Origin of the sequence: Geobacillus sp. BMUD (genome assembly GCF_013096845.1) — a bacterium.
Classification (GTDB): domain Bacteria; phylum Bacillota; class Bacilli; order Bacillales; family Anoxybacillaceae; genus Geobacillus; species Geobacillus vulcani.
The window spans coordinates 1-57,671 of the sequence record NZ_SDLA01000005.1 but is presented as its reverse complement, the minus strand read 5'-3'; the positions used below and the strand labels follow the sequence as shown (position 1 = coordinate 57,671).

The window sequence follows — 57,671 nt, the reverse complement described above, 5'->3', positions numbered from 1 at the left end:
ATAGAATGGGAATGGATGATATAAGCCCAACAAATAGTAACAAAAATAAACTATTTACTTTCTTTTTACCGGCAATAGAAGCCTTGCTATATGAAAAACCGTGTTCAACATTTACACTTGCCATGACTAAAAACAAAATGAATGATAAGAAAATGTATATACTTAAAGGAATACTGAAAATGATAGCCCCTACTCCAAATCCTATAAGTTTCGCTAAATTCCCAACTATACTAATTTTCACCATACCGCCAAATAAGCGTTTCTCCTCTTCGAATATTTTTCTTTCCAAACTTCTTCCGACATACGAAGAAGAGAAAACTGAAATGGCGTATACAGCTAATAAGATCATTCCTTGATCTTTTAGAATAAATGACAAAAAAAATAGTATCAATAAAAGAAAGCTTGTCACTGCACTAATAAGCCGAGAATGTAAAGTTGAAATTTTCTTTATATAAGAAAAGTCAATAAAAATGAACATGCTAATAATTGAGTTTGTAATTATAACCCAAAAAGGGGAGATATGGGAAATAGATACAATTCTAGTTATCGTGTAGGAATAAAGAATACCAGATAACAAAATTAAAAATAAGTATAGTAAAGCAATAAATTGAATTTCCTTAACATATCTCATAATACACTCTCTCCACTTCTTGTGTTTTTTTGAATTCTTCGTACTCTAGTATGTGACTGAAAAAAAAGACAGATGCGTCCTCCCCATCTTCCGAAACATATAGCTCATAACCATCCTTGAATTTTACTAATATTCCATAATTAAAATCTCTAAAGTAACTAACCATTGTTTCTAAAATAGACCTTACTATGTCATACATATGAATCTGATAAGTATACTTAACGACTTCTAAGAAAAAAAGAAAGAAAACGAACAATCCCTTTCAAAGTAGATTCGAAGTATGTCAGCTTGAACATTTCGAGGGAGTTCGACATTCTTAGGTAAATACTCTTTAAATATAATCATAAATCGATCGAGAGATTGAATGACAAATTTTTCGAAAATTTCATCCCTAGAATAAATATACATTGAGTACACATGCAAGTAAAAGCCCCCCATGGCTAGCACCTTTATGTAGGCGTAGCCATGGAGGTTTAACTTACCAGTCATAACAAGTTGCTTTAGCTGGTTTTTTCCTAGACTTCTTGATCACTTTTACTCGCATGTTTTCCCCCTTTCTACTAAAAATCGTATACATTACCAATTATATATATATATATATATATATTATAAAATTTTTTTAAAAATAATACTATACATACAACACATCCTGCACACCGTAGGCGTTGCGGCACTTCCGGCAAAGATCCTGTGGGCTCAATCTGCAAGCCGAGCTATGGGAGAAAAATTAGCTGCGGAAGGCTTCACGTGAAAAGAATCAACCCTATGCACAGCCCCTGAACACGCTCATGAAATGGCTTTTTTCATGGCTAGAGCCAAATCGCCCACAACATAGTACATGCGAATGTTTCTCTATTGTAAATTAGCACATTATTTCAGAATCCCTTTTTCAAATTATTTCAGGCGGATTCGGAAATAATGTGCAAAATTTTTGCGGATTGTTCCGGATTTTGCACATTCTTTCGGAACGTTTGCACGCTCTTTCAGATGAAGATTTCCAGCGCGCCTGGTGGACCGATGGAAAAGAGAAAGCACAAAAGAGGCCGATTCGGCCCCTTTCGTGCTAATACCCCATTTCCTCTGTGGCCATGCGTACCACTTCTTCGTCAATGACGTCCTTTTTCAGCTGATGCCCGTACAGCAGGCATGTCGTAGCCAACGTGTTGATCACCCGAGGCCATCCCCGCGACTGCAGGGCAATCGCCTCTAACGCCGATGGAGTGAAGATCGGATGCTTCGCCCCGGCCTGTTTCATCCGATGCTCGATGTAGCCCGCCACCTCCTCCTTCTCGAGCGGCCCCATCCGGCATCGCATGATGATCCGCTGATCGAGAGGGCGGTACTGATTGAGCCGCAGCTTCCCCTGTAAATGGGGCAGCCCAGCTAACATCAAGACAAAGGGGTTGGTGGAATCCATCTCAAAGTTGAACAAGATGGCGATGTCCTGTAAAAAGGCATCCTTCGCGAAATGCATCTCGTCCAATATCAACACCGGTGTGATCCGCCGTTCATGATACAACCGCTCAATGGCCTGCTGGATTTGGCGGAAGAGATCCACCTTGCGGTATTTCGGTTCTTCCCCCAACCCAAGGGCCAGCCCGCGGTAAAAATCCATCACGCCTCCGGTCGATAACGGGAAGTAGACTACGTGATACAAAGAAGGGGACAACGATTCTTTCCACGCCCGAAGGGCGAATGTCTTGCCCGCCCCCGGTTCTCCGGTCAACAGCCCGATTCCCCGGGTTCGTTTCACGTACTCCAGCGCCCGCAGCGCTTCTTGAAACGCTGCCCCTTGATACGCCTCGGACGGGGCGGTTTCTTTCGCAAACGGCTCCCGCGAAAGAGAGTAGAACGATTTATACACCGTGTTCTCCCTCCTTCGCTGGAACTGCCGCAAACGGCGACCGGTGACGCTTCACATGGGCGTGATCCTCCAAACGCACCCGAATGGCTTCCGCTACTCGTTTGCCGTCTTCGTACACATAGACGCCTCGTTCGTCATAGCGGAGCTCAATCGATTGCCCAATGAACCGAGGCGGCACTTCGTATAGCTGTTGATTCAGGGTGATCGTGCCATCGGCTTTCACCTTGCGGTGCTCCCGTTTCAGAAAAATCGCATCCAGCCAGTCGATGTCTTCGACCCACACCACTCGTTCCACTTGGGACTGAAACACCTCATGCGGCGTTTTTCCGTCCAGTGAGGCGTGTGGTTTTCGGTGATCCTCTTCTTCAAGCCACTTCCCAAACCGCTCGTTCAACTCGTCAAGCGACTTCGGCGGATTCAGCTCCAACAGCGGATAAAACCGCGTCTGTACGGTGCGGAAGAACCGTTCGATTTTCCCTTTGCTTTGCGGGTCATACGGCTGGGTGTGGATGAGCGTAATCCCCATCTCGGCGCACGCATACTGCAGCACCTCGGATCGATCAATGTTCCCGTTGTCCGAGTAAATGCGTTTCGGCTTCCCGCAACGAATCACCGCTTCCTTTGTGACGACCCGCAGCCCGTCAAACTTCTCCGAAGGGAAAAACTGCGCGTACGGCACCAACCGCGAGCAGTCATCGATATAAGCGATCAGAAACGTTTTCTGGGCTTTCCCATGGACGCGAATCGTGGGTCCATGGGATAAGTCTCCTTGCCATAGCTCATTGATCTGGTCATACGCAAAACGCTTTCGCTCCGGCATCGGCAAGATTTCTTTTCCCACCAGGTTGTGTTTTTTCAACAGTCGATATATAGTAAAATATGAGAGGGTGGTAGGAATGTCCCCCTGCTTGGTGAGTTGTTCATAGGAAACGGTAACGGGCATGGTGGGATGTTCCTTCCTCAACGCTAGAATATGATCCTCATCATCGGGCGACAGACGTCTGGAGCGGCCGCGGTCCGAACGGCGCTTCGGCTTCAAGGCGTCGAAGCCCCCTTTTTTGTATCGAGCACACCAATCCAGAATCGTCTTCGTCGCAATGAGTTTGTCCCCTTGATGAGGAATCGAGTGCACTCGCCCGCCCACCTCATTCAAATACGCTTTGGGTTCCACCTGCCCATTCACCAATGGAGCGATCAGCCCGTACCGAAACAGGGCGATATCGTGTCTCATCGATTCATCCATCCGGATCTCCTCCTTGCCTCTCTGTGATTTTGGACCGTCCCGGTCCCTCTGCCCCCTATCTTACGAAACGGCTCGAGATTCGTCGAGAGGAAGGGGTTGTGGAAACATCAACAGTCCCCTTTTTTGGTTTTTAATGTAAAATTGGGAAACGGTTTAATCTGCAAACAGATGCCATCTCTCGTTGGCCCACAGGTCGTGGATGATCGAGCCCACCCCCCGTCCCTCCAAGATCTGCATCCACCAGACCGCCCGTTCGGTTCTTGCGTTCCCCACAGGGCCGATGATCCTCCATCTCCTCGCCGCCACGTGATGCAAGCGGGGGAGATTCCGGAAAAATCGTCGGACATAAAACAAAATGACCCCCTTGGTGGGAAAACCAACCTGTTTGGTCTTCGCTCCTCGTCTTGGCGTTTCGAGCCATGCTTTGACCGCTTGCCAGATGACGGATAGGGTATATTGAACATACGGGAGGAGGAACGAAGGCAGCACACTCACGGTTTTGCGGCATTCTCGCGAGCGTACCGCGCGATCCAAAGGCGATACTCCCCCTCTGCCGTCAACGCATAGCGTTGGTAATACCCGTGACGGTGCAAGGGGCGGCGGGATAGACAGTGGGGACATTGGTTTACATCAGGAAAATCGTTCCCTTTCCCACGATCCGTATACGTTTGAATGTCAATGCCAAAGTCGTGAAACTGGATCACACTTCCTCCCCCCTTGAAACGAATGGAAATCTTCGTCCGAAACAATTCACAAAAAAATTAGCACATTCCTTCAGAAAAGGGGAGAGGGCTTTCTGAAGAAATGTGCAAAAAAATGCCTCTTTTATTCCAAAATAAAGTGGTAATTTACACCCAATGTTGAAACGATTCCGTCGCGATACTGTGAGACGGAAGTCCCGGATAAGAAACGGTGAACGTCAGAAAACAGGCTGGGTAACGCCGTCTTTCGATGGGAAGTTCAATCCAAAATAAACCGACCGTATTGGTATAGCCATGAATCCATTGTTTCCGTTTCGATGACATTTTGATGGTTCGCCCGAAGCAAGTCGGGCAGATCGGACAATGAGGAGGGAGGGAACGTTCAAAAATCCATCGTCCTTCCTCTTTTCGTTCTCCTTGAATAAGAAAGCCTGGTAAAGTGATCAAATCTTTGATAAACTGAGATTGCATGCGAAATTTCCTCCATGGTTGATGGTTTGGTTACCTTTACCATACAGGAAATTTCGCATTTTTTGTACCCTTGATCAGAAAACAACTTGATTGTCAAGTACATTTTGTGGTGAAGAGCCATATTCTCTATGTTAAAACGAGATTATGTTAAATCAAAGAATAGGTTGCAAAACATATAATCGATGAGGAAAGAGATACAAAACACTTACCCTTATAAGATTGTAAAAACCCATAGTGCTAGTTTGAACGTTAGTGCTCTAACTAGCACTATGGATAACGAACATAATTGTGTTTTATTAATCTACTTTTATTGGTCGGCCTCCTACACAATATTTCTTTTAGCTCGCCGATAAAACACCTGCAGCCTTGACACGAATCCGCGTTGCGTTGCCTGGCAAATAAGCTAATGGAACGTCTTCTATATCGACGATTTCAATGGTTTCTGGGCTTGCTCCTGCTTTAACCGCCTCGTTGATCGCCATTTTTTTCGCTAACTCCAATGTTTTTTCCCTTCCTAATTCATCAAGTGCAAAAACTCTTTCCACTTGACCACTTACCTGAGCGATCGCGGCCCCAATGGCATTAGCAACTCCAAAATGATCTGGACGAATCACTTCAGAAGCACCTTTCAACTCATTCGGTAACAGTACACTTCCTCCCCCAACAAGAATCACAGGTACAGGTCCTGCACTTGTTTTCATCTTATCAATTGCTTCTTCAATCATCTCCACCATTTTATGATAAATTCGATTGAGCAATTCTTTATCCAAATGAGCAACTTTCCCGGGATCCCCAATATTTGCCTTTCCTAATGCTACTGCAACGTCTGTAGCCGTTAAAGTGTCACCCCCAAACACCATCCCTTTTTCTGGGAGTTCGTATCCTACGCTATCTGGACCAATCGAGAAACTTCCATCTTTCTGAACGCGGATAATGGTTCCCCCGCCTAATCCGATAGAGACTAAATCAGGCATACGGAAATTCGTACGCACGCCGCCGATCTCCACAGCTAAGGACGATTCTCTTGGGAAGGAATGAATCAAGACGCCGATGTCTGTCGTCGTTCCCCCGACGTCCACAACAAGCGCATCCGATAATTTTGCAAGATAGGATGCCCCACGGATGCTGTTTGTTGGACCGCATGAAATCGTCAGAATCGGATACTTCATTGCGTATTCTACGTTCATCAATGTTCCGTCATTTTGGCCAAAAAATACTTTCGCGTTAATGCCTTCCGCTTTTAATGCATTAATAAACCCTTCAGCGGCTGTTTTGGCGACATTGACCACCGCCGCGTTTAAAATTGTGGCGTTCTCGCGTTCCAATAAACCAACGCTGCCGATTTCATGAGAAAGTGAAACCGCAATGCCGCTTCCCAGCACTTCCCTGATTATTTCGGCGGCTTTTTGCTCATGATTTTTTGATACCGGCGCGAAAACGGAAGTGATGGCGACGGAATCGACCTTCCCTTTTATTTCGTTGGCAATGCGGTACAAATGCTCAACATCCATCGGTGCGATTTCTCTTCCGTCAAATTCATGGCCGCCTCGCACGATATAAACATATTTTTCGAGCTGGACACGCAAATCCTCCGGAATTCCGACTAAAGGCTTTACCGCCAAAGTGGCGGGGGCACCAATGCGAATAACAGCGACCTTGTTTAGCCGCTTCCGTTCCACGATCGCATTTGTGCAATGAGTCGTTCCCAACATCGCATAACGGATTTTTTCGCGTGGAACACCTGCTTTTCTGATTACTTCCCGCATCGCTTGATAGATCCCTGTACTGACATCGGCTGTGGTAGGCGTTTTTGTTTCGGAAATGACCTGGTATTTCTCGTCTAAAAGCACCGCGTCTGTATGTGTACCACCAACATCGATGCCGATTCTGTAGCTCATTTCATCGTCACTCCTTTGTTGACAAGCTCTTCTACAGGTGTGTATTCGACATCATAACCAAAATAAGCAGGACCGCAAGTTTCGATTCCTTTTGGCGTGCGCCATTTCGGATGGCATGGAATTCCAATGACAACCGTGCGCGCTCCATATCGTAACCCCTCCGTAGTGATTGGGAGTCCTGTCTCACTGTCCAACACCGCGATTAAGTCAGGCGTAACACAAAGTAGCCTATCTTCCGTTTTCGCGAGTAAGTGTTCATTTTGGAAACGGAGCTCCAACGTCTCTCCTTTGTACTGCTCCAATCCCTCGATTTTTGCTGTACCTCTGGCAAATCCGGTCTCCGTCTTCCTGTTCACGTCTACCACTTTACCACGAAATAACTCAATCCCATTTGTCAATTGGAGAATTTCCTCGATAGGGTCTCGGTTGTTTTCTTTCGCTAAGCGTATTGAACGCCCTATTTCCTCTTCCAACCGCAAAATATCATGAATGCCGCTTTCTTTTAGTTTTTTTCCAGTCATCGGGTAGATTGCGAACATCACTGATCCACCTTTTTGAACAGTAGCACTTCTCGCAATTCTTTCGGCCCATAAATTATCAATCGTATTAAGCAGCGTCACATTTCCTTTTTCATCAGCAATCACCATCGGTGTAGCAGAAATTCCATCTAAATAAAACGTCACCATTTGCAATTCTGGAAAAGCCCTTCCCATGCCGTCAACATCTACCACTGGCAATCCAAGTTGCGCTGCCAACGCCAAAGGCAGCATGGAATTGACCCCGCCGGCCTCAATCGGAAAAGTAGCGAACACTTTTTTTCCCAAGTATTTCTCCAGCGTTTGAAACGCCACTTTCGCTTCATGGCCGCTCGGAATTTTCTCTACCAATACGGTTGGTGCTCCCATCATACCTGACGATACCACTAAGGCGTCTTCCGGAACTTCATCCACCGACAACAAAGGGATTGGGCCGAATTCTTCAATGGCTTGCAAAGCCATCAATTTGCCAACATAAGGGTCCCCTCCGCCTCCTGTTCCGAGTAGTGCTGCACCTACTGCAATGTCCTCTATTTCTTGTTTTCCTAAAAGTCTCACTGTTTCTCCTCCTCTTTATATGGTTTCGTTAATATTCTTGTTTGTTTCCAAGTTGCTTTGTTTCGACGCATCGAACATTTTCATCCCAATCCAATACACAATAGCACTGACCAGCAAAGAATTTAATGAAGGGATGCCGAATTGAATGAAATAACCAGATAAAAATCCTAAAGCCCATGCGATTAAAGTGATTGGATTAATACGCTCTGAATATTCTGGTAACAAACCTTGCATTCTGCTTTCATCCAGCAATTTTCTGCCTCTTTTGAGAATAAAATAGTCTACCACCATGATCCCAGCGATTGGAGGAATCCAAACTCCCAAGAAAACGAGGAAGTTTTGAAATTTTTCCAGAATCCCCAAAACGGAAAGCACTGTTCCGACAACCCCGATGATAAACGTTATCCATCCTCTGTTGATTTTTTTGCTAAAGACACAATCAATCAAGTTGGATAAGCCTAAAGATGCGGAATAAAGGTTCAAATCATTGATCTTTACTGTCGCAAAAATAACAATTGCTGCGCCAAGCCAACCTGAGGTTTGCAACACAATGGTGACAACATCGTCGGTTCCTACCGCATGCGCCATCAACACGGCAATCATGTTAACTCCTAGCTCTCCAACAAATGTGCCAATTAACGTCATCCAAAACACATCTTTTCCGTTTCGGCAATACCGGCTCATATCAGGTGTGATGACCGCTCCGATCATAAACCCTCCGGCTACCATCGTAGCGGCGACACCAAGGGAAAGATCCGGCCCCGGATGGGGAGAATGGATTAATTCTGTTACCGAATGATCGCGCAACACTTGATAGATCCCGTATCCGATGACTGCCAGAAAGCCAGGAACTGCAATTTTTGCCGTCCAGCTGAGCCATTTAAACCCGAAAATGACGATCGCTGTGACAAACAATCCGGTTAATGTGGCTGCTAAAGGAAATCCAAGCGCTCCGTTTAGTGCTTCATCGATCCCTTTGGCAAACACGGCGTTTTGGATGCCGAACCATCCAATTAGTCCAATCGAAATGACAGCGCCGATAATGCTGGATCCGTACCTGCCAAAGCCTGTCCAACGGGCCAATAAACTCGTGGACAACCCTTCTCTTGCTCCTGCGATTCCCATCAATAAACTGACGATCTCCAGCACCACGCTCCCGAGCATGGTCGCCCAAAAAGCTTCCCAAAACGTCATCCCATAGCCTAGTGCAGCTCCAAGCATAAATTGCGATAACGCCGTAAGCGCCCCAATTCTTACTAAAAGTACTTCCCACATTGGTAGGCGTGCTTCCGCTGGAACTCGTGAAAGAGAAAAATCATCAGTCGAAATTTTCCCCGTCATTGGCCTTCCCTCCTTAAATTACACATTTTTAATAGGATAATGTTTACTTACAAAAATTTCTCATAATGACAATCTACATCCCCCCTTTCGAAGAAAACGATAATGTGCCAATTACCTTGACTCTCACTCTTAGCGCCTTACTTGGAACATAAGCTAAGGGGATTGCTTTCGCCTCCTGGACAATAACTGTTTTAGGATTCGCCCCTGCGCTTATAGCCCTATGTTTCGCTTCGTTTATTGCAGAATATAATGCCTGGTTTTGGTTAAAAGGGTCCACCCAAACCATCCGGTCGATATATCCACTCACCGGAGCAATGCAAGCCCCAATGGCATTAACGTATTGATGGTAATCGGGAACAATGATATCCGCCCATGGATAATGAAAGCGTTCAGCTAGTTGCTGTCCGCCATCTCCAACAAAAATGACAGGAAGCGGCTCATAACGCGGTTGGAACCGCTGGATGACTTGATATAATCTTTCGAGAAATTCGTCCCTGTTCAGTTGCTCTGGTTCAAAAGGGAGTGAAACAATATCGGGCATTGGGACGTTGACACGCACACCATCAATAAGCTGACTCCGCCTTTTTTCTTTCGGAAATCCGTTTTCCAGCAATGCGACATGAACAGAAGAGCCATCAACGTCCACGACGATACTATTTTTTAATCCGGTCAAGAAGGAGGAACCAAGCAGACTGTTAGTAATCCCCGACCATAATGTTCGTATCGGATAGCGCAACGCATGTTCATAAGACATCAGTGATCCGTCATTTTGTGTAAAATAAATATCTCCATTAATTCCAAAATGTTGAAGAACGGATTGTAATCTGTGTAGCGCACGATCCATCGGTTTGGATAATAACGCGTTGATAATCGACGCGTTCTCCCGCTCGATAAACCCAATACTGCCTATTTCATGAGACAAAGTGATCGGAATGTCCGCTCCAACAATGCTACGGACATGGCTTGCAGCCATGGTTTCATGTTCTGGATTCATCGGTGAAAACGTTCCTGTGATCACAACCGCCTCGATGGGTTCTTTGCCAAGCCAATGGAAAAAAAACCGTTCGATTTGCGAATAATCCATTACCCCCAAAGGTCGTCCCGTTACTTCGTGCCCCCCGTCTATCTCCAAATAATCCGACATCACACAGCGGCGGAGAGAATTATTTCCCTCAAATAGTGGGGGAACTGCGTTTTTTCCATTCCCGATACGAATCACGCAGACACCAGATAGATTTTCCTTTTTTTTTAAGGCTTGCAAACAATAGGTCGTCCCGATCATGACAGCAGCAATATCCTTCGGATCAGTCTGGTTACGCTCAATGATCTCTTCCAAAACGGTGTAAAGGCCAGACCCAATATCGGGAGAAGTAGGTTTTTTCACTGTTTGCACAATTCGTGAATAGCTGTCAAGCAAAACAGCGTCAGTATTCGTTTCGCCCACATCGATCCCTAACCGGTACATTGCTTATCCCTCGTTGTTGTTTGTTTTTATTCTTTCTTCCAGAGGAATAAACGGCTCTACTATGCCAAATTGCATAGGCCCCACTACATCAAGCATCCTAGTGGTTTGCAACAAGAATGGGCTCGGGATTGCAATTACCCATACTTTCCCGTTGTTTTCCAATTCTTCGACGGACAACGGATAGCCTGTTTCTTCATCGAGCACGCAAATTAAATCCGGCACCGTCACTAAAGTGACGTTATGTTTTTGCACCAATAAATATTCGTTGTGAAAGAAGACTGATAAGTATTCACCAATATATGCTCCGCTTCCTTCCACAACAAGCGACCCTTTCAGCGTTCCTTCGATAATGTTTCTTTGCAAATCGACGATTTTGCCTTCGAACAGCTTGACTGGCTTTCCATATATGGATTTCTGAAAGACTTGCTGCATTTTTTTCATTACATCGTGAGCGTCCATCGCAGTGGATAAGGCTTCGCCAAGCCGTATCGTCAATGTATACGTTTGGAGAATGCCCGTTTCTCTTATTTGCCATCCTTGCATTGGATAGCAAGCGATCGCCGCCCACCCCCCTAAGCTGGTGACAAGAATCCTCGCTTGCTTTTCGATGTCCGTGTTTTCATCTGATAAAAGGAGATGCGTTTTGCCGAGACGGTTGGCAATCACGGCAGGGCTTGCTTTCACCCCAAAGCCGTGATAGGTTGTCATTTGCAACTCCGGAAACGCCCGTCCCATGCCATCTGCATCAAGCAATGGCAGGTTGGTTAACGCAGCGGCAATGATCGGAGTCAGGGCATTCATTCCGCCGATTTCAAGGCCTGTAACCGCTGATGCTGCGATATGTTTTTCGTTTTCAATCGTTTCCACCACTTGTTTCAGCTCGCTGCCCGACGGAAGATGTTCGCTAAAAATCATCGGCGAACCCATGATACCAACCGGTATCACCCATGCTTCATCTGGAAAATAGAACGGGGATAAGAGAAGGACAGGACTATTTTCACGTATGGCCCTTTTGGCCATCAATTCCGTTAGCTTAACATCTCCACCGCCACCTGAACCTAAATACGTTGCTCCGCGTGAAAGAGCAGTAACTGTTTGTTCATCAATATATCGTTTCATTGTTTCCCCTGCCTTTTAATATGCAAATATCATGCCAAAATTCAAAAAATAAAAACCGTAAATTTTCTGACTTTTTCACAAGATGATTTATATACATGCCCACTGAAAGTTAACATGTTCCTCCACTTACTATTTAATTCCTTTCTCAAGGCTCAGCTTACGATGGAGTTTACCGGATCTTTGTCGGAAATGCTGCAGCGTCTAGGAGGCCGGTGATTTAAGGGGAAATACTGCTGTCCAACATTGTTTATTAAATTGAAAAACCTTGCAACGCCATCATTTTATTCCTTGTAATTTCCGACAGGTCGAGCGAAGCTGTTGTTTTTCACCAGCCTCCTAGAGTGTGTAAGCGTTTAAAAAGATTCACTCTTCATTTATATACATTTTTGGTATAAAGAGGTAATTATTCATATATCTACACTTATGTTAAACGAATATTTATCTCTATATTTCTCTAAAACTCTCTTTTTTTCTCATGATTTCTCAAAATTCTCGTTTTGAGAATTAATGCCGGCGCCTCATTCTTTCTAACTTCCGATAAAGAGTGGCCAAACTGATTCCAAGTGCTTCTGCTGCTTTCCGCTTCCCTTCTGTGCTAGTGCCGAACCGTTGTAATGCTTGAACAATCCGCTCTTCTTCCATTTCATTAACCTTGTATAGCGATCGAAAGGGATGATTAACTGTTTGAGACTCACTTGTTTCTCCCGCTCTAACGTGATATTGATCCCTGGGCATTTCACGTATCGAAGTTGGCAAACTATTGACAGTAACGAGGTCACCGATCTCTAAGTTTACGATGTATTCCACCATATTTTCTAATTCCCGGATGTTTCCAGGCCAATGGTAATCAAATATTTTCTTTAAAGCTTGAGAGGAAAAACGTTTCGGCTCTTTGCCAAACTTTTTGCAAAATTTATGCATGTAATATTGAATCAGCTCATATAAATCCTCTTTTCTTTCGCGCAAAGGAGGAACGTAAAGTGGAATAACGTTAAGACGAAAGTATAAGTCCTCACGGAATTGGTTATTGACGATCATCGATTCTAAATCTTTATGAGTCGCCGCTATAATCCGAACATCTACCTCGATTGATTTTGTGCCTCCGACTCTCTCAATCCGTCGTTCCTGCAATACACGCAATAACTTCGCCTGTAAATAGAGAGGCATATCACCGATTTCATCAAGAAATAGCGTCCCACCCTTCGCTAATTCAAAACGGCCCGGCTTCCCACCTTTTTTGGCACCCGTAAACGCTCCTTCTTCGTATCCGAACAATTCGCTTTCTAGAAGTGCTTCCGGTATGGCAGCGCAATTGATTGCTACAAATGGGCCTTTATTTCTAGGGCTTAAACGGTGAATCGATTGCGCCAATACTTCTTTTCCCGTACCACTTTCTCCCCGGATAAGCACCGTTGATTCACTTTTCGCGATTTTCATCACCTGCTCTTTCAATGCGATAATGCTCGGGCTTGATCCAATCACATCATCCAAGGAAAACCTCGTTCCATAGCGAGCGAATTTTTCCTGTTCTTGACGTAAAACCGGCTTGGTAAAAAACAAAATAGCTCCTTCCACATTTTTATCTACAAGCAACGGATGCAATCGGCACGAAAACTCCACACAGTCCCCTTTCACATTCCTCATGCAGACAGCCAGACTAGCTACAGGCCTTCCCTGCTTAATATGCTGAGAAAGTGATGTAGATTGGACAAATTCTGTGATGTGTTTACCGATCACAACGATTTGGGGACGTTCCAGTATTTGCTCTGCGGCAGAATTTGTATGAGCGATATATCCTTGTGCATCGACAACTAAGACCGGGTCCCTGATAAATGACAAAAGTCCCTCAACCTCCCTAAGCAGTTTCAAGCGTTCTTTTCTTGCTTCCTCCCAAACCCTCCCGTCCATGTTGATTCCTTCCCTCCTAATCAAGTTTTACGATACCCTATTACAGGCTTGTTATAGTTGACGGTAAATCATGAATATATTCAAACTGTCATGTTTTTATGGAAGAGAGTGTAACGTTATTTGTTCCTAGCATAAAAAAGCCAACAAGCATTCATCGGTAAAGTCCCTCCATATACACCACCGTGATCGTCCAAGCAATTTCCTCTATTGAACATTTACGATGATGACCACGCACAATGTCCCATAAGTACATTTCATTCGTAAAAAACCAACCACGCGCCACTACCTCAGGATTTAATTCTGTCCTAGCGAGTCCTTTACGTTGGGAATAAGAAATATCTTGAGAAATTCGTTGGATAAATCGCTCGCGGATTTCTGCCCATTTCGAAGACGCGGCTTGGGAAACACCGATCGCTTGCTCGAATACCTGTAACATGTCGCGTTCCGCTTCCGCCATTTTTAAAAAGGAATACGCTTGACTTTGAATCATTCGTTGTGCTTCCTCCTTTGATGTAGGAAAAAAGGGAAGCTCAGCGATTTGATAAAATTGCCCCATCACATCTTCCATCAGCGTGATCAGAATATCATCTTTCCCTTTAAAGTAAACATAGGCTGTACCATACCCTACACCCGCTTTCTTGATAATTTGGGTAACAGTAGTATCATGGAACCCTTCACGGATAAACACTTCCCGTGCTGCTTGCAATATTTTTTGGCGCGTGGCCACAGAACGCATATGGCGGCGATCGATCGTTTTTTTGCGATCCACTGTATCCCTCCTTAACGATACTCCTTTGCTTCTTAGCATAAGGGGTATAAGACCAAAATAAAAGAAGATGACAAAGCTGAAACATAAAAACAAATATTTAGAACATTTAGTAATTGACATCATGTCAAATTCTTTTGTAAAATCTTTTTAGCATGCATCGAATGAAATAGGAGGTAGATTCATGAACGTCACAAACCTGGAACCTACATTAGAATTTGCCCAAAAGCTTGATCAAGAAGACCCATTACGTCATTTCCGCGATGAATTTTACTTACCGCCAAATTCCATTTATATGGATGGCAACTCACTAGGACTTCTTTCCAAAAGAGCGGAAAAAACACTGTTCACCGTATTACAAGATTGGAGAATATTAGGAATAGACGGTTGGACAAAAGGAACTTATCCATGGTTTGACCTATCAGAGAAGGTGGGCGCCATGTTGGCGCCATTAGTCGGCGCTTCACCGGAAGAAGTGATTGCTACAGGCTCTACCACTGTTAATTTGCATCAGTTAGTTTCTACCTTTTATCATCCAGAAGGAAAGAGGACAAAGATCTTAGCTGATGAATTAACCTTTCCATCAGACATTTATGCGTTGCAGAGTCAGCTTCGTATTCACGGTTATGACCCCAGCACCCATCTGATTCGAGTAAAAAGTCGTGATGGGCGTTTTTTGGAAGAAGAAGATATTATTTCAGCCATGTCTAAAGACGTTGCCTTAGTTATTTTGCCTACTGTTTTGTACCGCAGTGGTCAAATTTTGGACATCAAGCTGCTGACTCATGAAGCACATAAACGTGGCATCTTGATCGGATTCGATGCTTGCCACTCCATTGGAGCCATTCCGCACTCATTTAGTGAGTGGGGGGTTGATTTCGCTTTTTGGTGCAACTACAAGTATATAAACGGAGGGCCTGGCTGTGTCGCAGGACTCTATGTCCATCGTAAACATTTCGGTTCCGCACCTGGCCTAGCTGGATGGTTTGGATCGAAAAAAGACAAACAATTTGATATGGAACATACATTCAGTCCTTCTTTGACAGCTGGAGCTTATCAAATTGGAACACCGCATCTTTTGAGTCTAGCTCCTTTGATTGGATCTTTAGAAATCTTCATGGAAGCAGGAATCGAACGGATTCGTCAAAAGTCTTTGCAACTGACGAGTTACTTGATGTACTTAATTGAACATGAACTTTCTTCTTTCGGCTTTATCATCGGCAATCCAAAGGACAATGCACGCCGTGGGGGACATATTAGCTTAGAACATGAGGAAGCGGCCCGCATTTGCAAATCATTAAAAGAAAATGGCGTCATTCCAGACTTCCGAGCACCAAATATTATTCGCTTAGCCCCGATTGCTTTGTACACATCTTATGAAGAGGTATGGAACGTTGTACAAATTCTTAAGAAAATCATGCAAGAGAAACAGTATAAGAAGTTTTCAAACGAGCGTGAAGTAGTCGCCTAAATAGTAAGGAGGGAGACACAATGACCAAGCCAAATCACTATACGCATGAATCGCAAGAAAAAGACACTGGATTACATCGTAAATTAAAAACGAACCAATTAACTATGATCGCTATGGGATGTGCCATTGGCACTGGGTTGTTTCTCGGAAGTGGCCTTGCCATTCAAACAGCCGGGCCTAGTGTTTTGCTTAGTTATGCCATTGGTGCTTTTATCGTATTGTTGTTGATGGGTTGTTTAGCTGAAATGACTGTCGCTCATCCAACATCAGGTTCTTTTGGAACCATTGCTGATCGGTACATCCACCCCTATGCAGGTTTTATCGTCCGCTATTCGTATTGGATCGCTAATGTCCTCGCTGTAGGGGTGGAAGTGAGTGCCATTGCCGTTTATATGAGATACTGGTTCCCTCATACACCAGGGATCCTATGGATTCTACTATTTGGAGGCATTCTTATTTACGTTAATGCCACTAACGTTCATACGTTTGCTACTTTTGAGTACTGGTTCTCGATGATCAAAGTGAGTGCAGTAGTCCTTTTTATTCTCCTTGGAACCTATGTTATATTCGGGGGATCGGAACAATCTGGAATTGGACCCTCCAATTTCGTTAATGATGGCGGATTTCTCCCATTTGGCTGGTGGGGGATGTGGGTGGCTATCTTTATTTCTCTATTTAGCTTCTTAGGAACAGAAATGATAGCGGTTACATCAGGTGAAGCAAAAGAACCCGAAATTGCCGTTCCCAAAGCATTAAAAGCAACCGTTTTTCGTTTATCGACTTTTTATGTACTCACGATCGCCATCATGTTGATGATCGTCCCATGGAAAGCAGCGGGAATTGACAAAAGTCCTTTTGTGAAAGTAATGGAAATCCTAAACATCCCTGGTGCTTCCGGGGTGGTGAACTTCATTGTTCTCACTGCGGCACTATCGGCGATGAATAGCCAATTATATGCGTCAACGAGAATGATGTTTGCATTGGCACAAGAAAGATATGCTCCCTCTTTCTTTGCTGGGGTGAGCAAAAAAGGGGTTCCGATCAAGGCATTACTCGTTTCTACCGCCGGAATTGCCATTTCAGCCATCGTTTCAGCCCTTCTTCCTGAGACATCGTATACGGTCATGATGGGCATTTCCATGTTTGGAGCCATTTTTACTTGGTTGATGATTTTTGTTTCTCATCTTTTTTTCCGAAACAAGTGGAATCAAACGAATGGTCGCCCATTGCCGATCAAAATGATTGGATTTCCTTACTTAACCATCCTAGGCGGCGTATTATTACTCTGTTTAATGATTACAACTTGGTTTACACCATTTAAAACGATGTTACAGTTTGGGATTCCTTGGCTATTATTGCTAACCATTGCGTATGTTCTTTGGAAAAGGCGCAATGCCACATACCATAACGCAACTTCTTCTACATCATCCGATGAAACGGTCGCGAGCACAAATCAATAATCGTATCCAGCCGATCATTCTACGAAAAGGGTGGGAACATATGCAAAAGAAACAAAATCCATTCGAACTGGAGAAAGGCATTCATACAGATTTCCAAGAAGAAATGTCGTACACAAGCTATCTTCAGCTTGATAAAATTTTATCGAGTCAACGGCGGTTATCTAACCATCATGATGAGATGCTATTTATCATTATTCACCAAACAAGTGAACTTTGGATGAAACTCATTTTACATGAAATGGAAGCTGCTATTCAATGTATTTTAGATGACGATTTAGAACCATCCTTTAAAATGTTTGCCCGCATCTCAAGAATCCAACAACAACTCATTCAATCATGGGGTGTTCTTTCAACACTGACTCCATCAGAGTACATGGAATTTCGTGAATGTTTAGGCCATGCTTCCGGATTCCAGTCTTATCAAAACCGTTTAATTGAATTTGCCCTTGGACAAAAAAATATACACGTTTTGCCTGTCTTCCAACACGATCAGCATATTTACGAACAGTTGGTGAGGGCACTACACGCTCCAAGTGTCTATGACGCAGCGATCAAAGCATTGGCCGTTCGAGGGTTATCTATTGATCAGGAGGTCCTTCAGCGCGATTACTCGCAAAACTACCAGCCAAATGCTAGCGTGGAGAAAGCATGGTTGACGGTATATCGAAATGTCGATCGATATTGGGATTTATATGAGCTCGCGGAAAAGCTAGTAGATATAGGTAGCCAACAGCAAATATGGCGTTATATGCACATGACTACGGTTGAACGAATTATTGGCTACAAAAAAGGAACCGGAGGATCATCAGGTGTCTCCTACTTGAAAAAAGCACTCGATCGGCCGTTCTTTCCTGAACTATGGACATTAAGAACCAAATTATAAAAGACAACAGCAGGAGGCGGAATGATGAGTGCATGGATCGACATCTCCCAACGACTTGATGAACATACTCCGGTATGGCCGGGCGATACTCCTTTTTCCTATCGCATTCGCTGGCACAAAGAGGACAGTGGGTCAGTAAATGTCGGCCAAATCACCATGAGCACACATACAGGCACACACATTGATGCTCCCTTTCACTTTGATAACAAAGGAAAAAAAGTCATCGATCTTGATGTAAATATCTATATCGGACCGGCCCGGGTTATCCATCTTTCAAATCCAAAAAAAATTGGAATCGACGAATTACAACAGATTGACTTAAACGGAGTGACACGCTTATTAATCTACACGGGGGCATGGACAAATCGGAATACATTTCCGGAAACCATCCCCTATATTGATCCGCCATTGGCGCCATACTTAAGAAAATACGGAATTCGTTTGATCGGGGTGGATTTGCCTTCCGTTGACCCGTTGACAAGCAAACGATTGCCTGCCCATCACGAATTGCACCGCTGTGGAATTCATATTTTGGAGGGGCTCGTATTAGACCATGTTCCTCCTGGGGACTATGAGCTAGCAGCCCTTCCTCTTCCCTTAGTAAATGGCGATGGGAGTCCTGTACGGGCGGTATTACGGAAAATGGAATAAAACCATTCAGAGGCACTGGTTTCGTTTGCTTTGGCGGTAATCAAACATCAATGAGGCTTGTTCACCCAAAAACCATCTGTCTTCAAAAATGGCAGGGCGTACTCAATGTTCAAAACAGAGAGATCGCATCAAAGGATGCTACCCTCTAGGAGGCCAGTGATTTAAGGGGAAATACTGCTGTCCAACATTGTTTATCAAATTGAAAAACCTTGCAACGCCATCATCTTATTTCTTGTAATTTCCGACAAGTCGAGCGAAACTGGTGATTTAATCCTGGATACGGCTTTGCAATTTCATTTCTCAACTAGAAAAACCTTGTTGCATCGGTCCTGCTTGTCACGCGTTCTCCCATTGATGAAGGGAATCAGCGGTTTTTCACCAGCCTTCTAGAAGAACAGTGAAAAACGACCAATCCCTTTCATTGTTTGTTCTTGAACAAAAAACATAGCTGTCATAAGGCTTCTCTAATGAAGAAGACCGCCTGAACGTGATGGTCCATTGCATCACTACCTTTCTAATAAAACAACGTCAAGATTAGAGAATAGTGAATGGCCTTGACATATCAGAGGAGGCGTGAAAAAGGGTGTCTCGCTGTTTCGGAGACACCCTCCTGACACTTCCAACCGTTATGATTCTTTTTGAACCAATTCAAGCGGAACAGGGATAAATGGTTCCACTTTCTCCCCTTTGTGAACGCGAATGGCGGCTTCCACAGCTTTTTCGCCAATTAATGCCGGTTTTTGCGCGACCGTGGCTGCCATTTTGCCTTCTTTCACCGCTTTGACCGCATCATCCGTGGCGTCGAATCCAACCACCATCACGTTGTTCATTCCATGGGCTTGCAACGCCTCCAATGCCCCTAAGGCCATCTCGTCATTATGGGCAAAGACCGCTTGAATGTCTTTATGGCTTTGCAAAATGTTTTCCATGACCGACAGTCCTTTCGCCCGGTCAAAATCTGCCGCCTGTTTGGCGACGACCTTCATATTGGCCGCTTTGTCAATGACTTGGTGAAATCCTTCTCCACGTTCACGAGCCGCCGAAGAACCAGGAATTCCTTCTAATTCCACAATGTTTCCACCGTTTTTCAAGTGATCGACAAGAAATTGGGCTGCCATTTTCCCTCCAGCCACATTGTCGGAGGCGATATGGGTGACCACTTTCCCGCCATCCGCGCTGCGGTCAACGGTAATCACTGGAATGTTGGCGCTGTTCGCCGATTCAATCGCAGAAACCACGGCGCTAGAGTCCGTCGGATTGACCAAAAGCACATCGACCTTCTGCTGGATCAAGTCTTCAATATCGTTGATTTGTTTCGCCGAATCATTTTGGGCATCAACCACAATCAGTTCTGCCCCTTTGTCCTTGGCGGCTTTTTCAGCCCCTTCTTTTAATGTGACAAAGAACGGGTTGTTCAAGGTGGAAATGGACAAACCGATTTTGACTTCTCCGTCCTGTTTCGTTTTCCCTTGGCCGCTCGATGCGTTGTTCTGTTCGAGCGAACATCCACCCAACACGCCTCCCGCAAGCAACAATGCTGCCAATAACCCCACTGCTTTTCTCATTTTGATTCCCCCTTGTTTTTTGATCAAATCTATCATGCTTCTTTGCGGCGATCGAGCAAGACCGCAAGAAGAATGACCGCTCCTTTAATGACCTGTTGATAAAAGGAAGATACATTGAGCAAGTTTAACCCATTGTTTAACACACCGATCATGAGTGCTCCCACCAATGTACCAAAAATCCATCCTTTTCCTCCCGATAAGCTGGTACCGCCTAAGACAACCGCGGCAATGGCATCCAACTCGTACGCTGTTCCTGCCGTCGGCTGCGCTGAATTCAAACGAGAAGTTAAAATGAGCCCCGCCAAAGCAGATAACGCCCCTGTTAGCGCATACACATACATTTTCAGCCGGTCCACGCGAAGTCCTGATAGACGGCTCGCTTCTTCGTTCCCGCCAATCGCGTACGTATGGCGGCCAAACGTTGTCTTTTTCAATGCGATATACAAAACGAGATAGACGACGAGCATCAAGATGATCGGCACGGGGATGCCGAAGAAATAACCGCGGCCCATCATCTGAAACAGGATGTCATCAGACGCAAACCCTGTAATGGGACGTCCGTCCGTGTAAACGAGAGTCAAGCCGCGAAACGCCGTCATGGTCGCCAACGTAGCGATAAACGGAGCGACCTTACCTTTGGTGATCAGCACTCCATTCAAGACGCCCATGGCCGTGCCAGCTAACAAGCCGACGAATATGGCGACAAATCCATTGATCCCTTGCGCCATCATTCCCGCTGTTATGGCGCTTGATAGCGCTAACACAGAACCGACCGATAAATCGATGCCTCCCGTTAAAATGACAAACGTCATGCCAAAGGCAATGAGCGCGTTAATCGATACTTGCCGCAACAGATTGAGCCAGTTGTCCATCGTCAAAAAGTCATCACTCAATACGGAAAGCACCATGCATAGCAGAACCAATCCGATCAAAGGCCCTAGTTTTTTCACATCCCATTTCCGCTTTGCTTCCATCATCGATTCCCCCCTGTCGCCGCCCGCATGATCGTTTCTTGATCCAGCCCATCGTTCTCCAAGACCGCCTGAACTTTTCCTTCATGAATCACCATAACACGGTCACTCATGCCTAATACTTCTGGCAATTCGGAAGAGACCATCACGATCGCGACACCTTGAGCAGCCAGTTCATTGATGATTTCGTAAATCTCTTTCTTTGCCCCCACATCCACGCCGCGAGTAGGTTCATCCAAAATGAGGATGCGGGGGTTCATCGCCAGCCACTTTCCGAAGACAACTTTTTGTTGATTTCCACCGCTCAATGCTTTTACCGCTAAATCAGGCGAAGAAGTTTTAATATTCAGCAGATGGATGAATGACAACACCACGTCCCGCTCTTTCGATGACTGGATGAATCCTGCTGTCGCCAATTGTTCCAATTTCGGCAACGTCAAATTCTCATGAACACTCATCTCGAGAACGAGCCCTTTTTGCTTTCGGTCTTCGGTAATCATGGCGATGCCATGTTCTACAGCTTGACGCGGAGAGCGGATGCGCACAGGGTGTCCGTCGATATAAATGTCTCCTTCATCGAATGGTCTGGCGCCGAAAATAGCTTCCATGATCTCTGTTCGCCCTGATCCCATCAATCCTGCAACACCAAGCACTTCACCAGCCCGCACGGAAAACGATACGTTTTCAAACACTCCGATTTTCGTGAGTCGTTCCACACGCAATCGCTCTTCTCCGATGGTGACACGCCGCTTTGGAAAGCGCTCCCCGATTTGCCGGCCGACCATCATTTGCACAATTTCATCAACGTTCGTTTTCTTGACTCGTTTTGTGCCGATGAACTGGCCATCACGCAAAACGGAAATCCGATCGCAAATCGTAAAAATTTCTTCCATCCGATGAGAAATGTACACAATCGCGATCCCTTGCTCCTTCAAGGTTTGAATGACGGAAAACAAGGCCTGAATTTCCCGTTCCGTGAGCGCCGCTGTCGGTTCATCCATAATGAGGCACTTGGCGTTCGTCGAAATCGCCCTAGCAATCTCGATCATCTGCTGTTTCCCGACAGATAACCGGCCGGCGAGCTCTCTCGGGTTCAGGTCCATTCCTAATCTCCGTAAATAGGCAGCGGCCTGTTGTTCCATTTCTTTATAACGAATGACACCCGTTCGCCCGATTTTCGGCTCGCGCCCAAGGAAAATATTTTCCGCCACCGTCAACGTTGGAATGATGTTCAACTCTTGATGAATCACGACAATACCGTCGCGTTCCGCCTCTTTCGGATGGCGGTAATGCACTTCCCGCCCGTTGACAACAATCGTTCCCCCATCCCGATCATAAATGCCGGTCAGCACTTTAATCAGCGTCGATTTCCCCGCGCCATTCTCCCCCATCAACGCATGCACTTCTCCAGGGAGCACTTCAAAATCAACGCCATTCAAAACGATATTGGTGCCAAACGACTTTTGGATCGATCGCATGTCAATTAAGGGCCTCATGGTTTCTGCCCTCCTTTTCTTTCAGACATTTTCCTATGAAAAGTTCACACCAGAACGAAGAATGATATTGGCATAAGGAGTGGCTTCCCCTGTACGAATGACTGCCTTCGCTTCCTTCGTCATGACCTTGAATTCTTCATGAGGGACAAATTGAATCGGCACATCTCTCATTCTGGCTTTAATGCTTTCGTACATGTCTGGATTTTGGGTTTTGATTTCCTCCGCTAATACGATTCTTTCCACGACCAACTCATCGATGACCGCATCCAAGACGGACAAAAAAGGTGGGACCCCTTTGACAACAGCTAAGTCAATGCGCGCCTCTTCGTTTGGAATCGGCAGCCCGCAATCAGCAATCACGATCGTATCGGTGTGTCCTAGCGAGGCAAGCAATGTGCTCAACTCTTTATTTAAAATCCCTTGTTTTTTCATGACTGACTCCCTTCCTGTTTGGCCAAAAATGATTCGACATCCTCCCGTGTCGGCATCCCGGCCTGCGCACCGAGCTTGGTGACCGATAGCGCTGCGGCCGCATTGGCAAACCGGCATGCTTCAGCGAGCGGCTTTCCTTCCGCCAGCGCAACGGCGAGCGCGCCGTTAAACGTGTCGCCCGCCCCAGTCGTATCGACAACCGACACGCGGAAACCCGGGATGAGCTGTTCCTGCCCGTCTTGCCAAATGCGCACTCCTTTCGCCCCTTCAGTGACGATGAGCTTATTGACCAACGTGCGCTCGTCCATGCCGGCAAACAACCATGTGCGCTCATGTTCGTTTGGCGTTAGGAAATCCGCCTGCTCAAGCACGGACGGCGGCAGCGGCTGCGCCGGAGCGGGGTTGACAATGACCCGCACACCACGGCGATGGGCGAGCGAAACAGCCCGCTCGACGACCGGAATCGGGATTTCCAGCTGCAACAGGCAAGCATCGCTTTGCGCGATGATCGATTCGTACTTGTCGAGATCCTCTGGAGTTAAGGCGTGATTCGCTCCGGGCACAACGATAATGCGGTTGTCTTGTTCGGAAATGGTAATCGACGCAATGCCGGTATGTTGATGTGTAACCGGTTTCACACCGTCGACAGAAATCCCTTCGCTTTGCAGGGAGCGAAGGAGCTCCCTGCCGAATGCGTCCTCACCAACCGCACCAATCATTCGCACGTCGGCGCCAAGACGGGCGGCCGCCACCGCCTGGTTCGCTCCCTTGCCGCCGGGAGTGGTGAGAAACCGCTCGCCCAAGATGGTCTCCCCTTGGTTTGGAAAGCGTGCCGCCACGGTGACTAAGTCCATGTTGATACTACCGATCACGGTAATGACAGGCTTGTTCACGTTTGTTCCCTCCTTGACGTCGATTGCCGCACCATTAATTGAACCGGAAGCTGATAATGAATTTTTTCCAGTGGCTTTCCTTCGATTTGTTTGATTAAAATTCTGGCCGCGATGGCCCCCATTTCATAAATGGGCTGAGACACCGTCGACAGCTCAGGGGTGGTCATTTCCGTCAACGGGATGCCGTCGTAACCGATAATCGCAATATCATCAGGGACTCTCAATCCGCACTGCTGAACCGCTTTCAACGCACCGACCGCCATCGCGTCATTGCCGGCAAAAATGCCATCGATCTCATGATCGGTCAAAGCCGCCATCACCGCTTCTTTGGCCTGCTTGAGCTGGTAGTTCCCCTGAATCACTAACCGCTGCTCCCAAATCCCCAGTTCCATCATTTCATCCTGGTAACCACGAAAGCGCTCAACCGCGTTGACCACATGCATCGGACCTTGAATATGAGCGATGCGCCGACATCCCATTTCATACAAATGTCTAGTCGCCAACCGCGCACCCCCATAGTTATCAGCGACCACAGACGGATACCGCTCATGGAACGGACGGTCCAGCACAACAATCGGAACATCCCATTCATCCACTTCATCCGGCGTCAATTGGTTCGTTGTCAAAATGACACCGTCCACATATTTTTGTTTTAACACTTCGATGTATTCTCGTTCTTTTTCGGCTTTTTCATCGGAATTGCATAGAATAACCGTATAGTCATAAATGTTCATTACATCTTCCACCGCGCGCACGAGTTCCGGAAAGAATGGGTTGGTAATATCGGGGACAATCAATCCAACCGTTTTGGATGTTTTTTTAAACAGCGCCCTCGCCACTTCACTCGGCTTGTAATTCAGCTCCTTCATCGCCTGTCTGACGCGCTTCTCCGTTTCTTCATTCACGTACCCGTTTTGATTCAACACCCGCGACACGGTGGCGACGGAGACACCTGCACGCTTTGCGACATCACGAATCGTTGCCATTGTCAATTCCTTCTCTTTCGTTGATGTAACCGGTTACAGATAGTATACATGATTTTGGCGAAGCCATCAAGCATTTTCCTATCCCTTCTCACCCCGAGGCTCCTTTTAAACATGGAGGTCAGTCATATTGTGATTTTCCCCGCCTACGGTTATAATAAGAGTGAAAAAACCATACGATAAAAGCAGGACATTGGCAGCCGCCAATGTCCTGATCAACACGCACGGCTGCTGCAAGAAGTGCAGTGGCCCGGAAGCGAGCAGGAGCAACCCACCCTCACCTAGGCCGAGCAGGGTGGGTTACTTCTCTTTTGACACTGCAATGACTGCCACGACAAGCGACGCAAAAGAAATCATTAAGGACAACGCCTCCGCAACAGTCATCAATCCAGCAGCCCCCCTTTCATCAAGGGAGTCGCCACTGCCCACCCTGCGTAAACCGTGCATTTGTATTATACCATGCTCGCTCCAAGCCAAAAATAGATATTGACAAATTCAGGGCGTTTTTCCATCATAAAAAAACTCCTTGCCCGCCGCAAGGAGTGTTGTTCGCTATTCTTTTTTCCACCGCTCGCTCGCTTCATCCGCCTGTTTGGCCGCCGCCATCATACTCATGATGACAAGCATCACAGACGAACCGACAAACATTCCGGCGATAAACGCGACCACGGTCATCTCTCCCTTTTCTTTGAAACTAGTTATTTGCCATTCTTTCCTTTTTCGCCCCGGCCTATACGTTGGGAGAGTCTACAGCCATATCATACGCCGCGCTGAAGCGAACGATGCCTCGCTTTCCGCCGACGGCAGCAAAAAAACACGATGACTAAAGCGATCAGCGCCCCGCACGAGTCGATCGCCACATCTTTCGGCGTCGCCGTCCGCCCCGGCTCAAACGATTGATGCCATTCATCGGTCGCGGCATAAGCGGTCGCAAACAGCCAAGCGCCGATATACGCCACCTTCCTCGGGAACAGCGCCCGCCAGACCAACACAGCCAAAATGCCGAATTCGGTCAAATGCGCCGCTTTGCGAATGAGGAAGTTCAAGAACGAAGGGCCTTCCTCCTCCCCGCCGCCAAACGGCCAATACGAGAGAATCACTTGCAAGACGTGAGCGGTATTCGCTCCGGTGAACCACGAAGACTCGCTAAACGTGTAAATGACGAGACACCAAAGCATGACGGGGAGCCAGCGGGAGAGAAGTTCTCTCATCGTTTTCACCTGCCAACCACCTTGTTGCCGACAAAGCGAACCAACGAAAGCAGGCGCCTTGCCCGCGAAATCCTTTACCATCATAACAAGGATGGCGATATTTTTCCATTTTCTTTTTTCAAGGCGGGGGAAAACGGTGGTGATTGGAAAATCATCTAGAAGGCTGGTGAAAAACCGCTGATTCCTTTCATCAATGGGAGAATGAGCGAAAAGCAGGACCGATGTAACAAGGTTTTTCTAATTGAGAAATAACATTGTAAAGCCGTATCCACGATTAAATCACCAGCCTCCTAGGTTTGAACCTAAAGAAGGGACCTTCTCCGTTTAAAAAATTCCCTCCATCCAGTGAAGTCCTTCCTCAAGAGAAAATTTCCCCCGTTTATGTTGGACTCAACGCGGGTATAGTAGTAAAAGAAAAATCTGTACATTCTTTCGAGCCAGTACTATAATTTTTAGAAAGAAGGCGAAGTGAGGTAATTCGCGTGCCCCCTGCTTTAGAGAAAATAAACGTGTCATTGTCTTGTTCTCAACATATGAACAATCAGCCGGACAAGAACCTTTCTTTTGCTGAGTTACGAAAAAAGCTGGCCAAACCTGCTCCATTTGGGAAAAAATTGGTGGACATATACAAACAAGGAAGGTAGTTTCGCATGTCGTTTGTCATGACCTATCAAGAAGTTTTAAATGAAAATTTTGGACAAGCGTCTATCTACATTGATGCTTGTTTTATTTTGTCCTATATGGACTCTGATGACCCAAGGGGAGATAAGGTATGTGAGATTCTCCAAAAGTGGGATCATGAAGGGATTCATAAATTAGGGATAAGCACCCATGTATTTGGAGAGGTGTTGCATAACTTATTCATTCAAGAGGTATTGTTGCCGCTAGAAACTTATCACCGCAGTCAATCCCATCGGCCTTCGGCATCTCATCACAACCATCTCCCTAGAGAATTGCACGAAAGCATATCATTCCTCCACAGCGTTTTGAAAAAACAAATCGGCAACTTCTATAAAAAAAATTTCTCGATTAACGTTTCACAGTGATCAAGTCGGTTAAAACGAGCTATCCCTCCCAAAGAGACAAGCTTCAGATTTTTTACAACAACGCAATCAATCGGTATAACGAATTTTTATCTCATTTAAGAGAAAGTTTCCAAGTTGAATTTCTCTGCACAGATGCTAACATTCAAGATTTAGCCTTGGCTCAAATGCGACTTTTGCAACTCGAAGCATATGATGCTTTGCACTATGCCATCGCAACCTACCACCATTATGACTACTTTGCCACGCTGGATGGCGACTTTGTTCATCACCTTTACACCCAAAGCTCTGACTCAGCATCGATCACAAAAATCGTCAAAATCGCCTAGCCCTTTCATCTAATCTCCTTCAGATAGCAAAGTTGAATCCTAGGAAGGACGGCGATGAAAAGAGCAGCTCGCTTCACCGCTAAGGTTTTCAAATGAAGCAACTTGGTGTCGTTCGCTTCTCATTTGACGTGATTGAGCGCCAGCTAGGAACGATCGGCGTTTTTCACCAGTCTTATACGGATTCACCAAAACATCGGCCTCACTCCCTAATGAGCGAAAGGCGGAACCGGTTATTCCGCTTCCGCCAACAATTTTAACGTTGCGCCGACAAACAGCTGCACGCCGATCTCGAGCGCGTCTTCGTCGATCGTAAAGCGCGGGTGATGATGCGGGTACACGATGCCTTTTTCTTCGTTTCGGGCGCCGACGTAAAAGAAGCTGCCCGGCGCTTTTTGCAAGAAGGCGGAGAAATCTTCGCCGCCCATGTTCGGTTTCAATCGGGCGACGGCTTCGTCGCCCAACAGTTCGCGCGCTGTTTCCTCAATGACGCGGGTCACTTCGTCATGGTTGATCACCGGGCGATAACCGTAGTCAAATTGGAACTCGTACGAGGCGCCGTGCGCTTCGGTAATGCCTTTGACAATGCGCTCCATCCATTGCGGCACCGTGCGCCGCAACGTTTCATCAAATGTGCGCACCGTCCCTTGGATTTCGACCTCTCCGGGCAGAACGTTGTGCGCCGTGCCGGCGACAAATTGCGTCACGGATACGACGAGCGGCTCGAGCGGATCGACGTAGCGCGAGACGATGTGCTGCAAGTTCGTCACGACTTGCGCCCCGATGGCGATGGCATCAATCGTTTGATGCGGCATAGCGCCGTGACCGCCTTTGCCGATAATGCGAATGAAAAAGCGGTCCGGTGCGGCCATCATCGGCCCGTACACAATGCCGACTTTTCCGCGCTCCAGCGGCGACCAAAGGTGTGTGCCGATGACGACATCGACCCCGTCCATGACGCCCGCTTGCACCATCTCTTCCGCCCCGCCCGGGAACAGTTCTTCCGCATGTTGGAACAAAAAGCGAATCTCGCCGCGGATGGCATCGCGCAGCTGGGAAAAAATTTTCGCCGTTCCAAGCAGCATCGCCGTATGGCCGTCATGGCCGCACGCATGCATGACGCCGGGATGTTTTGACGCAAATTCAAACGTGTTTTCCTCTTGAATCGGCAGCGCGTCCATATCGGCGCGAATGGCGACGACCCGCCCCGGCTGCTTGCCGACAAGCCGCGCCATCACGCTCGTTTTCGTCGGCCGCGAAAGCTCAAGGTGGCCGAACGATTGCAGCGTCTCGAAAACAAACTGCGCCGTTTTCTCCTCTTGGAACGACAATTCAGGATGGGCGTGCAGATGGCGGCGCCAGGCGATGACGTCCGCTTTCACTTCATCGACGAGTCGTTTGATCTCTTCCCTTGTCATCACGTTCCCCCTCTTTTCCTCTTTGCCTATAATGAATATTATAAAATAAAATTTCCGAATTTTCACTTCAATTCGTTTAAAAGACAAGCAACCCCCCGTTTGTTTCATGAGTGGCTGCTTTCTCAAACATCATTCACAATATTCCATTGTTTCCTTCACCGGTTGTCGCCCTTCACCCGCCGGCGGCCGCCCGATCGACTCGTAGATCAAGCCGGCGGCCGATGCTTGTTTGACGTCATAGCAATTGCGTCCGTCCACCACCAGCGGCGTGTTCATGAGCGCTTTGTAGCGGCCAAGGTCAAACTGCAAGACGGCCGGCCATTCGGTGAAAATCAAGCAAACGTCCGCATTGCGGATGGCTTCCTCGATCGTCTGGCAACAGACGACCGCATCGCCGAACCGGCGGGCGACATGCCCTAGGGCAGCCGGATCCCAGACGCGCACGTTTGCCCCTTCGGCAATGAGCCATTCGATGTTCGCCAAGGCGGGAGACTCGCGCACATCATCGGTGCCGGGCTTGAACGCCGCGCCGAGCACCGCCACCGTTTGATTGCGAAAGTCGCCGATATACGAACGCGCCTTATCGATCAGCTTCCACTTTTGCTTTTCGTTGACATCGATCGCCGCCCAAACCGTTTTGAGCGAATAGCCATAGGAAGCGGCCAGGGCATACAAGGCGTTCGCATCTTTCGGCAGGCAAGAGCCGCCATAGCCAACGCCAGCGCGCAAAAAGCGGCGGCCGATGCGCGGGTCCATGCCGATTCCTTCCGCCACCGCCTCAATGTCGGCGCCGATCCGTTCACAGACGTTGGCGATTTCGTTGATATAGGAAATTTTCAACGCTAAAAACACATTGGCGGCGTATTTGATCATCTCCGCGCTTTTCCGGTCGGTGACCACATACGGAAGCGCAAACGGGGCGTACAGCTCCTTCATCACCCGTTCAGCGCGGTCCGAATCCACTCCCAATACGATGCGCGGCGCCTGTAGCGTATCGCGCACCGCCGTTCCTTGTGAGAGAAACTCCGGGTTGGAAACGACGTCAAACCGCACGCGATGGCGCGCATGCTCGGCCAAAAAGCGGACGGCTTCATCTCCGGTGCCGACCGGCACGGTTGATTTGATGGCGACCAAGCAGTCGCGCTCCGCCGTCAACGCAATGCGGCGCAACACCTCCCAGACGTCGTCGAGCCGCACCGATCCGTCCGGCAATGGGGGCGTGCCGACGGCGATCATGATCACTTCCGCCTCTCGATACGCTTCCTTGTCATCGGTTGTAAAGCGAAGGCGGGCGCGGTTCCGCTCAATGAGCGGCTCCAGTCCCGGCTCGTAAATCGGGATGGCGCCTTCGTTTAACAAGCGGATTTTTTCCGCATTCACGTCCACACATGTGACGCTATGCCCTTTATCCGCCAAACAAGCGGCGGTCACGAGCCCCACATACCCTGTTCCTGCGATCGCGATGTTCATCGTTTTCCACACCTTTATTGATCGTTTGCGGCCGTAGTCGCTTGTACTCATTATAGCGAATCGCCTGCCGATTTTCACGATTTCCGTCCGACCGCCAACATGTTCCAAACAAAAAACCGAGGTGCAATGCAACCCCGGTTATGCGGCGTGTTTTCGGTTCACAACGGTCGGCCAATCGATGAGAAAACCAAGCACAGCACCGATCAGCGCGGGCACCACCCAACCAAGCCCAACGGAAAACAGCGGCGCCCAAGACAGAAGCGGCTCAAGCCATGCCGTTTCCACCCCCATTGCCTTAAACCCGTCGTACAGACTGAACACGCCGGTAAACAGCAACGCCATGCCGTACACTTTCGCCGAGCCGCGGAAAAAGCGGTGGAAAAACGACAAGACGACGAGCACAATCGCCAACGGATACAACATCGTCAACACCGGAACGGAAACAGCGATCAGCGCGTTTAACCCGAGATTGGACATGACAAAGCTAAAGAGGGTCAGCGCGGTGACATAAGCCCGATACGACACAGCCGGAGTCAGCTCGTGAAAATATTGCGCACAAGCGGCCACCAAGCCAATCGCGGTCGTCAGGCAAGCCAGCGCTACAATCACCCCGAGCAGCACCTTTCCGCCGCTGCCAAACAGAAGCGAGTATGGGGAAAAATTAAGTTTCCGGCCCCGAAAAAGAGCGAAAAGAGCATCAATCCCGTCAATACCACATCCCGTGCCTTCATAATCTCCCTCATTTCCATTTTCAAGAAAATAAATTGAGTATTCTGATATATATCATTTCAGTGTATTCTGATATATATCATTTCAGTGTATTCTGATATATATCATTTCAGTGATTTGAACGGTTATCATCTTTGAAAATCCCTTATACCGTTGATTTTTATCCCCGGGTGGAGGGCAGATCGCGCTGTCCGGGAATTTTTTCATAAAAATATTATACTTTTTTAACTATTTTTTCAACCACTTCACTTTTCGGGGGCATCCCGCGCCAGCTGGGGATGTTTCCCTAGCTGACCATGAACCTTTTCCAACATCACTATCAGCCAATGAGGGCATTCATTTCGCCTGGAAGGTTGGTGATTGAAGGAAGCAGACTGCTTTTCTCAAATGGAAACGCTCTGCCGCACGGGTATCGCCTTTTATACGTTCCCCCATCGACCAAGAGAAACAACCGTTTTTCACAGCCCTTTAGAATGTAAAATGGCGCGCTCCATACTCCGATGGATTCACAATCGTATGGACACTCGCTGAATCGCCATTGACGCTGATAAAGTGGCTCGTTTCCTTTGGCCCCAGCCCTCTAACAGTCCCTTGAATACGCCCGATTTTCTCCGGCTCTCCGTTTCCGATGTTCCAGCTGTACAATTCTTCCTTTGCATCATAGCTGTTGCCAAAATACGCATAGTTTCCCCTGACGCATAGAGCGGTCGATCCGTGCAACACTGTCGGCACTTCATATCTTTTCCATGTTTTTGTAAACGGGTCGACTTGAATGAGCGAAAAGTCGCTGTAAGGAAAAAGCCATAAAGTCGAGGCCTTCCCTTTGTTTATCGCATAGCAGTCAACGATCATCGGACAATCTGTTAGATGAGAATGATATTTCCATATTGGCGATCCATCGAATCGAAATAAAACCAATCCTTCCGTCGAAATCCCTTTGCCAAACACCCCTTCATCAAAGTAGCTGATCCAAATCCCTTCTCTGCCAACGGCTATGTCTTCAATGCCGTCACCGCCGCAAAAAGAATGTCGTACAGTTCCATGTAGATCGATCAAAAACACATTATGGCCGCTTCCGTCACTTCTCGCATCCGCCAACAAAACGCGCTCGCTGTCGACCCAACGAATGATCGGAAACCGAACAGCAACAGCTGGACGGAACACGACTCCATTCGCCACACACTCCATCCGGTTGCGATTTTTTTGCACGGCCAACCATCCGTACCGATCGCTCCAATCCGCATCGATCAGCCGAATTCCACTTCGTTCAGAAACAAGCGAATAAAAGGTATAGGTTGTCACTTCCAATGTTCATCCCTCACAGACTATACTTTTTGACGAACATCTTTCTCTAGGTCGATGGGGCTTTTCCCTGCTTCTTTTTACGCGAGGGAAACTGGCCACGTCCAGACCGATAACCGCTTCAAACCGCTTTTCTCGACTTCTTGTTGCGCAAGGGGACCCCAACGGGAACAAGTGTGCACCATCAGCCGGAGGACTATCTGCGGCCAAAAGAAAACCGGGAGAATTCCCGGTTGCGCAGCGTGTTTCCGTTCGCTTGATGACAGCCGATCGATCACAAGCAACGAACAGACCGCCAGGCCGCGATGTCTCTCGTTGTTTATTCAAAATTTCTATACCGCATCTCGTACTCTACAAGCCCACGACCTCGATGTCTCTCGTTGTTTATTCAAAATACCGCTTTACCGCAGCCGCAATCGCCGTTGTCACCGCTTCCTGATAGCCGTCTGTCGCCACCGTCGCCGCATCCGAGCGGTTGCTTAAATAGCCGAGCTCAAGCAGCACAGACGGCTGTTCATTTTCCCGCAGCACGTAATAGTCGCCAAACGCAACGCCCCGGAACGGCAGCACAGAAAGCTGCGAGAACGGGCCTTGGAACGACTGCGCTAAACCGTAGTCGGCAAATCGGTCATAATAGTAGACAGTGATGCCAGAGGCCGCAGGGTCCTCAGCACTGTCGTAATGCAAGCTGATAAAGGCATCGGCTTGATACAGGCGGGCCGCGGCGACGCGCGCCGACAGCGGCACGTAATCATCCCCCGTGCGCGTCAACACGACTCGGGCGCCGAGTTTTTCCAGTTTTTGTTTGAGCCGCTCCGCCGTTTTGATCGTCAGCGCTTTTTCCATGACGCCGTCCACGCTTTGCGCCCCGCCGTCCTTGCCGCCGTGGCCGGCGTCAAGGACGATCGTTTTTCCGGCAAGCGCTTGAATCGGTCCGCGCGTCCATGAATACACATACGAGCCCTGCGCCTGTTTGGGCAAAGAAGCGAAGCGAGTCCCCACAGCCATGGCGGAGGCAACGGCGTCTTCGTTGTCAGCACCCGGCGCTTGCTTGCCATCCGTTTTGATATAATCCGCCGCTGCCCAACCTTCCAGCCCCGAACGCGTCTTGATTTGATACCAGCCTCGCTTCGCCGCGACAATCTCGACGCGGTCTCCCTGCCCAAGCCGTCCGATCCGTTCCGCTTCCAATGACGGCGCCGCCCGCACGTTCAATGAATCCACGGTCACCACTCCCGTTTGCACCGCACCTGCTGATTCAGCGGTGGTCAGATACGACGCCGCCACCCAGCCGATGGCATCTTCGCTCACCACTTTTTTCCATTGACCCTCTTCTTGAATGACGGCCACTTGGTCTCCCTGCCTCAAATAGCCGATCACGCGCCCGTCGAAACTTGGTTTTTGGCGAAGGCGAAGCTTGTCCACTGTCACTTTCTCCATTCGTTCAACGGGAGCGGCGTACGTCGCCGCGAGCCAACCGATTTGTCCTGATTTCCATTGGATTTTCATCCAACCGCCTTCCTCCGCGACCAACGGATACGTCTCGCCGCGGTGAACGGTTGCCCATAAGCGGTACGGCACGCCCGGCCCTTGGCGGACGTTGACCTGATCCGCGGTCACGACGACAAACCGTTCTGTTTTTTCCTTTTCCCCTTCAGCCCCTGCCGGCCAGGCCAAGGCCACTATCCAACATAGACAAAACCATGCGGCGAGCCATCCTCCCCGCCTCATGCGCTCTCCCTCCCCGCTCTCTCGTTCTACATATATGGTTCGCCCACTCAAGCTAGTTTCCTGTCTGTCTACTGGAAAAACCGCTCGACAAAACAGGCGTTATAGCGGCACCCCGCGACATCTTCCCGCGCGAGGAAACAGCCAATCCGTCTTTTCTTCTCCGCTCAAGAGATTGCACACCGTGAAGCGCCCTCCCCCTCAAACCGAACGATTTCGTCAAACGATGGGATCGCTTCCGCCCACCGCGCCAACTGCGCCTGCACGGCCGGCCGCCAACGCGCGACGCTAGCTGTGCATTTCCGTGAGAAGCACATAGCGCTCCGCTTTCCAGCATGCTATAATCGAAAGATAGATAATCGAACGGAAAGGACGGACCGACATGCTGCAAACCACCGTTTCCAAACCGCTCTTGCAACAGGCGGCGAGCGAATTGATCAAGGAATTCCCATTTTCCATCTTCCACCCTCTGATTCAAAAAGGGCGCGACCTAGCCAGAAGCGGCCTCGTCTATAATGTCATGGTCGTCAACAGCCATGAAGTGGAAGGGGTCGTTTCCGACACCACCCCTCATGAAGTCATGCTTGATTTGACCCATGCCTCCCGCCGCCATCGCTGTCCTTGTCCGACGGAAGGGTTATGTCCGCATATTTTAGCTCTATTTTTCTATGTCTACGGCAATGTCTTCGACAACGGGGAACTGTTTCGCCTTTGGAAAAAAGGGCAAATCAGCGCCGCGCCGAAAGAACTGGCCGCCCATGAACCAAACACGCCGGCTGCAAAACGGACAGGGAAAACGGCAAGCCTTCCGGTCGTTGCCCATGAAACCGTTGAAGACTGGTGGGACCAATTCGAACGACAGTACGAAGACTTTTTCGCGCGCCAGCAAAGCGGAACCAACTGGCCGTATCGATTGGCCTTCCAGCTCCTTCCGAAGCTGGGCAAAAACGAAGGAAGGCAGGCCGGCGCCCGTCCGTTGCGGGAGCTTCACGCCGCTCTGTTTTTGCTGGAAAAACTTCGCGAGTACGGAGAGGCGCAAGGGTGGAGCGACGGCGGATTCAGTTCTTACCGGCAATTTTCGTGGCATCAGGACGTCAACTATGTCGCTGGCCGCGCCTTGGCCGCCTTGGAAGCATTCTCCACCCAGTCGCCGCCGCGATCGCTCAACGCCTTGGTTGAACAGACGATTTTATACGTTCGCGATGGGCTGTTTTGGGAAGGGGAGCTGTCGCCGTTCGGTTATGACCTTTACACCACCGCCTGGGAAACGCTGTTTACCAAGCCAGCCTGGCGCCAAGAAGAACGGGCCGAACTCCTTCGTCTGGCCAAAAGCCAAGACAACATCCGCGCCGCCATGGCGGCTGCTCATCTTTCCTTCCTGCTTGGCGAAGACGACGAAGCGATCGCGCTTTACCGCGCGTTCCCCGATCAGGCAGGCGTGTTTTTGGCGGAATGGTTCGGACGATTCATCCAAAACGGCCTCCTAAAGCGGTTTGAAGCCGTCTGGGAAAAAACAAAGCGCGACTGGCCGCTTTATCTTTCGCATATCCCCGCTTTCGCCCGAAACAGTTTTTTAGGTGAAGCCGCGCACTGGTTCGAAATGTACGCCCGCCACCGAAATCGCCCGAACGCATGGGAAGAGTTTTTGCAGCGCAGCCTCCCATACAGCGTCAACGAGTACACTCATTTTTTGTATAAACAAAGACGCGATCAGGAACTGGTGGATCTATTCTTATGGGCGAACATCACCGCCGATGAGCTGCCTCCGCCGATGCTCAAAACATTGCAAGCGCGCGGGACAGAGCTCGTCATGCCGTTATATCATCGCACGGTGGTGAAGCTGCTCAACGAGAAAAACCGCTCGAGCTACCAAAAGGCTGTCCGTTATTTGAAAACGTTGCGGGCTCAGTACCGCTCCATCAAGCGGCTCGATCAATGGGAGGCCTATCTCGAACAACTGCTCGCCCAGACGGCGCGCCTGCGCGCGTTTCATGAAGAATTGAAGAAAGGAAAATTGCTTCCATGAAAGCATTGGAGACGATTCAAATTTCCTGCCGGTGGAATGAAGAGCTTCGATGCTTCGAGCTCTCCGGTTCCACCCATCCCTTTTCATGGGTTTCACCGTTATTGGCCTGGCATGAAGAAACGTTTTACGGCACCATGATCGAAATCGAAAACAACATCGTGCGGTTATCGCCTTGGCAAGCGCTCACTTGGTTCGCGTTGCGTCCGCATTCGCGCTTTTCAGCCATTGAATGGGCAGACGAATTCACCGCCCGCTTGGAAGCGTGGGCGAAGCACATCTGGAACGATGTGCGCGAGCGCCGCTTCCTTCCTGATGCTTCCTTATGGAAAAACACAGGCGGCGCATGGAACGAGGCGGGACGCACCCGTTGGCGCGGCGCGGACGATGACCCCGATCCGTTCGTCGCCACATGGCGGTCGCTGGCGATCGCCGACTGGCTCTCCCGCGACCCGGAACTCCGCCGCCTCTGGGGCGAAATCGTCCAGGCGTATCCATTGATCGCCGCTCAGAGCGGCCAATGGACCGGAACAGAGGAGGACTGGCTCGAACAAATCGGCTGGCTCGGCGACCGGCCGCCGTTTACCGTCGGCTTGCGCCTTACAGAACCTAAGAAGGACGGGGAATTATGGACGCTCGAGCCGTTAGCCCTCGCCCTCGATGACAGCGTCATCGCGCCCCTTGATCATCTGCCGCGCGCTTGGCGTCCATATGAATCATCGGTCGCCCGGGCCATTCACCGCATTCGGGCAATCGTGCCATGGCTTGGCGATGAAAACGAGTCTTTGCTTCGCGAATTGTCCGATGACCAAGCGTGGCGCTTTTTATCGGAAGAAAGCTTAAAGCTGACGGAAGCGGGTGTGAGGCTGCTGCTCCCTGATTGGTGGCATGACATTCGCCAGGCGCAGCTGGCCATTAAAGCGAAGTTGTCCCCTTCCGTCCGCACCGAATCGCTCTTTGGACTCGAACGGCTCTCCGAGTTTGACTGGCGGGTGGCGGCCAACGGCATCGAATTGACGGAAGAAGAGTTTGCCGCGCTGGCCGAACAACAACGGCGCCTCATCCGCCTGCGCGGCCAATGGCTCATTCTCGATCCCGCCTTAGTCCGCCGCGCCCAAGCGCTCATGGAGAAGGCGAGAAAAGAAGGGGTGCCGATTCATGACGTCGTCGCGCAAACGTTATTGGCGGAAGCCAACGAACGCGAAGAGGCAACGGATGAAGCGATCCCGATCCACATCGACGTTCATGACCAATTCCGGGCGCTGATCCGCCAGCTGCAAACGATCGATGAGCTCCCTCGCGCGAACGTGCCGCCATCGTTTCACGGCGTGCTCCGTCCGTACCAGCAACGCGGCGTCGACTGGCTCGTCTTTTTGCGGCGATTTGGCTTCGGCGCCTGCTTGGCCGATGACATGGGGCTCGGCAAAACGGTGCAGCTGCTTGCCTATTTGGCTTACGTCAACGAAACCGAGCGCCCGAACGCGCCAGCTCTTCTCATTTGCCCGACAAGCGTAATCGGCAACTGGCAGAAGGAATGCGCCCGCTTCACCCCAACTTTGCGCGTCTACGTGCACCATGGGCCGAACCGGGCGAGAAACGATGCCTTTTTGCAGGCGGCAGGGGAGGCTGATCTCGTCATTACGTCCTACCACCTTGCCCATTTGGATCATGACGATATAAAACAGATCCATTGGCATGCCATTTGCCTTGATGAAGCGCAAAACATCAAAAACGCCCAGACGAAGCAGGCGCGCGCCATCCGCCGCTTGAACGGCAACCATAAAATCGCCCTATCCGGCACGCCGGTGGAAAACCGTTTGAGCGAGCTTTGGAGCATTTTCCACTTCTTAAATCCGGGCTACCTCGGCAGCGCCGCCGAATTCGAACGCCGGTTTGCCGGTCCGATTGAAAAAGACGGTGATGCCCGGAAAAAAGCGGCGCTCCAAGCGCTCATCCGTCCGTTTCTGTTGCGGCGGACGAAAACCGATGAAGCGGTCACCCTCAATTTGCCGGATAAAATCGAGCAAAAAGAATACTGTCCGCTCACCGTGGAGCAGGCGGCTTTGTACGAGCAGCTCGTCAACGACACGCTCGAACGGGCGAAAGCGGCGAGCCCGTTTGCGCGGCGCGGGTTGATTTTGCAGATGATAAACGGCATCAAGCAAATTTGCGACCACCCAGCGCTCTATTTAAAAGAACGCCAACCGCGCCAACTGGTCGAACGGTCGCACAAGCTGGAAAAACTCGTTGAACTCGTCGAGCAAATTCGGGCGAACAACGAGTCTTGCCTGATTTTCACCCAATATGTCCGGATGGGGGAAATGATTCAAGAGCTGCTGTCCGACCTGTTGGATGAGCGGGTGCTGTTTTTGCACGGCGGCGTCCCGAAACCAACGCGCGACCGAATGGTTGAGGAGTTTCAAGCCCAACACGCGTCGATTTTCCTGCTGTCGCTCAAGGCGGGCGGCACCGGGCTCAACTTGACCGCCGCCAACCACGTCATCCATTTCGACCGTTGGTGGAACCCGGCCGTCGAGAACCAAGCGACCGACCGCGCCTACCGCATCGGGCAGACAAAATTCGTCCACGTCCATAAGCTGATCACAACCGGGACGATTGAAGAAAAAATTGACGAGATGCTGGAACAAAAACAAGCGCTCGCTGATGTGATCACCGAAGGCGAAGCGTGGATCACCGAGCTGTCGGACGATGAACTGCGCGACTTGCTCGCCTTATCCGCCGCAGCGAAAGGAGACGCTTGATCATGACGGAAGAAAAGCCAAAGCGCAAGAAAAAAACGGCGGAAAACCCGTGGGAGAAATTGCTGAAGCGGATGGAAGAAAAAGTGAAAGAGCGGGAAAAGCGGCAAAAGCAACCGTAAAGGTGAGCGATGAACGCCGCCTCAATCCATTCCATAGGCAATGGTTTGTCCTTCACCCAAGCATGAAAACCATGGCTCGTCGGCTTCGGATTTTCATAGAAAAGTTCCATGGGCAGCGCGATCTGCTACCCTCCACCTAGGGATGAAAATCCGCGTCAGTGCGGCAGTTTCACGGAAAGTGCCATGGGCAGCGCGGTCCGCTGCCCTCTACCCAGAGATGAAAACCAACGCTTGCCAGCGTGGGATTTTTCACGGAATCCATGGTCAATCGTTCACCCTTAGGCATGAAAATGACTGATGAAGGTGCGCACATTTTCTAAGAAACAGCGTGGGATTGCTCCCACGCTGTTCGCTTTCAAGCCATCCTCTCGGCATCCTATCAATGAAACAACTCGGCCATATCGATTGCGAGCCCGGGGAAATACACAGAGCGAACCGTTCCTGTTTTCACTTGAACATCCGCCTGCTCATAGAGCCGTTCTTTATTGAGCACATACACCGTCACAGCCTGTTTCATCGGATTGACTATCCAATATTCATGGACACCGCACGCCATGTACAAATTGAACTTTGTGACAAGATCATGCGCCTGGTTCGACGGACTGAGAATCTCGACGATCAACGGAGGAACCCCGATATACTTCGCTCCATCCAGCCCTTTTTCGCCGCAAATGACCGTCAAGTCGGGAACCACCACATGTCGTTCCCCTGTTTGCTCATCGACCAGTTCCACATCAAGCGGCGCTGCCAACACATCGCACGGCTTTCCTCGAAAAAACAAACTGAACTGAAAATGAAGGCGGCTCGAGATGAGCTGATGCCGAACGCTTGGCGACGGGGTCATATACACGGCCCCATCAATATACTCTAAACGATCATCGCTTTGTTCACGCAGGACCCAATAGCGCTCATACGACACACCAGAAGCAAGCGGCAAAGACAACGAAGGCCCCTCCCCATTCCCCTTTTTTCTCAGTATACCGGATGGCTTCAGACGGGGCAACGGGAGGAAAATGGCCTTTCCTAGGAAGGCGGTGATTTAAGGGAGTAGGGCGCTTACCCGCCTCGTTTCGCAAATACAAAAAACCCCGCGGCAGCAGTCCTGCTTTTCACACGTTCCCCCATCGATCAAGAGAAACAGTTGTTTTTCACCGGCCTTCCAGGAGAGCAACTTGCCCCTGATTACCACCGGCCATTGTTGTCTATCCTCCAAACAAGCCACGTTCATGTCAAACATGGAGAAACCAATCATTGTTGACCTATCGTGTGAAACCGATCAACGTTTATGTCAAACCGACCTTCTTCCTACCAAGCAAGAAACATCGCGACCAAACGGAAAAAGGATCGGCCGCCAGCCTTCCTCATCAAGAGAAGGTCTGTCGTGCCGATCCTTTTCGCTAAACGGAAGCATACATCCGATCAAGTTCTTGCGCCTCGTACTTGACAAACGGGTCGATCAGGGAAATTTTTTGCGCCTCGGCATCGCCGACGCCGGCGTATAGCTCGGCGGTGCCGTCTCCTTTGCGGATCAAGCCGCCGCTGAAGACGACGTTCGTCAAATCCGGCCGCTTCGCCGGTCCATCCAAAAAGTGGGAGCGAAGCGCCAACAATTCCAGATCTGAGCGCTCCATCGTCTCCGGATTCAATACGAACACCATCGGATAGTAATGGCGGTTGCCGTGCTCGTCAAAGCAGGCGATATGGCCAAGCGCCCCAACGAGCCCGTTTGCCAACAAATGCGCTTCATTCACACCGCCCCATTCCTCATCGGTGAATTGGGCGTCAAGCAGCGGAGCGGCTTCAATGACGTCCGGCGTCAAGTCATCAAGTGAAACAATGCGAGTAAAGCCGATCTTTCCGCGTCCACCCTTTTCCCCTTGCGGCCGGGTGAAAACGCCGATTGAGCCGTCTTTCAGCTCGACAAGCCGAATATCTTTCATCCCGTCCGGCCCCTGCGCGAACGGTTTCAGCCCACGGATGTTCGGGCCGCGGTAAAAGACCGTCCGCCAACAATACTCGCCGCTAAACACCGGATGCGGAAACGTTTCCACCCCGCCAAACACAAGCTGGCCGTGAATGCGCGCCACAAACGGATCTTGCAAGGCAAACACCGGCGCTCCTTCGCGTGGAATCCAAACCCCATCGCGCTCCACGAAAAAGTACACTTCCGACTGTTCGCTGTCCCGCGATTCGACGCGGCCAGCGATAACCACCTCGCCGTCATCTTCAAACGGCGCGGAAATATTATAAACGTCTCGATCCCCAACACCCGCAAAGCGCAATTTTTGCGGCTCAAACGGCTGTGGGGCCAGGCGGAATTCATCGACTAACACTTGGCATGTCTTCAATGTCGGTGATTGGAACAGCATCATCATCCCTCCAGGCGTTGCCAAAAACGCCGTACGCCTTGTTTTTGGCTGTTGTCCCTGAACAGGCTTGCACAGGAAATGTTCGTTGACTTCCTTTTCCCCAAGTCCCATTCATCGGACAGGAATGGCAGCGCCACCTCCTAGGCTAGACAAGGAAGTCCATGAAACTCGTTTGTGTGTTATATTATAATATGATATGGAGAATTGTGAAACACGTTATTGTTTGCCAAAAAAAGAAGGGCCAAGCGTCTGTCAAGGCCCTTTTTCTTCCTTATTCATCTGGCTGAATGTGACGGATCAACGACTCATCGATGTCCACAACCACAAACTCCACATCCGTTACCGGCTCGAGCACCTCGACAAACAACCGCGCCACTTTTTCTTTGTCAAGACCCCCAACACCTGTCCCGAGCGCCGGAAGCGCCACCTTCTTGATCCCGTGCTCCCGGCAGTGCGCGACCAGCCGCTCGAGGCATTGGCGAACGATCGCATACGACGTCTCCCCTGCCGGCTGCTTCATCGTCACAAGATGGATCACACCGCGAAACGGCAACGTTCCCGCCCCCGTCACATACAGATCGCCCGGCTGTGGATCTTGCGCTTGGCAGATGCGGATCGCCTCTTCCTCAATCACGCGTCCGCCCGCTCGGCGAATCGCCGCCGCCACCCCGCCGCCCATCGGCCCGATGCCGTTGGCGGCATTGCAAATGTACTCGACCCCTTCCACCTTCGTCAAATCGCCGACCATGGCGCGAATCACCGTTCATCCCTCCTTGCTTCGCCTCGCGGCTAGTTTGCGCAAAACATCACAGAGGACAACGGCATGGTTATGCCGCTCGTCCTTGGCCGCATACAACAGCGTCACCGTCCCGGAAAGCCCATTTTTCGGCGTATCCCTTTTTGATGAATACATAGAAGGCCGGTGATTGAATAGCACATACCGCTTCCCAGCATCGTTTCTCCAATAGAAAAACCTCATAACATCGGGTCTTCTTTTCATACGTTCGCTCATGGATGAGGAAAAACCGCTGTTTTTCACCAGCCTTATAGAAAAATGCCGCTAAACCATTCGCTTCGTCCTTTTCACTATTCTCCACCCCGTTTGACGCGGGTGGGCGTCTGTCATTTTTTGTGCGCACCGTCGCCCTGTTCGCTGTTCACTGCCCCTGATCCCTTTGCCTCCGCTACAATCCGCTCCAAAAACGAAAGCAAGTCACTCCGCAGCTCCTCGTTTTGCAGAGCAAACTCAATCGTCGTTTCAATAAAGCCGAGCTTCTCTCCGACATCGTACCGTTTTCCCTCAAACTCGTAGGCAAAGACACGTTGAATTTCGTTGAGCCGCCCGATCGCATCAGTGAGCTGAATCTCCCCACCTGCGCCAACTTCCTGTTTCTCTAAAAACAAGAAAATTTCCGGCGTCAACACGTATCGCCCGACGATCGCCAAATTCGACGGCGCCGTGCCCGGAGCTGGTTTTTCCACGAAGCGACGCACCTGGTAGCGGCGTCCTTGCTGCTCAAGCGGGTCGATGATCCCGTAGCGATGCGTTTCTTCCTCCGGCACGCGCTTAACGCCGATCACCGAACTGAACGTCTGTTCATACTGCTCAATGAGCTGTTTTAAACAAGGCTTTTCCGCCTGGACGATATCGTCACCCAACAGCACCGCAAACGGCTCGTCTCCAATGAAATTGCGCGCGCACCAAACCGCATGCCCCAGCCCTTTCGGCTCCTTTTGGCGAATGTAGTGGATGTCGACCTTCGACGGCTCTTTCACTTTCTCCAGCAGATCCAGCTTCCCTTTTTGCTTGAGCATCTGTTCCAACTCAAACGCGTAGTCAAAATGGTCCTCAATCGCCCGCTTCCCTTTCCCGGTGACGATGATGATGTCCTCAATGCCTGAGGCGATGGCTTCTTCGACAATATATTGAATCGTCGGCTTATCAACGATCGGAAGCATTTCCTTTGGCATGGCCTTCGTCGCTGGCAAAAACCGCGTTCCAAGTCCTGCTGCCGGGATGATGGCTTTGCGCACCTTTTTCATTTCTGCTGTTCCTCCTCCATTCCACGATGATCGACCGTTGGCACCCTATCTAGAAGAGCGGTGATGGTAAGGGAGTATGCCGCTTACCAGCCTCGTTTCTCAAATAGAAAAACCCTGTAGTATCGGTACTCCTTTTCACACGTTCCCCATCGATCAAGGGAAACAGCCGTTTTTCACCAGCCTTCTAGAACTATATCCTTCGATCAATGTTTACATCGATTTAGCATTGTATGGTGAACAGTTGCGTTGTTTTTATTATACCAAATCCTGTGGAATGGAAAAGAAACGAAACCGTTGCGCCAACCCAAAAAGAAACGCCCGGCCGTTCGGGCGTTTCCATTCTGGCATCGCCACCGGCGGGCAAACTTTAAGGTTATACTTTCACAAGCGAATCCAAAATCTCGCCGAGCTTCAGCTCGACGCACGCCATCGACGTATCGGCGGCGCCGTAATACATTTTCACGACATCGCCCTCAACGAGCGCTCCGCACGAGAACACGACACGCCCGAAAAAGCCGTTCACTTCGTAATCGGCCTCCGGCTCGACGAGCGGCCGCTCCGAGCGGGCGAGAACTTTCGATGGATCGTTCAAATCGAGGAGCACCGCCCCCATGCAGTAGCGGTGGTCTTCCGACGCCCCGTGGTACAGCTCAAGCCAGCCGTGCTCCGTCTTGATCGGCACCGCCCCGCCGCCGATGCGGGCGCTGTCCCATTTTCCTTCCCGCAAACCGAACAAAAAGCGGTGGTTCCCCCAGTAGCGCAAATTGTCCGACTCCGCGATCCACACCTCAGGGCGGCCGTTGCTTCTTGGCACCGGCCGATGAAGGGCGTAATACTTGCCGTTGATCTTCTCCGGAAAAATGAGCACATCTTTGTTTTCCGGCGCGAAGATCATGCCATGATGCACAACCGTCCGGAAATCCGTCGTTGACACCATCGCTTCGCCGACTCCTTTGGGTGAGACGGCACTGAAATAAATGTAATACGTTCCATCAATACATGTGATGCGTGGATCCTCAATGCCAAACGTCTCAAGCTCATTGGACGGATAGACGAACGGCCGATCCTCAATCGCAAACCGCCGCCCATCTTGACTTCGGGCGAGGCGCAAATAGGAAAGCGACGTCAAATACAAAAACCGCTCCGTCCCTGCCTCTTTAATGACCCTCGGGTCGGAAAAATCATAGCGCGGGTCGTCCTTGCGGAACTCGTAAACATCGACCTTCCCCGTCCGTGGATTCCACACCGGCGCTTTCACCACGTTCGGGTCATCCGAAACCGGCCGCTCGGCCACCCGCAGCAGCAGCAACACTTCCCCTTGAAATTTCGCCACCCCAGCGTTAAACGCCCCGATCACTTCAAATCCGTCATGGTACGGCGACACATCGTTCGGTGTAATCAGCGGGTTTTCTTCGTAGCGGTAAAGGTGCATCGTCACCCCTGCCTTTCGTATTTCGTAAATGGATCAACAATCGTTAGTTTTTGTGCTTCTGCGTCACTTGTTCCAGCATAAAAATCGGCCGTGCCATCCTCTTTGCGAATCAGTCCACCGCTAAACACCACATCCGCCAAATCCGGCCGCTTCGCCGGACCGTCGAGGAAATCGGCTCTGGTGGCAATCAACTCCATGTCCGACGCTTCCCCGGTATCCGGATTGAACGCAAACACCATTGGATAATAATGACGGTTCCTCTCCTCATCAAAGCAGGCAATATGCCCGAGAACGCCGACCAACCCATTGGCAAGCAAATGAATTTCATTGGCGCCTCCCCATTCCCCGTCCGCAAACTGGCCATCAATCAACGGGGCGTCTTGAATCGCTTCGACCGTCAGTTCCTCAAGCGAGCCGACACGGGTGAATCCGATTTTTCCGCGTCCGCCTTTTTTCCCTTGCGGACGGGTGAAAACCCCGACCGATCCATCCTGCAGCTCGACAAGGCGGATGTCTTTCATCCCATCAGGCCCCGTAAAGAACGGCGTCAAATCATGGAGCGTCGTTCCTCGGTAAAACACCGTCCGCCAATACAGCATCCCGCGCAGCACAGGATGAGGAAACGTCTCCACACCGCCAAACACCAAATGCCCGTGCACCCGCGAAACAAACGGATCCTGCAGCGCAAACACCGGCGCCCCTTCCCGCGGCACCCATGTCCCTTCACGCTCGACGAAAAAGTATACTTCGGATTGCTCACTGTCTCTTGCTTCCACCCGTCCAGCAATGACCCATTCGCCACCGTCTTCAAACGGCGCGGAAATGTTGTACACATCCCGCCCTCCAACGCCGGCAAACACGAGTTTCTCCACCCGAAGCGGCTGCGGTGCGCGCTGGAATTCCTCAAGCAATGTCTTGCATGTTTTCCTTGTCGGCGTCCTCAATAGCATCCATATCCCCCTAACTCTCTCATTTATCACACGAATAATCAAGTTACAATATAGTAATTAACAATATGCATTTTCACATTACAAAACGATAAACTATCAAGTCAATATCTTTTCGATATTTTTACTCAATATTACGCGCACCATGTTAGGTTCATACCTACAGTATCAAATAAATAACGCAAAACGATGTCTTGTAAGCAAAAATGAAAACGACCCCTCCAAACTATGTAATTTAAGTTTTGTTAATTGACAAAATCGAAAAATAATGTAATAATCAGGTTACAAAATACTTTATTTTTTAACTGCTATTGTTAGCGCTACCAAAACAGTTAACAAAAAGGGGGAGAACAATGTGAAAAGAAACTTTTGGCGAAAAGTCATATCTGGAGTCGCCGTTGCTTTCATGTTAACTGGAATGATTGGATGCTCTGACAGTTCAAACACAGCGAAAGAGGGCTCCTCTTCGTCTAGCAACAAAAAAGTAGAATTAAAGGTTGGAACCTGGGCAGGTGCTCAGGAATTAAAAGAATTCCAAGCAATCGTCGACAAATTAAATCAACAAGCAAAGGACTATCATCTAACAATCCAAAGCATTCCAGCTGATTATTACAAGAAAATTCAAACGATGGCTGCTGCTAAGCAAGCCCCTGATTTATTTTGGCTATCCCAGGAGTACATACCTATGTACGCGAAGTTAGGAGTAATCTCACCAATTGATGAATATGTAAAGGATCACCCAGAAGTAAACCTTGATGATTACTTTGAAGGGCCATTGAAAATTGGGGAAGTAGATGGAAAATTGTATGGCCTTCCTTGGATTAACCAACCAGTAATGCTCTATTATAACCAAACACTCTTTGAAAAGTATGGAGTGGAACTTCCGAAACCGAACTGGACATGGGAGGATTTTAGAAAAGCAGCCATCAAGCTGACAAAGGATACAAATAACGATGGGAAAGTTGACCAGTTTGGAACTGTTGTTGATGGATGGCCGCCAATCGCACTCTGGATTTGGACATATGGTGGAGAAATTGTCGACAAAGATGGGAAAGTGCGCATCGATGAGCCTGAAGCAATCGAAGGCATTAAAATGTTTGACCAACTAATCAACAAAGATAAAGTAACCCCGTCTAAAACACAGGCCCAAAATACCGGTGGACCTGAAATGTTCAAAACTGGAAAAGTAGCTATGTTCTTCGGTGGGGCTGGTGACGATTTGGAAAAACAAATCGGGGACGCATTCAAAGTCGGTATGACAAAAGTACCTCATGCAACGAAAGAAGCGACATTCAGTTGGATCGCTGCCACCGTTATGTCAAGTACAACGAAAAACAAAGAAGTAGCAGCAGAAGCGCTGATCGATCTAACGAACGCGATTCACGAGTGGAAAATACTTCCCCCAACAAAATCAGATTTAACAAATGTAGCGAAAATTCGCCCTGACAAAGCATATGCTATTGATGTAATCAAAGAAAGCTCGACCATTTCGCGTGGCTTCAATAACCAAGATAAACAAAATGAATTGGATACAGCGATTTGGCAACAGTTGTATGAACCAATCCTTTTAGGCAAAAAATCGCCTGAACAGGCTGCAAAAGATGCTGGGAATGCTCTTCGCAAAATTTTAGGTCAATGAAAATTAAAGAAGAGGCTGTCTACCTCGCGACTTCAAGACGGCCTCTTCATTTCTGTATTTTTTGATGATTCATTGAATGGTTTTTATCCTAAACAATATGAAGGTGGGACTCGTGAAAAAGAACATTAAGAAATATGAAGGGTATATATTTATCCTACCATGGATCTTAGGATTTTTTATTTTTACTATTTTCCCCATTGGATTCGCCTTCTATATCGGTTTTACTGATTGGAATTCGTTTACTGAACCTAAATTTATTGGTCTAGATAACTATATTTCCCTTTTCAAAGACCCAAATTTCTTAAATTCTTTAAAAGTTACCGTTATCTATGCTGCATTCGCTATCCCTTTAGGTATCGTATCTTCTCTCTTAATTGCTGTAATTGTTAATGTAAAAGTGAAAGGAATCTACCTTTTTCGTACTGCCCTTTATCTCCCAGCTGTCGTTTCGGGCGTATCGATTGCCCTACTGTGGAGATGGATTTTAGACCCCGACTACGGTTTGATCAATTTTCTTCTTTCTTATATAGGGATTTCAGGGCCTAATTGGCTCGGTGACCCGGCTTGGGTATTGCCTTCGTACGTGATGATGGCCATTTGGGGAGCGGGGGGTGGAATGTTGACTTACCTTGCCGGCTTACAAGATATTCCTCGAAGTTTATACGAATCGGCTGAAATTGACGGAGCCGGTTGGTGGACTAAATTTCGTCACATTACCCTTCCGATGCTTAGCCCCGTGATTTTTTATAATCTTGTCATGGGCATCATCGGAGCATTTCGTAAATTCAATGATGCCTACATCATTGGAGGCGCAGGTAATCAAGCACAATTTTACATGGTTTATCTATATGAGAACGCCTTTAATTTTTACAAAATGGGATATGCCACAGCGATGGCTTGGATTTTATTTATCATTATTTTATTGTTGACTTTACTCGTGTTCAAAACCTCTCCCCTCTGGGTCTTCTATTCAGGGGAATTAGAGAATGGCAAAAAGAAAAAAACAAAAAATAAAAGTAGGTGAGTTAACCATGCCATCATTGACGATCACTCAACGGAAACGCATCCAAACCATTTTTGTCTATCTGTTCTTGATCGTCTCTTCAACAGCTACAGTGTTGCCTTTACTATGGATGATTTCAACATCATTAAAATCTGGAAGTGTTATTTTCCAAATCCCTCCTCAGTGGTTTCCTGATTCTCTTCATTGGGAAAATTATCAACGCGCCATTACGGATATTCCATTTTTCTTATACTTAAAGAACACTGTCATTATTACATTTTTTCGTATGATTGCTGAGGTGTTTGTTTCTGCTTTAGTAGCTTATGGATTTGCCCGTTTTGACTTCCCCGGAAAAAATATTTGGTTTATGATTTTATTATCAACGATTATGTTGCCGGGAGAAATCACAATGATTCCTGTATTCATCATGTTCAGCAAATTAGGATGGATCAACACCTTCAAACCGCTGATTGTTCCTGCCTTCTTCGGGGGACAAGCTGTATTCGTATTTTTGTTGCGCCAGTTTTTTCTCACCATTCCGCGCGAGTTAGAAGAAGCGGCACTTATGGATGGCGCGTCACGATGGCAAATATTTTATAAGATTTTCTTACCTTTATCAAAACCTGCCTTAGTAACAATCGCTCTGTTCTCGTTCCAGGGTTCATGGAATGACTTGCTCGGACCCTTAATGTACCTGAACGACTCGAATAAATTTACTCTCCAACTCGGACTTGCCATGTTTAATGGAATGACAAAAGTCGAGTGGGGCCCTCTGATGGCAGCTTCCTTGCTTGTGTTGCTTCCAACATTAGTTTTATTCTTTTCCTTGCAGAAATACTTTGTCGAAGGCATTTCCATTACCGGCATTAAAGGATAAATGGGGGAAGAAAAGCAGAATTCCCCCTGCCTCGACTAATTAGGAGGAATAGAGGGTCATGTCAACAATGGATATGCAAAACAATTTGTTTTATCGGCTGATTTTACATATTTATTGGCTCACTGTCTGTAATTGTTATTTCTTTTTATTTTGCATCCCATTTTTATTATCTTTATTTTGGTTTTGGAATCACCCGAACACTATCACGTTGTTACTCACATTGGTTTCCTTTATTCCGATTCCACCTGCTTTAACAGCCTCGTATCATGTAATGGGAAAAATCATCAGGGAAAAGCAGGTAGAACTCACAAAATCATTTTTTTACGGAGTCAAAACCAACTTTATCCAATGTTCTATGCTGGGGCTCTTCCAAGCAATCCTTACTATCATTTTGGCAGTCGATATCTTATTTATGAAACAACATGCGCTCGGTTTATATGTCATACCATTTTTATATATCTTATTATTGTTAAACGTATGTGTAGGAATATACTTATATCCTTTACTTTCTTATTTTCAAATGAAAAGTTGGGCTGCCATAAAATTAGCCATTTGGTGCTTCACGACAAAGTGGAAAACGACAATCATTTTATCAGCTCTTATTGCATTATTATATTTATTATTGTACCATTTTCCTAAAATACCTTGGTATCTTGTTGTTGGACCTTTTTGCTTTGCTGTTATGTATATCACAAGTCATCTATTTGTGGAAATCGAAGAGCACTTTCAATCCAATTAAACTTTTTATGACAATAATGATAAGCAAATCGAATAGTAGGTGTAGACTACATGAAAAAACGCATCACCATGCAAGACATCGCCGATCGGCTGAACATTTCCAAAAACTCGGTCTCTCAAGCGCTGCGCGGCAAAGAAGGGGTCAGCGAAGAAACGAGGGAGCTTGTGAAGCGTGTAGCCAAAGAAATGGGATATGAATATCCCGCCTCCCGCGCGAAGTCGCGCGGTAAACCGCCGAAGCAAATCGCCCTCATCGCCTCGGACCGCACGTTTTCGCTGAAATTTTTTGGTGAAATCTACTTAAGCATTGAACAGGAAGCACTATCACACGGCATGAGGCTGCACATCCAATCGGTCAATGAACAACAAAAACAGCAACTCCTGCTGCCTTCGTTCATTGAAGAAAAGGTCGTGGACGGCATCATCGTCCTTTCTCACATCAGCACCGAGTACATTCAACAAATCGTCGCCACTGGCATCCCGACCGTCCTGGTCGACCATCACCACCCGAACATTTCCGCTGACGCGGTGCTGACAAACAATCGGTTCGGGGCGTATGTGGCCGTCCAACATTTGTTGGAGCTCAACCATACCGACATTGCGTTTGTCGGCGACGTCAACTATTCGCCAAGCTATCAAGAGCGGTATGAAGGGTACTTATTGGCGCTGAAAGACTATGGAGTGAAACCAAACGAGGAGTGGATGTTCTGTCAGGCGCAAGAGGACGAAACGGTCATCGCAGGCTACATCCGCGAACTGAAGCGGCAGCCGACCGCCTGGTTTTGCGTCAATGACGGGCTTGGCTTTTTCGTCAGTACCAGCCTGCAGCAATACGGGCTAAAAGTGCCCGATGACGTTTCCGTCTGCAGCTTTGACAACGGACAGCTGTCGCAAATCGCGACGCCGAAAATCACGACCGTCGACATCGACCTGAAGCGCTACGGCAAACGAGCGGTGGAATTGTTGCTATGGCGGTGGGACCATCCGAACGAACCATTTCAGGAAGTGCTATTGTCTACGAAACTGATCAAACGGGAATCAACGGCAGCGAAACAGAAGCACTAGGGCGGGGCTGGCCTTTCGCCCCGCCTGTTTGCCAAGCAGCGTGCGGCGATTCCTTTCCATTCACTTGAAGCCGCCTTGTTTCATTTCCTCAATCTCCGCCACAGACAATCCGGTCAGTTCGTGAATCGTTTGCACATCAAACCCTTTCCGCAGCATCCGTTTCGCAATGTGCCGTTTTTCTTGCTCCGCTCCCTCTTTGCGTCCTTCCTCCCGTCCTTCCTCCCATCCTTGAATTTTTCCCCTTTGCTCATATGAGATGATCAATTCGAGCACGCGTTCTTTTTCTTTCGTCTCCATTTGTTCCACCTCGCTTCGGAGCCGTTGTTCTTCTTCATCGGACAGCTTCACATACGTTTCAAAAAAACCTATCAACAGACGCTGTTTGGCCTCGTCTAGCTCGAGACGCACCAACATGCGCAAAAATTGCTTTTTCAGTTCCACTCGTTCACTTTCAGTATACCCCATTTTGCTAAGCAGCGCAGCCGCCACTGGGTTGTCGGTGCGGATGAATTGGCGCCAGTTTTGCTTGCGCAACTCCACATGGAAAAAGCGAAAGTCAAGCACATCGCCAAACGGAAAGGAGAGCGTGAACGAGGAGGGTTCGTCTCGGATGGCATCATAGCTGAAGACGGCAATCGGAATGACCGGAGCGCGGTATTTTTCAAACAAGCGGCTGAAATAAAGAAACATTCGCTCGGGAAACGACGATTGGATGTACGCTTGGTTTTCCACATGAACAATGATCCATCCGTCTTCCCCTTTGAACTTCGTTTTCGCCAGCAAGTCTACCCGGTACTTCTCCCCAGCCGTTACATCCGTAAACAGCTCTTCGGACAAAAACGACAAATGGTTGAAATCAATATGCTCGTGCATATCCGGGAAGAAGAGAAGCACAAATTCCTCAAAAAACGTCTGCAACAGCTCTTTGAACAGCCGGTCGTGATCGATCGCCATACATTCACCTCACAAGAATACGTTTCGTATTCTCTTTTTCGTCATCGTCCGGCAAAATCCTGCCCATGGTAAAAAAATGGCCGTCCCTTTTCGAGAAGAGACAGCCAAACACCAAACCCCTATCTGCTCCTGGCAGCACGAGCGTTCCCTCCTTGCGCGCATGGCGTCAACGCGGGGAGCGCGCTACCCCAGCCCCGCCTTCCTTCCCCCAGCCGCAACTTTCGCCCGGCGGAAACGGGCGATCACGTCATCCATCCCCCCGCTGCCGAGCATCACGCCCGCGACGATGAAGAGAAAACCGGCCAGCTGCATCCATGAAATCGGCTCGCCAAGCAGCCAATGCGCCCCAAGCAGCGAAAAGAGCGGATTCAAGTTGATGAAAACCGCCGACTCGGCCGGGCCGAGGTGCTGCACAGCCTGATTGTAAAACATATGGCCGAGCGCCGTCGCCACGACCGCTGAAGCGAGGAAAATGAGCCAAAGCGGCAGCGTGCCTGTTTTCAAACTCGACAAGCCATGCGGTTCAAGCGCGAAACTTAGGACAAACAGCCAAAGCGACCCAAAGACAAGCATCCACCCTGTCATCACCCGCGCCTCAACCGTCGCCTTTTTGATCAGAATGAAGCTGATTCCTTGCGCCAAGACAGCCAAAAAGACGTACACATCCCCGATTGACAAATGGCCGAGGCCGCCGTCGCCGTTCGCGACGACAAACACGACGCCAAAAAACCCAAGCGCGATGCCGAGCAACCGAAACGACGTCGGCCGCTGGCCTAAAAACACGATCGCCAACAGCGCCGTCACCAGCGGCACGAGCCCTAAAACAAGACCCGCATTCACCGCCGTCGTGCTCGTCAGGCCCAACGCAAGAAAAAAGTGGTGAGCGACGACACTAAACATGGCGGCTAAACCGATCTGTTTTGCTTCGTTCCAGCCGATTTTTTCAAGCCGCCCGATCCCCCATAAAAACAAAAGCACGACCGACCCCGCCGTGAAAATCCTGAACGCCGTCAAGGTCACCGGGGAAAAATGCTCCACAAGAATTTTCAACGCCGTCACGTTCAATCCCCAAGCAACCATGATCCCAACCAGCAGCGCATAAATGAATGATTTCCTCATCGCACCCTACCTCTCCTGCCTGTTCGATTTTCCGCGGAACGCCAAAGGAAAAACGGAGCTCTAACCGCTCCGCCTTTCCGCCTGCTTCCCAATCAGACCAACCGCCGTTTCTCACGCCCGTGCATCATTTCCGACCACTCCTGCCATCCATTTTACTACACTCTGATAAATGTTTTAACTAAAACATGCGGCCGTATGTCTATCCTGCGGCACAGGCCATGGCGCTTCCCCTTTTCCCCGCCCATATCCGCCGCCCATCGTGCATATCGTATAACAGAGAGGGGAGGAGACTCCATGTTCCCACGCTACCGCCAAAAGACGATCCGATCCAAGACCTGGGCGGGGGTTCTCACTGCCGTCGCCGTGTTAGTGGCGATTTTGTCTCTGTTTCTGTCGAGCGAACGGAACGAGGCAAAAGAAATCGTTGACACGTTTTACCGCTACGAACAGGCAGGGGACTTCGGCAGCTCTTGGGAGCTGTTTCACCCGCTCATGAAAACGAAATTCCCAAAAGACGTCTACATCCAGCGCCGCGCCCACGTTTTTATGCAAGACTTCGGCGCCGAAACGTTCGAATACCGCCTTGACGAAGCGGAACACTTGTCTTCTTGGTCGATGTCAGACAAACAAAAACCGTTCCAAGACGTCTACCGCATCCGCGTCATCCAGACGTTTCATAGCGTTTTTGGTGTGTTTGAACTCCATCAAGACGTGTTTGTCGCGAAGAAGAATGGGAAATGGGGCATCGTATTTTCTTACGATTTATAAATCTTGCCAAATGAAGCAACCATCGTAGTTCCTGGTTAACTGCTATCATGGCACTTCTCCATCGAGCGAGAAAGGAGTGAAATGGAAATGTATCAACATATCGTCAAACGCGGGGAAACGATCGCATCCATCGCCAGAGACTACCGCACGTCCGTCGCGGCGCTGCTTCGCGCCAACGGCCTTACCGCCTCGTCCGTCATCGTTCCCGGCCAAGCGATCCTCATCCCTCACCTTCCGGCCAAAGGCTCGATTCCGTATACGATCCATGTATCGATCAGCCGCCGGCAACTCACCTTAAAGTATCGAGGACGAACGATCCGCACCTACCCAATCGGCGTCGGCAAAATGGTCACCGCCACCCCCGTCGGCGACTTTGTCATCGTCAACCGCCAGCCAAACCCTGGCGGACCGTTCGGCGCGATGTGGCTCAGCTTATCGAAAATCCATTACGGCATCCACGGCACGAACAACCCGTCCTCAATCGGCAAATACGTATCCAAAGGCTGCATCCGTATGCACAACAAAGACGTGCTCGAACTCGCCTCGATCGTCCCGAACGGAACGGAAGTGTTCATTCGGCCGTGAGGATTAAAACCAATCGTCATTCGTTATGACAGCCTGGTTGACCAAGCATCCGCTGAAGAGAAACCATTCGGTCTGCGAAAGAAATCCTTTTTGGACCATCTTCGATTTTCAGGACGACGGCCGTTGATCCCGAACGGACAACGCGGTTCCGTTCGGGCGGAAGATCACAACCAATCGAACAGACGGTAAACAAGTGAAGTTGAGACGATGGTGGATGGGATTTCCCTCCACACCAAGGACATTTTGTTTAAGCGGTGAAGAACCAAGAAAAAGAACTAGCGGTAAAACAAAAGGCCTTTGCAATCGCCAAAAACCTCCTCAATGTCTTGACCATTCACGAAGTGGCGAAACGAACCGGGCTGACCGCCGCCGAAGTTGCCGACATCTCTAGGGCAATGGACAACGATCCGTCGCCGATCCAATAGCGCCAAAGAGTCACAACCGTTTGTCCCTTTTCCTCACAGGCAATCCGCACGGTTCTTGCGTGTAGAACAAGCAGCAACCGGACTTGGTCTTCAGTTCGTGTCCGCAAAAACGGGCGCACTTCAAAGTGCGCCAACTTCTCTCTCCACTTGCCTATTACCGATGGGCTTCCTCCGCCAACCACCAATAAGGGCGACGTTTCGTCTCTTCGTGACGCTCCACTTTCTCCGTCCACCAGTGAATCAAAAACAATCTTAATTTCATTACGCCCAAAAGGCCGGTGAAAAACAGTTGTTTCCCTTGATCGATGGGTGAACATGTGAAAAGCAATACCGATGCTACAGGGTTTTTCTACTTGAGAAATGATGCTGGAAATCGGCATACTCTCTTAAATCACCGGCCTTCTAAACACAACGGGTATTCCCAAGGAACTTGATGAAAACTGATGACTCCTATCGGTGAGACACCCTACACCCACTAGCACCTCCCAAACGAGGTGACCTAAAATGGCAAAAAATTTTTACACTTATTGATTGACAAAAACGAACAAAAAGAAATAAAATATTGTTACAAAATAACAACAACATGTTAAATTAGAACAAAACGATCAAAGGATGAATGTACATGTTGCCCAAAGAACGACGTGAATGGATTGAAAAGCAATTAATCACTCAAGGCAAAGTCGACATTGAAGAGCTATCACAGCAATTAAACGTATCAACCATGACCATTCGAAGAGATTTGGCCCTTCTAGAAAGACAAGGAAAGATCGTCCGGACACACGGCGGAGCCATTCATTCACGGGCACTGATTCAAGAAACACCTTACTCAACAAAAAAGGAAAAGAATATGAAGTGGAAACAAGCCATTGCCCGTAAGGCCGTTGAGTTCATCCCTGAAAATGCCAATATCATCTTGGACTCCGGGACAACCACTTTTGAAGTCGCTAAGCTGATCAAAGACCGAGAAGACTTAACAGTAGTCACCAATGATATTAAAATTGCCGCTGAACTCATGGAAAGTCAATTAAAGGTGATCGTAACGGGTGGGGAGCTTCAAAACCAAGTCGGCACATTGTATGGATGGCCAACCCAGGAACTACTTAAAAACATTCAGGCAGATCTCTTCTTTCTGGGAGCCCACGCGGTCGATATCATCTCCGGCGTCACAGCACCTACATTCGAAAAATCGTTAATCAAAAAACTGATGATACAGGCGGCTGAAACAACTTGGTTGCTTGCTGACTCAAGCAAATTTAATCAAAAAGCGTTTTCTCTTGTTTGTCCACTCTCAGAGTTGGAAGGAATTATTACTGACGATGGATTGAATGAAGAAGACCAACATCAATATAGCGAGCATACCAACATAATCATTGTTCACCCATAAGTAAGTTTCAATAACAAGTATTTGCCTACCGGCATCCCATACCGCTCCAGAGTAACAGGAAGTGCTTAAGGAGGTGATTCAACCAGTTGTAATATCAACGATTTCCGTAGACGGGAGGGGAGACAATCATCATGAAAATCGGGGTTATTGCCGATGATCTGACCGGTGCTAATGCAACAGGCGTAAGATTGGCCAAACAAGGATTCAAAACGGCAACCTTTGTCAGAAATGCCTCATTAACCGACATCGAAAAGTACGATGCCGTCTGCATTGACACCGATAGCCGCTATTCTCCGCGGGAAATTGCCGAAGATCGTGTGCGTCAAGCGGTCAGCTACTTCAAACAATGGAATGTTGAGATCGTTTGTAAACGGATCGACAGTACTGTCCGCGGCAACATCGGAATCGAAATTGACACCGTTTTGCGCGAACTCGGTGATCATTCTGTAGCCATTGTCGTCCCTTCTTTTCCTGACTCGGGAAGGATGACAACCGGTGGGTATTTGCTCGTTGACGGTGTACCTGTTCAAGAAACAGACGTAGCTAAAGATCCGTTGATGCCTGTTTATCAGTCGTTCATTCCTGCCCTCATTCAGCAACAAAGTATGCACTCCGTCGCACTGATAGGGCTCGACACAGTTCTCTACGGCGCAGAATCCATCGCACAGCAACTCAGAGAGAAAATCGAACACGGAAACCGAATTATCGTGATCGATGCCGTCAATGACGAACATATTGAAACGATTGCCTTTGCGATGATGTAAATTAGCACATTATTTCAGAATCCCTTTTTCAAATTATTTCGGACGGATTCGGAAATAATGTGCAAAATCTTTGCGAATTATTCCAGGTTTTGCAGATTATTTCCGAACATTTGCACATTATT

The 57,671-nt window shown here is 48.7% G+C and carries 50 protein-coding genes and 4 pseudogenes (1 of these 54 running past the window's edge); 18 read left to right on the top strand and 36 right to left on the bottom strand.

All coding sequences use genetic code 11. The annotated features are described in order from the left end of the window. The 12 genes and pseudogenes from ETC05_RS07935 to ETC05_RS07880 form a co-directional block, all read right to left on the bottom strand. Window positions 1-631, bottom strand: partial view of a hypothetical protein gene (locus tag ETC05_RS07935; RefSeq protein WP_171660771.1) — the 5' portion only. The gene continues 467 nt to the left of window position 1, outside the view; only the first 631 of its 1,098 coding nucleotides appear in the window; the start codon lies at window positions 629-631; the stop codon falls past the left edge of the window. Window positions 632-1,694: 1,063 nt separating this feature from the next. Then, on the bottom strand, window positions 1,695-2,495 hold the full coding sequence (locus ETC05_RS07930) for an ExeA family protein (protein ID WP_171660770.1): 801 nt from the start codon (window positions 2,493-2,495) through the stop codon (window positions 1,695-1,697). After that, a complete protein-coding gene (locus tag ETC05_RS07925; protein ID WP_171660769.1) occupies window positions 2,488-3,738 on the bottom strand; it encodes an IS481 family transposase in 1,251 nt (416 codons plus the stop codon). Before ETC05_RS07925 ends, ETC05_RS07930 begins: the two co-directional genes overlap by 8 nt. Before the next feature lie 153 nt (window positions 3,739-3,891). After that, a pseudogene (locus tag ETC05_RS07920) lies at window positions 3,892-4,442 on the bottom strand (DUF6431 domain-containing protein). A 147-nt stretch (window positions 4,443-4,589) separates the two neighbouring features. Next, window positions 4,590-4,910: pseudogene (locus ETC05_RS07915) on the bottom strand (ISL3 family transposase); the annotation flags it as partial. Window positions 4,911-5,248: 338 nt separating this feature from the next. Then, window positions 5,249-6,808: a hydantoinase/oxoprolinase family protein gene (locus ETC05_RS07910; protein WP_171660767.1), complete on the bottom strand. Its 1,560-nt coding sequence runs from the start codon at window positions 6,806-6,808 to the stop codon at window positions 5,249-5,251. Beyond that, window positions 6,805-7,902, bottom strand: coding sequence for an S-methyl thiohydantoin desulfurase family protein (locus tag ETC05_RS07905; RefSeq protein WP_171660766.1), 1,098 nt, complete (start codon window positions 7,900-7,902; stop codon window positions 6,805-6,807). The genes ETC05_RS07910 and ETC05_RS07905 overlap by 4 nt, the downstream gene beginning before the upstream one ends. Before the next feature lie 15 nt (window positions 7,903-7,917). Continuing rightward, window positions 7,918-9,243, bottom strand: coding sequence for a purine-cytosine permease family protein (locus tag ETC05_RS07900; protein ID WP_171660765.1), 1,326 nt, complete (start codon window positions 9,241-9,243; stop codon window positions 7,918-7,920). A 73-nt stretch (window positions 9,244-9,316) separates the two neighbouring features. Beyond that, on the bottom strand, window positions 9,317-10,708 hold the full coding sequence (locus tag ETC05_RS07895; RefSeq protein ID WP_171660764.1) for a hydantoinase/oxoprolinase family protein: 1,392 nt from the start codon (window positions 10,706-10,708) through the stop codon (window positions 9,317-9,319). A gap of 3 nt (window positions 10,709-10,711) precedes the next feature. Next, window positions 10,712-11,827: an S-methyl thiohydantoin desulfurase family protein gene (locus tag ETC05_RS07890; protein ID WP_171660763.1), complete on the bottom strand. Its 1,116-nt coding sequence runs from the start codon at window positions 11,825-11,827 to the stop codon at window positions 10,712-10,714. A gap of 504 nt (window positions 11,828-12,331) precedes the next feature. Then, window positions 12,332-13,735 (bottom strand): sigma-54 interaction domain-containing protein, encoded by a 1,404-nt coding sequence (locus ETC05_RS07885; protein ID WP_171660762.1) that lies wholly within the window; start codon window positions 13,733-13,735, stop codon window positions 12,332-12,334. Window positions 13,736-13,886: 151 nt separating this feature from the next. Then, window positions 13,887-14,543 carry a TetR/AcrR family transcriptional regulator gene (locus ETC05_RS07880; protein ID WP_445614375.1) on the bottom strand — a complete coding sequence of 219 codons (657 nt, stop codon included), beginning with the start codon at window positions 14,541-14,543 and terminating at the stop codon, window positions 13,887-13,889. Between the two features lie 142 nt (window positions 14,544-14,685). Between ETC05_RS07880 and kynU the strand changes: the two genes are divergently transcribed. The 4 genes from kynU to kynB are packed head-to-tail and all read left to right on the top strand — an operon-like array spanning window position 14,686 to window position 18,966. Then, entirely contained in the window at window positions 14,686-15,972 is a 1,287-nt protein-coding gene (gene kynU / locus ETC05_RS07875) for a kynureninase (protein WP_171660761.1), read from the top strand. 20 nt (window positions 15,973-15,992) lie between these two features. Beyond that, the gene (locus tag ETC05_RS07870; protein WP_171660760.1) at window positions 15,993-17,432 is read left to right on the top strand and encodes an amino acid permease; all 1,440 of its coding nucleotides are present in this window, start codon (window positions 15,993-15,995) and stop codon (window positions 17,430-17,432) included. Window positions 17,433-17,472: 40 nt separating this feature from the next. After that, a complete protein-coding gene (gene kynA, locus ETC05_RS07865) occupies window positions 17,473-18,315 on the top strand; it encodes a tryptophan 2,3-dioxygenase (protein ID WP_171660759.1) in 843 nt (280 codons plus the stop codon). Window positions 18,316-18,339: 24 nt separating this feature from the next. Next, on the top strand, window positions 18,340-18,966 hold the full coding sequence (kynB, locus tag ETC05_RS07860) for an arylformamidase (protein ID WP_171660758.1): 627 nt from the start codon (window positions 18,340-18,342) through the stop codon (window positions 18,964-18,966). Window positions 18,967-19,592: 626 nt separating this feature from the next. On the opposite strand, the gene rbsB is transcribed toward kynB, so the two are convergent. The 9 genes from rbsB to ETC05_RS07825 all read right to left on the bottom strand — a co-directional run bounded on the left by rbsB (window position 19,593) and on the right by ETC05_RS07825 (window position 26,517). Then, the gene (rbsB, locus tag ETC05_RS07855; RefSeq protein WP_171660757.1) at window positions 19,593-20,531 is read right to left on the bottom strand and encodes a ribose ABC transporter substrate-binding protein RbsB; all 939 of its coding nucleotides are present in this window, start codon (window positions 20,529-20,531) and stop codon (window positions 19,593-19,595) included. A gap of 32 nt (window positions 20,532-20,563) precedes the next feature. Next, a complete protein-coding gene (gene rbsC, locus ETC05_RS07850; protein WP_171660756.1) occupies window positions 20,564-21,508 on the bottom strand; it encodes a ribose ABC transporter permease in 945 nt (314 codons plus the stop codon). Beyond that, window positions 21,505-22,998 carry a sugar ABC transporter ATP-binding protein gene (locus ETC05_RS07845; RefSeq protein WP_171660755.1) on the bottom strand — a complete coding sequence of 498 codons (1,494 nt, stop codon included), beginning with the start codon at window positions 22,996-22,998 and terminating at the stop codon, window positions 21,505-21,507. Before ETC05_RS07845 ends, rbsC begins: the two co-directional genes overlap by 4 nt. A 33-nt stretch (window positions 22,999-23,031) precedes the next feature. After that, window positions 23,032-23,430 carry a D-ribose pyranase gene (gene rbsD, locus ETC05_RS07840; protein ID WP_150826044.1) on the bottom strand — a complete coding sequence of 133 codons (399 nt, stop codon included), beginning with the start codon at window positions 23,428-23,430 and terminating at the stop codon, window positions 23,032-23,034. Next, the gene (gene rbsK / locus ETC05_RS07835) at window positions 23,427-24,323 is read right to left on the bottom strand and encodes a ribokinase (protein ID WP_171660754.1); all 897 of its coding nucleotides are present in this window, start codon (window positions 24,321-24,323) and stop codon (window positions 23,427-23,429) included. The genes rbsD and rbsK overlap by 4 nt, the downstream gene beginning before the upstream one ends. Beyond that, complete coding sequence (locus ETC05_RS07830; protein ID WP_031406788.1) at window positions 24,320-25,309, bottom strand: LacI family DNA-binding transcriptional regulator; 990 nt, start codon at window positions 25,307-25,309, stop codon at window positions 24,320-24,322. Before ETC05_RS07830 ends, rbsK begins: the two co-directional genes overlap by 4 nt. A 297-nt stretch (window positions 25,310-25,606) precedes the next feature. Further along, on the bottom strand, window positions 25,607-25,663 hold the full coding sequence (locus tag ETC05_RS17820; protein ID WP_233134483.1) for a hypothetical protein: 57 nt from the start codon (window positions 25,661-25,663) through the stop codon (window positions 25,607-25,609). 195 nt (window positions 25,664-25,858) lie between these two features. Then, window positions 25,859-25,975 carry a DUF3789 domain-containing protein gene (locus ETC05_RS17815; protein WP_237746876.1) on the bottom strand — a complete coding sequence of 39 codons (117 nt, stop codon included), beginning with the start codon at window positions 25,973-25,975 and terminating at the stop codon, window positions 25,859-25,861. A gap of 89 nt (window positions 25,976-26,064) precedes the next feature. Continuing rightward, window positions 26,065-26,517, bottom strand: coding sequence for a VanZ family protein (locus tag ETC05_RS07825; protein WP_171660829.1), 453 nt, complete (start codon window positions 26,515-26,517; stop codon window positions 26,065-26,067). A gap of 650 nt (window positions 26,518-27,167) precedes the next feature. Between ETC05_RS07825 and ETC05_RS07820 the strand changes: the two genes are divergently transcribed. Both ETC05_RS07820 and ETC05_RS07815 read left to right on the top strand, forming a co-directional pair. After that, window positions 27,168-27,563 (top strand): hypothetical protein, encoded by a 396-nt coding sequence (locus tag ETC05_RS07820; protein ID WP_171660753.1) that lies wholly within the window; start codon window positions 27,168-27,170, stop codon window positions 27,561-27,563. After that, complete coding sequence (locus ETC05_RS07815; protein WP_368668031.1) at window positions 27,560-27,889, top strand: PIN domain-containing protein; 330 nt, start codon at window positions 27,560-27,562, stop codon at window positions 27,887-27,889. Before ETC05_RS07820 ends, ETC05_RS07815 begins: the two co-directional genes overlap by 4 nt. Before the next feature lie 230 nt (window positions 27,890-28,119). Here the strand turns inward: ETC05_RS07815 and ETC05_RS07810 are convergent, their stop codons facing one another. From ETC05_RS07810 to ETC05_RS07785, 6 genes are all read right to left on the bottom strand, one after another. Then, on the bottom strand, window positions 28,120-29,304 hold the full coding sequence (locus tag ETC05_RS07810; RefSeq protein WP_171660752.1) for a M20 family metallopeptidase: 1,185 nt from the start codon (window positions 29,302-29,304) through the stop codon (window positions 28,120-28,122). Between the two features lie 129 nt (window positions 29,305-29,433). Next, window positions 29,434-30,774, bottom strand: coding sequence for a UDP-glucose dehydrogenase family protein (locus ETC05_RS07805; protein WP_171660751.1), 1,341 nt, complete (start codon window positions 30,772-30,774; stop codon window positions 29,434-29,436). A gap of 138 nt (window positions 30,775-30,912) precedes the next feature. Beyond that, window positions 30,913-31,416 (bottom strand): branched-chain amino acid transport system II carrier protein, encoded by a 504-nt coding sequence (locus ETC05_RS07800; protein WP_483299796.1) that lies wholly within the window; start codon window positions 31,414-31,416, stop codon window positions 30,913-30,915. Next, window positions 31,380-31,472: a branched-chain amino acid transport system II carrier protein gene (locus ETC05_RS18195; RefSeq protein WP_368668032.1), complete on the bottom strand. Its 93-nt coding sequence runs from the start codon at window positions 31,470-31,472 to the stop codon at window positions 31,380-31,382. Before ETC05_RS18195 ends, ETC05_RS07800 begins: the two co-directional genes overlap by 37 nt. Window positions 31,473-31,971: 499 nt before the next feature. Further along, window positions 31,972-32,805 (bottom strand): TetR family transcriptional regulator, encoded by an 834-nt coding sequence (locus ETC05_RS07790; protein WP_162176087.1) that lies wholly within the window; start codon window positions 32,803-32,805, stop codon window positions 31,972-31,974. 384 nt (window positions 32,806-33,189) lie between these two features. After that, window positions 33,190-34,536 carry an N-acetylmuramoyl-L-alanine amidase family protein gene (locus tag ETC05_RS07785; protein WP_171660749.1) on the bottom strand — a complete coding sequence of 449 codons (1,347 nt, stop codon included), beginning with the start codon at window positions 34,534-34,536 and terminating at the stop codon, window positions 33,190-33,192. 379 nt (window positions 34,537-34,915) lie between these two features. Here ETC05_RS07785 and ETC05_RS07780 point away from each other — a divergent pair, with 379 nt between their 5' ends. Both ETC05_RS07780 and ETC05_RS07775 read left to right on the top strand, forming a co-directional pair. After that, window positions 34,916-36,559 carry an SWIM zinc finger family protein gene (locus ETC05_RS07780; RefSeq protein ID WP_171660748.1) on the top strand — a complete coding sequence of 548 codons (1,644 nt, stop codon included), beginning with the start codon at window positions 34,916-34,918 and terminating at the stop codon, window positions 36,557-36,559. Then, window positions 36,556-39,318 (top strand): DEAD/DEAH box helicase, encoded by a 2,763-nt coding sequence (locus ETC05_RS07775; RefSeq protein ID WP_171660747.1) that lies wholly within the window; start codon window positions 36,556-36,558, stop codon window positions 39,316-39,318. The genes ETC05_RS07780 and ETC05_RS07775 overlap by 4 nt, the downstream gene beginning before the upstream one ends. Before the next feature lie 498 nt (window positions 39,319-39,816). Here ETC05_RS07775 and ETC05_RS07770 read toward each other — a convergent pair whose 3' ends face one another. The 7 genes and pseudogenes from ETC05_RS07770 to ETC05_RS07740 form a co-directional block, all read right to left on the bottom strand. Beyond that, window positions 39,817-40,380: a Uma2 family endonuclease gene (locus ETC05_RS07770; RefSeq protein WP_031406770.1), complete on the bottom strand. Its 564-nt coding sequence runs from the start codon at window positions 40,378-40,380 to the stop codon at window positions 39,817-39,819. Window positions 40,381-40,834: 454 nt separating this feature from the next. Further along, window positions 40,835-41,806: an MTP-1 family protein gene (locus ETC05_RS07765; RefSeq protein ID WP_031406766.1), complete on the bottom strand. Its 972-nt coding sequence runs from the start codon at window positions 41,804-41,806 to the stop codon at window positions 40,835-40,837. Window positions 41,807-42,077: 271 nt separating this feature from the next. Continuing rightward, window positions 42,078-42,566, bottom strand: a complete 489-nt coding sequence (locus ETC05_RS07760; RefSeq protein ID WP_031406764.1) for a macro domain-containing protein — start codon at window positions 42,564-42,566, stop codon at window positions 42,078-42,080. Window positions 42,567-42,569: 3 nt separating this feature from the next. Continuing rightward, window positions 42,570-42,683: pseudogene (locus ETC05_RS07755) on the bottom strand (DUF488 family protein, N3 subclade); the annotation flags it as partial. 245 nt (window positions 42,684-42,928) lie between these two features. Continuing rightward, window positions 42,929-43,849, bottom strand: a complete 921-nt coding sequence (galU, locus tag ETC05_RS07750) for a UTP--glucose-1-phosphate uridylyltransferase GalU (protein ID WP_031406759.1) — start codon at window positions 43,847-43,849, stop codon at window positions 42,929-42,931. Window positions 43,850-44,222: 373 nt separating this feature from the next. Next, the gene (locus ETC05_RS07745; protein WP_031406757.1) at window positions 44,223-45,281 is read right to left on the bottom strand and encodes a BtaManbiosPhlase; all 1,059 of its coding nucleotides are present in this window, start codon (window positions 45,279-45,281) and stop codon (window positions 44,223-44,225) included. 2 nt (window positions 45,282-45,283) lie between these two features. Then, window positions 45,284-46,231, bottom strand: a complete 948-nt coding sequence (locus tag ETC05_RS07740) for an MTP-1 family protein (RefSeq protein ID WP_171660746.1) — start codon at window positions 46,229-46,231, stop codon at window positions 45,284-45,286. Window positions 46,232-46,583: 352 nt separating this feature from the next. Between ETC05_RS07740 and ETC05_RS07735 the strand changes: the two genes are divergently transcribed. The 5 genes from ETC05_RS07735 (at window position 46,584) to ETC05_RS07715 (ending at window position 51,550) form a co-directional block, all read left to right on the top strand. Then, window positions 46,584-47,867, top strand: a complete 1,284-nt coding sequence (locus ETC05_RS07735) for an ABC transporter substrate-binding protein (protein WP_060788615.1) — start codon at window positions 46,584-46,586, stop codon at window positions 47,865-47,867. A 112-nt stretch (window positions 47,868-47,979) separates the two neighbouring features. Further along, entirely contained in the window at window positions 47,980-48,891 is a 912-nt protein-coding gene (locus tag ETC05_RS07730; protein ID WP_232722120.1) for a carbohydrate ABC transporter permease, read from the top strand. Then, window positions 48,854-49,747 carry a carbohydrate ABC transporter permease gene (locus ETC05_RS07725; RefSeq protein ID WP_083509306.1) on the top strand — a complete coding sequence of 298 codons (894 nt, stop codon included), beginning with the start codon at window positions 48,854-48,856 and terminating at the stop codon, window positions 49,745-49,747. Before ETC05_RS07730 ends, ETC05_RS07725 begins: the two co-directional genes overlap by 38 nt. Before the next feature lie 58 nt (window positions 49,748-49,805). Then, complete coding sequence (locus ETC05_RS07720) at window positions 49,806-50,486, top strand: DUF624 domain-containing protein (RefSeq protein ID WP_060788617.1); 681 nt, start codon at window positions 49,806-49,808, stop codon at window positions 50,484-50,486. 50 nt (window positions 50,487-50,536) lie between these two features. Next, window positions 50,537-51,550, top strand: a complete 1,014-nt coding sequence (locus ETC05_RS07715; RefSeq protein ID WP_171660745.1) for a substrate-binding domain-containing protein — start codon at window positions 50,537-50,539, stop codon at window positions 51,548-51,550. Window positions 51,551-51,610: 60 nt separating this feature from the next. Here the strand turns inward: ETC05_RS07715 and ETC05_RS07710 are convergent, their stop codons facing one another. Beyond that, window positions 51,611-52,504: an Rpn family recombination-promoting nuclease/putative transposase gene (locus tag ETC05_RS07710; protein WP_171660744.1), complete on the bottom strand. Its 894-nt coding sequence runs from the start codon at window positions 52,502-52,504 to the stop codon at window positions 51,611-51,613. Window positions 52,505-52,687: 183 nt separating this feature from the next. Beyond that, window positions 52,688-53,623, bottom strand: a complete 936-nt coding sequence (locus tag ETC05_RS07705) for a DMT family transporter (RefSeq protein WP_171660743.1) — start codon at window positions 53,621-53,623, stop codon at window positions 52,688-52,690. Between the two features lie 294 nt (window positions 53,624-53,917). Between ETC05_RS07705 and ETC05_RS07700 the strand changes: the two genes are divergently transcribed. The 5 genes and pseudogenes from ETC05_RS07700 (at window position 53,918) to ETC05_RS07680 (ending at window position 57,549) form a co-directional block, all read left to right on the top strand. Further along, window positions 53,918-54,391 (top strand): hypothetical protein, encoded by a 474-nt coding sequence (locus ETC05_RS07700; protein WP_171660742.1) that lies wholly within the window; start codon window positions 53,918-53,920, stop codon window positions 54,389-54,391. Between the two features lie 87 nt (window positions 54,392-54,478). Further along, window positions 54,479-54,976 (top strand): L,D-transpeptidase family protein, encoded by a 498-nt coding sequence (locus ETC05_RS07695; RefSeq protein ID WP_031406741.1) that lies wholly within the window; start codon window positions 54,479-54,481, stop codon window positions 54,974-54,976. Between the two features lie 263 nt (window positions 54,977-55,239). Continuing rightward, window positions 55,240-55,401 (top strand): annotated as a pseudogene (locus ETC05_RS17810) (transcriptional regulator); the annotation flags it as partial. A gap of 622 nt (window positions 55,402-56,023) precedes the next feature. Beyond that, window positions 56,024-56,785, top strand: coding sequence for a DeoR/GlpR family DNA-binding transcription regulator (locus ETC05_RS07685; protein WP_031406739.1), 762 nt, complete (start codon window positions 56,024-56,026; stop codon window positions 56,783-56,785). Window positions 56,786-56,916: 131 nt separating this feature from the next. Beyond that, a complete protein-coding gene (locus ETC05_RS07680) occupies window positions 56,917-57,549 on the top strand; it encodes a four-carbon acid sugar kinase family protein (protein WP_253263972.1) in 633 nt (210 codons plus the stop codon). Window positions 57,550-57,671 lie beyond the last annotated feature (122 nt).

Coding starts and splice junctions, on each gene's coding strand:
- ETC05_RS07925 (WP_171660769.1), bottom strand. CDS start 3,738: ATGGATGAATCGATGAGACACGATATCGCCCTGTTTCGGTACGGGCTG.
- ETC05_RS07910 (WP_171660767.1), bottom strand. CDS start 6,808: ATGAGCTACAGAATCGGCATCGATGTTGGTGGTACACATACAGACGCG.
- ETC05_RS07900 (WP_171660765.1), bottom strand. CDS start 9,243: ATGACGGGGAAAATTTCGACTGATGATTTTTCTCTTTCACGAGTTCCA.
- ETC05_RS07895 (WP_171660764.1), bottom strand. CDS start 10,708: ATGTACCGGTTAGGGATCGATGTGGGCGAAACGAATACTGACGCTGTT.
- ETC05_RS07890 (WP_171660763.1), bottom strand. CDS start 11,827: ATGAAACGATATATTGATGAACAAACAGTTACTGCTCTTTCACGCGGA.
- ETC05_RS07885 (WP_171660762.1), bottom strand. CDS start 13,735: ATGGACGGGAGGGTTTGGGAGGAAGCAAGAAAAGAACGCTTGAAACTG.
- ETC05_RS07880 (WP_445614375.1), bottom strand. CDS start 14,543: ATGCTAAGAAGCAAAGGAGTATCGTTAAGGAGGGATACAGTGGATCGC.
- kynU (WP_171660761.1), top strand. CDS start 14,686: ATGAACGTCACAAACCTGGAACCTACATTAGAATTTGCCCAAAAGCTT.
- ETC05_RS07870 (WP_171660760.1), top strand. CDS start 15,993: ATGACCAAGCCAAATCACTATACGCATGAATCGCAAGAAAAAGACACT.
- kynA (WP_171660759.1), top strand. CDS start 17,473: ATGCAAAAGAAACAAAATCCATTCGAACTGGAGAAAGGCATTCATACA.
- kynB (WP_171660758.1), top strand. CDS start 18,340: ATGAGTGCATGGATCGACATCTCCCAACGACTTGATGAACATACTCCG.
- rbsB (WP_171660757.1), bottom strand. CDS start 20,531: ATGAGAAAAGCAGTGGGGTTATTGGCAGCATTGTTGCTTGCGGGAGGC.
- rbsC (WP_171660756.1), bottom strand. CDS start 21,508: ATGATGGAAGCAAAGCGGAAATGGGATGTGAAAAAACTAGGGCCTTTG.
- ETC05_RS07845 (WP_171660755.1), bottom strand. CDS start 22,998: ATGAGGCCCTTAATTGACATGCGATCGATCCAAAAGTCGTTTGGCACC.
- rbsD (WP_150826044.1), bottom strand. CDS start 23,430: ATGAAAAAACAAGGGATTTTAAATAAAGAGTTGAGCACATTGCTTGCC.
- ETC05_RS07830 (WP_031406788.1), bottom strand. CDS start 25,309: ATGGCAACGATTCGTGATGTCGCAAAGCGTGCAGGTGTCTCCGTCGCC.
- ETC05_RS07825 (WP_171660829.1), bottom strand. CDS start 26,517: ATGAGAGAACTTCTCTCCCGCTGGCTCCCCGTCATGCTTTGGTGTCTC.
- ETC05_RS07820 (WP_171660753.1), top strand. CDS start 27,168: ATGTCGTTTGTCATGACCTATCAAGAAGTTTTAAATGAAAATTTTGGA.
- ETC05_RS07810 (WP_171660752.1), bottom strand. CDS start 29,304: ATGACAAGGGAAGAGATCAAACGACTCGTCGATGAAGTGAAAGCGGAC.
- ETC05_RS07805 (WP_171660751.1), bottom strand. CDS start 30,774: ATGAACATCGCGATCGCAGGAACAGGGTATGTGGGGCTCGTGACCGCC.
- ETC05_RS18195 (WP_368668032.1), bottom strand. CDS start 31,472: ATGCTCTTTTCGCTCTTTTTCGGGGCCGGAAACTTAATTTTTCCCCAT.
- ETC05_RS07785 (WP_171660749.1), bottom strand. CDS start 34,536: ATGAGGCGGGGAGGATGGCTCGCCGCATGGTTTTGTCTATGTTGGATA.
- ETC05_RS07780 (WP_171660748.1), top strand. CDS start 34,916: ATGCTGCAAACCACCGTTTCCAAACCGCTCTTGCAACAGGCGGCGAGC.
- ETC05_RS07775 (WP_171660747.1), top strand. CDS start 36,556: ATGAAAGCATTGGAGACGATTCAAATTTCCTGCCGGTGGAATGAAGAG.
- ETC05_RS07765 (WP_031406766.1), bottom strand. CDS start 41,806: ATGCTGTTCCAATCACCGACATTGAAGACATGCCAAGTGTTAGTCGAT.
- galU (WP_031406759.1), bottom strand. CDS start 43,849: ATGAAAAAGGTGCGCAAAGCCATCATCCCGGCAGCAGGACTTGGAACG.
- ETC05_RS07745 (WP_031406757.1), bottom strand. CDS start 45,281: ATGCACCTTTACCGCTACGAAGAAAACCCGCTGATTACACCGAACGAT.
- ETC05_RS07740 (WP_171660746.1), bottom strand. CDS start 46,231: ATGCTATTGAGGACGCCGACAAGGAAAACATGCAAGACATTGCTTGAG.
- ETC05_RS07725 (WP_083509306.1), top strand. CDS start 48,854: ATGGCAAAAAGAAAAAAACAAAAAATAAAAGTAGGTGAGTTAACCATG.
- ETC05_RS07720 (WP_060788617.1), top strand. CDS start 49,806: ATGTCAACAATGGATATGCAAAACAATTTGTTTTATCGGCTGATTTTA.
- ETC05_RS07715 (WP_171660745.1), top strand. CDS start 50,537: ATGAAAAAACGCATCACCATGCAAGACATCGCCGATCGGCTGAACATT.
- ETC05_RS07710 (WP_171660744.1), bottom strand. CDS start 52,504: ATGGCGATCGATCACGACCGGCTGTTCAAAGAGCTGTTGCAGACGTTT.
- ETC05_RS07705 (WP_171660743.1), bottom strand. CDS start 53,623: ATGAGGAAATCATTCATTTATGCGCTGCTGGTTGGGATCATGGTTGCT.
- ETC05_RS07700 (WP_171660742.1), top strand. CDS start 53,918: ATGTTCCCACGCTACCGCCAAAAGACGATCCGATCCAAGACCTGGGCG.
- ETC05_RS07695 (WP_031406741.1), top strand. CDS start 54,479: ATGTATCAACATATCGTCAAACGCGGGGAAACGATCGCATCCATCGCC.
- ETC05_RS07685 (WP_031406739.1), top strand. CDS start 56,024: ATGTTGCCCAAAGAACGACGTGAATGGATTGAAAAGCAATTAATCACT.
- ETC05_RS07680 (WP_253263972.1), top strand. CDS start 56,917: ATGAAAATCGGGGTTATTGCCGATGATCTGACCGGTGCTAATGCAACA.